Origin of the sequence: Novosphingobium sp. 63-713 (assembly GCF_001898925.1) — a bacterium.
Classification (GTDB): domain Bacteria; phylum Pseudomonadota; class Alphaproteobacteria; order Sphingomonadales; family Sphingomonadaceae; genus Novosphingobium.
The window spans coordinates 230,687-286,874 of the sequence record NZ_MKVS01000008.1 but is presented as its reverse complement, the minus strand read 5'-3'; the positions used below and the strand labels follow the sequence as shown (position 1 = coordinate 286,874).

Annotated in this window: 54 protein-coding genes and 1 riboswitch (2 of these 55 cut by a window edge); of the genes, 25 read left to right on the top strand and 29 right to left on the bottom strand. The window is 63.7% G+C overall.

Annotation, left to right across the window (positions count from 1 at the left end; genetic code table 11):
* Positions 1-323 carry the 3' end of an ATP-binding protein gene (locus BGP00_RS06480; protein WP_168604478.1) on the top strand. 1,192 nt of this gene lie to the left of the window's left edge, so only the last 323 of its 1,515 coding nucleotides appear in the window; the start codon falls outside the window, past its left edge; the stop codon is at positions 321-323.
* Positions 324-568: 245 nt separating this feature from the next.
* Here the strand turns inward: BGP00_RS06480 and BGP00_RS06475 are convergent, their stop codons facing one another.
* From BGP00_RS06475 to BGP00_RS06465, 3 genes are all read right to left on the bottom strand, one after another.
* On the bottom strand, positions 569-2,059 hold the full coding sequence (locus BGP00_RS06475; protein ID WP_292689940.1) for a DEAD/DEAH box helicase: 1,491 nt from the start codon (positions 2,057-2,059) through the stop codon (positions 569-571).
* 326 nt (positions 2,060-2,385) lie between these two features.
* Positions 2,386-2,733, bottom strand: a complete 348-nt coding sequence (locus BGP00_RS06470; RefSeq protein WP_168604480.1) for an energy transducer TonB — start codon at positions 2,731-2,733, stop codon at positions 2,386-2,388.
* Between the two features lie 125 nt (positions 2,734-2,858).
* On the bottom strand, positions 2,859-4,724 hold the full coding sequence (locus tag BGP00_RS06465) for a methyl-accepting chemotaxis protein (protein WP_292690212.1): 1,866 nt from the start codon (positions 4,722-4,724) through the stop codon (positions 2,859-2,861).
* A gap of 190 nt (positions 4,725-4,914) precedes the next feature.
* Between BGP00_RS06465 and BGP00_RS06460 the strand changes: the two genes are divergently transcribed.
* On the top strand, positions 4,915-5,448 hold the full coding sequence (locus BGP00_RS06460; protein ID WP_292689942.1) for a GNAT family N-acetyltransferase: 534 nt from the start codon (positions 4,915-4,917) through the stop codon (positions 5,446-5,448).
* Positions 5,449-5,482: 34 nt separating this feature from the next.
* Here BGP00_RS06460 and BGP00_RS06455 read toward each other — a convergent pair whose 3' ends face one another.
* Positions 5,483-7,228 (bottom strand): gamma-glutamyltransferase family protein, encoded by a 1,746-nt coding sequence (locus BGP00_RS06455; protein ID WP_292690214.1) that lies wholly within the window; start codon positions 7,226-7,228, stop codon positions 5,483-5,485.
* 215 nt (positions 7,229-7,443) lie between these two features.
* Here BGP00_RS06455 and BGP00_RS06450 point away from each other — a divergent pair, with 215 nt between their 5' ends.
* Positions 7,444-7,800: a PilZ domain-containing protein gene (locus BGP00_RS06450; RefSeq protein ID WP_216662347.1), complete on the top strand. Its 357-nt coding sequence runs from the start codon at positions 7,444-7,446 to the stop codon at positions 7,798-7,800.
* 3 nt (positions 7,801-7,803) lie between these two features.
* Here the strand turns inward: BGP00_RS06450 and BGP00_RS06445 are convergent, their stop codons facing one another.
* From BGP00_RS06445 to leuC, 7 genes are all read right to left on the bottom strand, one after another.
* Positions 7,804-8,592 carry an NUDIX domain-containing protein gene (locus BGP00_RS06445; RefSeq protein ID WP_292689946.1) on the bottom strand — a complete coding sequence of 263 codons (789 nt, stop codon included), beginning with the start codon at positions 8,590-8,592 and terminating at the stop codon, positions 7,804-7,806.
* A 303-nt stretch (positions 8,593-8,895) separates the two neighbouring features.
* A complete protein-coding gene (grxD, locus tag BGP00_RS06440) occupies positions 8,896-9,219 on the bottom strand; it encodes a Grx4 family monothiol glutaredoxin (protein WP_168604484.1) in 324 nt (107 codons plus the stop codon).
* A 71-nt stretch (positions 9,220-9,290) separates the two neighbouring features.
* Positions 9,291-9,524: a BolA/IbaG family iron-sulfur metabolism protein gene (locus BGP00_RS06435; RefSeq protein WP_168604485.1), complete on the bottom strand. Its 234-nt coding sequence runs from the start codon at positions 9,522-9,524 to the stop codon at positions 9,291-9,293.
* A gap of 61 nt (positions 9,525-9,585) precedes the next feature.
* Complete coding sequence (locus BGP00_RS06430; RefSeq protein WP_168604486.1) at positions 9,586-9,909, bottom strand: DUF1476 domain-containing protein; 324 nt, start codon at positions 9,907-9,909, stop codon at positions 9,586-9,588.
* Positions 9,910-10,170: 261 nt separating this feature from the next.
* Positions 10,171-10,767 (bottom strand): 3-isopropylmalate dehydratase small subunit, encoded by a 597-nt coding sequence (leuD, locus tag BGP00_RS06425; protein ID WP_168604487.1) that lies wholly within the window; start codon positions 10,765-10,767, stop codon positions 10,171-10,173.
* 18 nt (positions 10,768-10,785) lie between these two features.
* Positions 10,786-10,971 (bottom strand): hypothetical protein, encoded by a 186-nt coding sequence (locus BGP00_RS06420; protein ID WP_168604488.1) that lies wholly within the window; start codon positions 10,969-10,971, stop codon positions 10,786-10,788.
* 39 nt (positions 10,972-11,010) lie between these two features.
* On the bottom strand, positions 11,011-12,441 hold the full coding sequence (gene leuC / locus BGP00_RS06415; protein ID WP_292689948.1) for a 3-isopropylmalate dehydratase large subunit: 1,431 nt from the start codon (positions 12,439-12,441) through the stop codon (positions 11,011-11,013).
* Between the two features lie 121 nt (positions 12,442-12,562).
* Here leuC and BGP00_RS06410 point away from each other — a divergent pair, with 121 nt between their 5' ends.
* Both BGP00_RS06410 and BGP00_RS06405 read left to right on the top strand, forming a co-directional pair.
* Complete coding sequence (locus tag BGP00_RS06410; RefSeq protein WP_292689949.1) at positions 12,563-13,081, top strand: sterol desaturase family protein; 519 nt, start codon at positions 12,563-12,565, stop codon at positions 13,079-13,081.
* Between the two features lie 90 nt (positions 13,082-13,171).
* Positions 13,172-14,221 carry a LacI family DNA-binding transcriptional regulator gene (locus tag BGP00_RS06405; protein WP_292689951.1) on the top strand — a complete coding sequence of 350 codons (1,050 nt, stop codon included), beginning with the start codon at positions 13,172-13,174 and terminating at the stop codon, positions 14,219-14,221.
* 84 nt (positions 14,222-14,305) lie between these two features.
* On the opposite strand, the gene lpdA is transcribed toward BGP00_RS06405, so the two are convergent.
* The 9 genes from lpdA to BGP00_RS06360 all read right to left on the bottom strand — a co-directional run bounded on the left by lpdA (position 14,306) and on the right by BGP00_RS06360 (position 26,669).
* Complete coding sequence (gene lpdA, locus BGP00_RS06400) at positions 14,306-15,706, bottom strand: dihydrolipoyl dehydrogenase (protein ID WP_292689952.1); 1,401 nt, start codon at positions 15,704-15,706, stop codon at positions 14,306-14,308.
* A 29-nt stretch (positions 15,707-15,735) separates the two neighbouring features.
* Positions 15,736-16,230, bottom strand: a complete 495-nt coding sequence (locus tag BGP00_RS06395) for a YfbM family protein (RefSeq protein WP_168604493.1) — start codon at positions 16,228-16,230, stop codon at positions 15,736-15,738.
* 12 nt (positions 16,231-16,242) lie between these two features.
* Positions 16,243-17,466: a 2-oxoglutarate dehydrogenase complex dihydrolipoyllysine-residue succinyltransferase gene (gene odhB, locus BGP00_RS06390; RefSeq protein ID WP_292689955.1), complete on the bottom strand. Its 1,224-nt coding sequence runs from the start codon at positions 17,464-17,466 to the stop codon at positions 16,243-16,245.
* 40 nt (positions 17,467-17,506) lie between these two features.
* Positions 17,507-20,359, bottom strand: a complete 2,853-nt coding sequence (locus BGP00_RS06385) for a 2-oxoglutarate dehydrogenase E1 component (protein WP_168604495.1) — start codon at positions 20,357-20,359, stop codon at positions 17,507-17,509.
* A 172-nt stretch (positions 20,360-20,531) separates the two neighbouring features.
* Entirely contained in the window at positions 20,532-21,422 is an 891-nt protein-coding gene (gene sucD / locus BGP00_RS06380; protein ID WP_168604496.1) for a succinate--CoA ligase subunit alpha, read from the bottom strand.
* 75 nt (positions 21,423-21,497) lie between these two features.
* Positions 21,498-22,460 carry a malate dehydrogenase gene (gene mdh / locus BGP00_RS06375; RefSeq protein ID WP_168604497.1) on the bottom strand — a complete coding sequence of 321 codons (963 nt, stop codon included), beginning with the start codon at positions 22,458-22,460 and terminating at the stop codon, positions 21,498-21,500.
* Between the two features lie 304 nt (positions 22,461-22,764).
* The gene (locus BGP00_RS06370; RefSeq protein WP_292925726.1) at positions 22,765-24,717 is read right to left on the bottom strand and encodes an EAL domain-containing protein; all 1,953 of its coding nucleotides are present in this window, start codon (positions 24,715-24,717) and stop codon (positions 22,765-22,767) included.
* A gap of 155 nt (positions 24,718-24,872) precedes the next feature.
* The gene (locus BGP00_RS06365; RefSeq protein WP_168604499.1) at positions 24,873-25,208 is read right to left on the bottom strand and encodes a hypothetical protein; all 336 of its coding nucleotides are present in this window, start codon (positions 25,206-25,208) and stop codon (positions 24,873-24,875) included.
* Positions 25,209-25,412: 204 nt separating this feature from the next.
* Complete coding sequence (locus BGP00_RS06360) at positions 25,413-26,669, bottom strand: cell wall hydrolase (protein WP_292689963.1); 1,257 nt, start codon at positions 26,667-26,669, stop codon at positions 25,413-25,415.
* 211 nt (positions 26,670-26,880) lie between these two features.
* Positions 26,881-27,091: riboswitch (cobalamin riboswitch) on the top strand.
* 113 nt (positions 27,092-27,204) lie between these two features.
* Here BGP00_RS06360 and BGP00_RS06355 point away from each other — a divergent pair.
* The 8 genes from BGP00_RS06355 (at position 27,205) to BGP00_RS06320 (ending at position 37,077) form a co-directional block, all read left to right on the top strand.
* Positions 27,205-29,052: a TonB-dependent receptor gene (locus BGP00_RS06355; RefSeq protein WP_292689965.1), complete on the top strand. Its 1,848-nt coding sequence runs from the start codon at positions 27,205-27,207 to the stop codon at positions 29,050-29,052.
* Between the two features lie 3 nt (positions 29,053-29,055).
* Positions 29,056-29,892, top strand: a complete 837-nt coding sequence (locus BGP00_RS06350) for an ABC transporter substrate-binding protein (protein ID WP_292689967.1) — start codon at positions 29,056-29,058, stop codon at positions 29,890-29,892.
* The gene (locus BGP00_RS06345) at positions 29,892-30,869 is read left to right on the top strand and encodes an iron ABC transporter permease (protein WP_292689969.1); all 978 of its coding nucleotides are present in this window, start codon (positions 29,892-29,894) and stop codon (positions 30,867-30,869) included. Before BGP00_RS06350 ends, BGP00_RS06345 begins: the two co-directional genes overlap by 1 nt.
* Positions 30,866-31,621, top strand: coding sequence for an ABC transporter ATP-binding protein (locus tag BGP00_RS06340; RefSeq protein ID WP_292689970.1), 756 nt, complete (start codon positions 30,866-30,868; stop codon positions 31,619-31,621). The genes BGP00_RS06345 and BGP00_RS06340 overlap by 4 nt, the downstream gene beginning before the upstream one ends.
* Positions 31,622-31,700: 79 nt before the next feature.
* Entirely contained in the window at positions 31,701-32,996 is a 1,296-nt protein-coding gene (locus BGP00_RS06335; protein WP_292689972.1) for a DUF3857 domain-containing protein, read from the top strand.
* Between the two features lie 70 nt (positions 32,997-33,066).
* Positions 33,067-35,979, top strand: a complete 2,913-nt coding sequence (uvrA, locus tag BGP00_RS06330) for an excinuclease ABC subunit UvrA (RefSeq protein ID WP_292689973.1) — start codon at positions 33,067-33,069, stop codon at positions 35,977-35,979.
* Positions 35,976-36,251 carry a hypothetical protein gene (locus BGP00_RS06325; RefSeq protein ID WP_292689974.1) on the top strand — a complete coding sequence of 92 codons (276 nt, stop codon included), beginning with the start codon at positions 35,976-35,978 and terminating at the stop codon, positions 36,249-36,251. The genes uvrA and BGP00_RS06325 overlap by 4 nt, the downstream gene beginning before the upstream one ends.
* 118 nt (positions 36,252-36,369) lie before the next feature.
* Complete coding sequence (locus tag BGP00_RS06320; protein WP_292690216.1) at positions 36,370-37,077, top strand: phosphatase PAP2 family protein; 708 nt, start codon at positions 36,370-36,372, stop codon at positions 37,075-37,077.
* A 282-nt stretch (positions 37,078-37,359) separates the two neighbouring features.
* On the opposite strand, the gene BGP00_RS06315 is transcribed toward BGP00_RS06320, so the two are convergent.
* Both BGP00_RS06315 and BGP00_RS06310 read right to left on the bottom strand, forming a co-directional pair.
* Complete coding sequence (locus tag BGP00_RS06315) at positions 37,360-38,571, bottom strand: argininosuccinate synthase (protein ID WP_168604506.1); 1,212 nt, start codon at positions 38,569-38,571, stop codon at positions 37,360-37,362.
* A gap of 78 nt (positions 38,572-38,649) precedes the next feature.
* The gene (locus BGP00_RS06310) at positions 38,650-39,405 is read right to left on the bottom strand and encodes an SDR family oxidoreductase (protein WP_168604507.1); all 756 of its coding nucleotides are present in this window, start codon (positions 39,403-39,405) and stop codon (positions 38,650-38,652) included.
* An 84-nt stretch (positions 39,406-39,489) separates the two neighbouring features.
* Here BGP00_RS06310 and BGP00_RS06305 point away from each other — a divergent pair, with 84 nt between their 5' ends.
* From BGP00_RS06305 to BGP00_RS06295, 3 genes are all read left to right on the top strand, one after another.
* Positions 39,490-40,326 (top strand): PhzF family phenazine biosynthesis protein, encoded by an 837-nt coding sequence (locus BGP00_RS06305; RefSeq protein ID WP_366522354.1) that lies wholly within the window; start codon positions 39,490-39,492, stop codon positions 40,324-40,326.
* 83 nt (positions 40,327-40,409) lie between these two features.
* Positions 40,410-41,285 (top strand): hypothetical protein, encoded by an 876-nt coding sequence (locus BGP00_RS06300; RefSeq protein WP_292689978.1) that lies wholly within the window; start codon positions 40,410-40,412, stop codon positions 41,283-41,285.
* A gap of 12 nt (positions 41,286-41,297) precedes the next feature.
* Positions 41,298-41,474, top strand: coding sequence for a hypothetical protein (locus tag BGP00_RS06295; protein ID WP_292689980.1), 177 nt, complete (start codon positions 41,298-41,300; stop codon positions 41,472-41,474).
* A gap of 45 nt (positions 41,475-41,519) precedes the next feature.
* Here the strand turns inward: BGP00_RS06295 and BGP00_RS06290 are convergent, their stop codons facing one another.
* The 6 genes from BGP00_RS06290 to BGP00_RS06265 all read right to left on the bottom strand — a co-directional run bounded on the left by BGP00_RS06290 (position 41,520) and on the right by BGP00_RS06265 (position 46,441).
* A complete protein-coding gene (locus BGP00_RS06290; protein WP_292925725.1) occupies positions 41,520-42,113 on the bottom strand; it encodes a hypothetical protein in 594 nt (197 codons plus the stop codon).
* 10 nt (positions 42,114-42,123) lie between these two features.
* A complete protein-coding gene (gene rlmN, locus BGP00_RS06285) occupies positions 42,124-43,368 on the bottom strand; it encodes a 23S rRNA (adenine(2503)-C(2))-methyltransferase RlmN (RefSeq protein WP_292690218.1) in 1,245 nt (414 codons plus the stop codon).
* Positions 43,369-43,453: 85 nt separating this feature from the next.
* Positions 43,454-43,939: a hypothetical protein gene (locus BGP00_RS06280; protein ID WP_292689984.1), complete on the bottom strand. Its 486-nt coding sequence runs from the start codon at positions 43,937-43,939 to the stop codon at positions 43,454-43,456.
* A 49-nt stretch (positions 43,940-43,988) separates the two neighbouring features.
* On the bottom strand, positions 43,989-45,260 hold the full coding sequence (locus BGP00_RS06275; RefSeq protein WP_292690220.1) for an ammonium transporter: 1,272 nt from the start codon (positions 45,258-45,260) through the stop codon (positions 43,989-43,991).
* A 169-nt stretch (positions 45,261-45,429) separates the two neighbouring features.
* A complete protein-coding gene (locus BGP00_RS06270) occupies positions 45,430-45,951 on the bottom strand; it encodes a GreA/GreB family elongation factor (protein ID WP_168604706.1) in 522 nt (173 codons plus the stop codon).
* 49 nt (positions 45,952-46,000) lie between these two features.
* Positions 46,001-46,441 (bottom strand): hypothetical protein, encoded by a 441-nt coding sequence (locus tag BGP00_RS06265; protein ID WP_292689986.1) that lies wholly within the window; start codon positions 46,439-46,441, stop codon positions 46,001-46,003.
* A gap of 189 nt (positions 46,442-46,630) precedes the next feature.
* Between BGP00_RS06265 and BGP00_RS06260 the strand changes: the two genes are divergently transcribed.
* Together BGP00_RS06260 and BGP00_RS06255 are read left to right on the top strand one after the other, a co-directional pair.
* Positions 46,631-47,338, top strand: a complete 708-nt coding sequence (locus BGP00_RS06260) for a DUF2490 domain-containing protein (protein ID WP_292689988.1) — start codon at positions 46,631-46,633, stop codon at positions 47,336-47,338.
* A gap of 41 nt (positions 47,339-47,379) precedes the next feature.
* A complete protein-coding gene (locus BGP00_RS06255; protein ID WP_292689990.1) occupies positions 47,380-47,865 on the top strand; it encodes a DinB family protein in 486 nt (161 codons plus the stop codon).
* Here the strand turns inward: BGP00_RS06255 and BGP00_RS06250 are convergent.
* Entirely contained in the window at positions 47,849-50,137 is a 2,289-nt protein-coding gene (locus BGP00_RS06250; RefSeq protein WP_292689992.1) for a lytic transglycosylase domain-containing protein, read from the bottom strand. The two genes, BGP00_RS06255 and BGP00_RS06250, sit on opposite strands and share 17 nt — an antisense overlap.
* Before the next feature lie 110 nt (positions 50,138-50,247).
* On the opposite strand from BGP00_RS06250, the gene dapA reads away from it, so the two are divergent.
* The 7 genes from dapA to recN form a co-directional block, all read left to right on the top strand.
* Positions 50,248-51,132, top strand: coding sequence for a 4-hydroxy-tetrahydrodipicolinate synthase (gene dapA, locus BGP00_RS06245; RefSeq protein WP_292689993.1), 885 nt, complete (start codon positions 50,248-50,250; stop codon positions 51,130-51,132).
* A 262-nt stretch (positions 51,133-51,394) separates the two neighbouring features.
* A complete protein-coding gene (locus tag BGP00_RS06240; RefSeq protein WP_292689994.1) occupies positions 51,395-52,303 on the top strand; it encodes a CmcJ/NvfI family oxidoreductase in 909 nt (302 codons plus the stop codon).
* A 244-nt stretch (positions 52,304-52,547) separates the two neighbouring features.
* The gene (locus BGP00_RS06235; protein WP_168604516.1) at positions 52,548-53,171 is read left to right on the top strand and encodes a TetR/AcrR family transcriptional regulator; all 624 of its coding nucleotides are present in this window, start codon (positions 52,548-52,550) and stop codon (positions 53,169-53,171) included.
* An 82-nt stretch (positions 53,172-53,253) separates the two neighbouring features.
* The gene (locus BGP00_RS06230; protein WP_292689996.1) at positions 53,254-54,060 is read left to right on the top strand and encodes an outer membrane protein assembly factor BamD; all 807 of its coding nucleotides are present in this window, start codon (positions 53,254-53,256) and stop codon (positions 54,058-54,060) included.
* A gap of 157 nt (positions 54,061-54,217) precedes the next feature.
* On the top strand, positions 54,218-54,682 hold the full coding sequence (locus tag BGP00_RS06225; protein ID WP_168604518.1) for an Rrf2 family transcriptional regulator: 465 nt from the start codon (positions 54,218-54,220) through the stop codon (positions 54,680-54,682).
* Positions 54,683-54,758: 76 nt separating this feature from the next.
* Entirely contained in the window at positions 54,759-54,992 is a 234-nt protein-coding gene (locus BGP00_RS06220; protein WP_292689998.1) for a hypothetical protein, read from the top strand.
* A gap of 55 nt (positions 54,993-55,047) precedes the next feature.
* On the top strand, positions 55,048-56,188 hold the 5' portion of the coding sequence (gene recN, locus BGP00_RS06215) for a DNA repair protein RecN (protein ID WP_168604520.1). 524 nt of this gene lie beyond the right edge of the window; only the first 1,141 of its 1,665 coding nucleotides appear in the window; it begins with the start codon at positions 55,048-55,050; its stop codon lies beyond the right edge, outside the window.

The window sequence follows — 56,188 nt, the reverse complement described above, 5'->3', positions numbered from 1 at the left end:
AGTTCCGCCGCCGCTTTGCGCTGGCCGTGGCGGGCATTTACCGCCCGACGGATGAGGAATGGGCGCCGCTGCTGCAATTGTCGCGCAGCGTGCCCGATGACCTGCTGACGCCTTTCCTTGTCATCGCCCGCGCTGCGATGGACGAGGCGCCATGCCCCGACGATGAAGCGCTGGCCCGCGCCTATGGTACCAGTTCGCCCGGGCGCATTCGCCGCCTGCTCGAACATCTGGAGAAGTCGAACCTGATCGTGGTCAAGACCGATTACAGCGGGCGGCGCTCGATCGGCATCCCGGATCTGGGCGTTTCGACGGCGGCGGTTTAGAAGCCAGAAGGTATGCGAGGGACTCGTCCCTCGCGCTCCCATTACTGTCGGCGTTGCCTCATGGGTTCGACATTGAGTGTCGGACGCGGCGCTTAAAAATGAAAGCCTGCCGCGCCTATTACCAGCGCCGCAGACTTTCATTGTATGATCCACAAGCAAACCCTGTGAACCCAACCCCATTAACGGGATTGCAAAGGGGACCAAGTCCCTTTGCCCGCCGGAGGCATAAAGCCCCCGATCAACCCTCAGCGACGACGCGCCTTCACATCGACATTTTCCCGCAGCGGATCAAACTGCGAAGCACCGCCAGCAGCAGCAGGACGCGCGCGGCCATGCTGTTCGCGGCGTTCGGCGCGGGCGCGGTCGCCGTCGCGCTGGGTGCGCGAACGCTGGCCATCGCGGGGGGTGTCGCGGCCCGCGTTGGGGCGGCGGTCATTGTTGCGACGGCCTTCTTCGCGACGTCCGCCATCACGGCCGCCATCGCGGCGGCCTTCGCCCTGCGGACGCGAGGCCTTGATCGCGCCATTGTCGCCCGTGCCGCGCTTGGCGGGGGCAGGCAGGCGCGAGGCTTCCTTCTGGAATTCGGGCGGCAACGCCATAGGCGTCAGTTTCACGCCCGTCAGGCGCTCGATCCCGCGGATATAGGGGCGCTCGTCCTCGGCGATCAGGCTGATGGCGATGCCATCGGCCCCGGCGCGCGCGGTGCGGCCGATGCGGTGAACATATTGTTCGGCCACATTGGGGATTTCAAAGTTGAACACATGCGACACGCCCGAAACGTCGATCCCGCGCGCGGCAATGTCGGTGGCGACCAGCACCTTTACCGTGCCGTCGCGAAAACCCTTGAGGGCGGCGGTGCGCTGGGCCTGGCTCTTTTCACCATGGATGGCGGCGGCCGGGATGCCTGCGGGCGTCAGGAAGCGCACCACGCGATCCGCGCCATGCTTGGTGCGGGTAAACACGATCGTGCGGTCGATGCGGTCGGCATCGCCTTCTTCCTTGGCCAGACCATCGCGCAGCAGGATCGTCAGCAGCGCCTGCTTTTCGGCCTGATTGATGAAGATCGACTTCTGCTCGACGCGCTCGGCGGTGGTGGATTGCGGGGCAACCTCGACCTTGACCGGGTTCTGGATGAACTGCTTGCCCAGTTGCTCGATCGCCTGCGGCATGGTGGCGCTGAAGAACAGGCTCTGGCGCTGGGGCGGCAACAGGCGGGCAACGCGCTTCAGCGGCACGATAAAGCCCAGATCCATCATCTGGTCGGCTTCATCCAGCACGAAGATTTCGACGTCGCGCAGCGTCAGCGCGCGCTGGTCGATCAGGTCGAGCAGGCGGCCGGGCGTGGCCACCAGCACATCGCAGCCCGGCACTAGAGCGCGGGCCTGCTTGCCCGCAGGAATGCCACCGAACACGCATTGGATGTTCAGACTGACATATTTGGCATAGCCGCGCATGTTGTCGGCGATCTGGGCCGCCAGTTCGCGCGTCGGGCTGAGCACCAGCATACGGCACGAGGCGGGCTTGCGCGGCTTAGGATCGTTGATCAGGCGGTGGAGCGAGGGCAGCGCGAAGGCCGCCGTCTTGCCCGTGCCGGTCTGGGCCAGACCCAGCAGGTCGCGCCCTTCGATCAGCGCGGGGATCGCCTGACGCTGGATCGGCGTGGGATCGTTATAACCCTTGGCCTCCAGCGCGCGCAGCAGGGGTTCGGCAAGGCCAAGTTCGGAAAAATAAGACATGGGAAACTTTCAAACAGGCTTCACAGCGCACACCAGCGTAAGCGGCGCGGCAAGCAGGTGGCTCAAAAAGCGCGACCCTGCGTGAGGAGGAAGCGAAAAACGGACTGCAAATCCGTGAGATCCGGGGCGGGCGGCCATAAATGGCTGCCCTCACGCTGCCCGGTCCTGCGCGCTGCCTCATGCGGCGCGCCGACTTGCTTGGGACCGCCCATACAGCAACATGGCCATATTGCCAAGTTTTTTGCGCGTTGCAGCAAAAACGGGACTGTCTGACGCAAAAAGAGGCCGGTTTTGCGACCGGCCCCGTTTGCATCATGACTGGAATATCAGGTCAAGCGCCAGGTCATCGGCACCGTCAGCGTGGTGGGGCCTGCGGGCGGGGCAGGCACCTTGCCGACCTTGGCGGGCACAGACAGGGCTTCCTTGTCGAGGATTGCCGAGCCCGAACCGGCCACCAGTTCCGCCTTTTGCACCGCACCATCGGCGCCGATATAGACCTTGACCTTGGCGGTGCCTTCCTCGCCGCGCATCTGGGCGGTCGAAGGGTAGGTCTGTTTCGAGGCAAACATGTTGGTAACCGAACGGCTCCAGTCCGACGACTGCGCAAAAGCCGAAGTGCTGAGGAGAACAGCGCCGGTCATGGCGAACGAGATCTTGGCAATAGTCTTGATCATGGTCGGCTTTCTCTTTTCAAACTGTTATTTCGATAAACCACTATTGCCCAAAATTGGATAAGAACGGGCTGATGTTTATGCTTGTTCTGTTTCTGCCATGGTCTTAAGTGAATTTACCAAATCGCTCAGAATTCGGACCAGTCATCTTCGATCTTGAGCGCTGTGGCCCCCACCGACGGTGCGCGGCGGGCCGAGAAGGAAGGCAGCGCCACATCGTCCTGGGCAACGGGGGCGTTCACCCTGCTCTGCATGCGCGCGGGCGAGGCGCTGCCCGAGCGGCTCATTTCAAAGCGGCGCAACTGTTCGACCAACCGCTGCGTTTCGCCCGAAAGGCTGTGGGTGCTGGCGGTGCTCTGCTCGACCATCGAGGCGTTCTGCTGGGTGAACTGGTCCATCGAATTCATCATCGCCGAGATTTCCTCGACATTGGACGACTGCTTCTGCGCAGCCTCGGCGATCTGTTCGACCAGTTCGGAAATCTGCGAGACTTCGCCCACGATCTGGCGCAGCGCATCGCCGCTGGCGCTGGCCAGAGCCACGCCGGTGGAGACCTGATCGTTCGACGTGGTGATCAGCGCGCGGATGTCCTTGGCCGCATCGGCGCTGCGCTGGGCCAGAGCGCGAACTTCATTGGCCACCACGGCAAAGCCCTTGCCCGCATCGCCGGCGCGAGCGGCCTCGACCCCGGCGTTCAGGGCCAGCAGGTTGGTCTGGAACGCGATCCCGTCGATGACGCCAACGATCTCGGCCATTTCGCGGCTCGACGCCTCGATGGCCTGAAGCCCGTGGACCGCCTGTTCGGCCTGCTGGTCGGCGGCCTCGGCGGTGTGGCGCGCCACGGCAAGGCGGCTGCTGGTCTGGCGGGCATTGTCGGCGGTGACGCGCACGGTGCCGCTGAATTCGTTGAGCGTGCGGCTGGTTTCGGCAATCGAGCTGGCCTGATGCTCGGTGCGGCGGGCAAGGTCCCCGCTGGCTGCGGCGATTTCGTCAGTGCCGCGGCGGATGGCGTCGCAACCATCGACGATTTCGCGCATCACGCCGGCCAACTGGCTGACCGCCTCGTTGAAATTGACGTGGAGCTGGCCCAGCCCGCCCGCGCCGTTTTCCGGTACGCGATGGGTCAGATTGCCGCGCGCCAGTTCGGACAGGCCCGAGCCGATGGCGTCAATGGTGATCTGGGTTTCGCGGGCGCGTTCCAGTTCGGCCTGCGTGCGCTGCTGGTCGGCGGCGAAGAGGGCCTTGAAACTGTCGAGCGCGCGGGCAAGGCTGCCCACTTCGTCGTGACGGCCCATGGCGGGGATTTCGACATGCATGTCGCCATCGACCAATCGGCCCACGGCCTCGCTGATCCGCGCGACCGGGCGGGCTATCGTGACCATCATCAGCCCCATCAGGCCCAGCGCCACGGCCAGACCGGCCACCACTGCGCCGATAATGACCTTGCGGCCCTGATCATAAATCGCGGCCGAACGGCCCGAGGCGGCATTGGCCCCCTTGGTGTTCAGGTCGATCAGCGCCAGCAGATCATCCTCGACCGTGTAGAATGCGGTCAGGGAATCGCCGTCGAACATCGCCTTGGCCGCCGCCGCATCGGTGTTCGACAGGTTCAGCAATTGCTCGTTCTGGCCCAGATAGGTCTGCCAATCACCCTTCAGCTTGGCGAAGGCGGCCTTTTCTTCCGGGCCCTGGTTCAGTTTCGCGGCATCATTCATGCGGGTGGCGATGGCGGTCTGCGCGGCGCGCATCAGCTTGGCTTGGCGGGTCTTCATGCCTTCGGCGCTGGCGCCGACATGGACGCTCTGCTTGATGCGATATTGCGAGACGAAGGCGTGAACATCGCCCAGCGCCTGCGAACCGGGCAACCAGCGCTCGCGCAATTCGGTCGAGATCGCGTTGACCTCGCCCAGTTTGACCACTGCAAAAGATCCCATCGCGGCCATGACCGCCAGAAGGACTGCAAAAGCGGCCAGAAACTTGGCCGAAATACCCATACGCAACAAGGCTGATCTCCCCCGCGTCATTCATGAAGATGCGACGGAATGCTTTTCTCCCTATTTCGTCAGCATTTGGGGCTACAGGTTGATCCGAAAACTTACCTAAGGCGGCGGGATAAAGTGACGATTTCGATTTACGATAATGGGATGATTGCGGCGCCCAGCGCGCTGCTATAGGGCGGGGGGCATGACTGCCAGCATCACCATTCGTCCCGCCAGCACCGCCGACATTCCCGCGCTCGCCGCGCTCAAGCTGAATTGTTTCCGCGACACGTTCGGGCCAACCGGCTTTGCCATTCCCTATCCGCCCGCCGATCTGGCCGTGTTCGAGGCCGACTCCTATGGCGAGCCAACCGTGGCGCGCGAATTGGCCGATTCCACGCATCGCACATGGGTGGCGCAGGACGGGGATGGCGCGCTGGTCGCCTATGTCCATATCGGCCCCAGCAAATTGCCCCATCCCGAGCGCGAGGATGGCGATGGCGAACTTTATCAGCTTTATCTACGCCGCGAGGCCCAAGGCGCGGGGCTGGGCAAGCAATTGCTCGATCTGGCGCTGGCTGAGCTGGCCTCATGGGGCCGCCCTATCTGGATCGGCGTGTGGCAGGGCAATCTGAAGGCCCAGCATGTCTATGCCGGGCGCGGGTTCGAGATCGTGGGCGAGTATAAATTCGCCGTGGGCGATTGGCGCGACGAAGAATTCATCATGCGCCGGAAATAAGAAAAGGCGGGGTTTGCGGCCCCGCCTTTTCGTATCAGAACCCGCGGGCCACACCCTCGCGGCGCGGATCGGCCCCGCCTTCATAGCCCTTGGCGCGGCGCACGATCACATGCAGCCCCGAATTTTCCCCCCGCGCGGTCAACAGCGGCAGGCCCTTGGCCGCCAAAGCATCGGCCACCGGGGCAGGGAACGTATCGGCGCTGAACATATCGCCGCGCGCCACCAGATTGGGCAGGCTGATCGCATCCTGCGGCTTCATCCCCCAATCAAGCATGCCCACCAGCGCCTTGATATTATAGGCGATGATCGAGGTGCCGCCCGGCGAACCCACGGCCAGTTCGAAATTGCGCTTTGGCGTCAGTACGATGGCGGGCGCCATGCTGGAGCGCGGACGCTTGCCCGGCGCGACGGCATTGGCCGCAGGCGCGCCATCGGGATCGTTGGTGCTGAAGGAGAAATCGGTCAACTGGTTGTTGAGGAAGAACCCGTCCACCATCCGGCCCGAACCAAAGATGCTCTCCACGGTGGTGGTCATCGACACGACATTGCCCGCCGTGTCCACGATCACCATATGCGTCGTGCCGCCTGGCTCATGCGTGGCGTCCTTGCCCACCTTGGGCGCGTCCTTGGGCATGCCGAAGGTGACAGGCTGGATCGTCTCGCCGATCAGCTTGGCCCGCTCGGCAATGTAATCAGGCGCCAGCAACCCGGTGGGGAAGGGCACAAAGGCCGGATCGCCCTCATACCGGTCGCGGTCGGCATAGGCGAGGCGGCTTGCCTGCGCGATCTGCAGCCAGCCCTTGGGGTCCTGCGCATTGCGCGTGGCAATGTCGGTATGCGCCAGCAGGCCCATCGCCTCCTGCACTGCCACGCCGCCCGATGGCGCCTGCGGGGTGCAGATCAGATGGGTGCGATAGGGCATGCAAAGCCCCTCGGTCTTGCGCGGCTTATAGGCGGCCAGATCGGCCAGCGTCATCGTGCTGGGCAGCGTGCCGCTCGTCACCTTGGCGACGATCTTTTCGGCTACCGGGCCGGTAAGCAGCCCCTTGGAACCCTGCGCGGCAATGCGGTCCAGCGTGGCGGCATAGGCCTTGTTCACGATATGCTCGCCCGCCTGATAGGGCGTGCCGTCGGCCTTGTGGAAATAAGCCTGGGCATCGGCGCCCTTGGCCTGGGGAGCCTGGCTGACGATGGCGCGGGCCAGCTTGCCCGTGACCTCGAAACCATCGCTGGCCAGCTTGTGCGCCTCGCCAAACAACTGGTTCCATTTCAGGCGGCCATGCTCTTTCTGCGCCATTTCCAGCATGGCGATCGCGCCCGGCACGCCGGTGGCGATCCCGCCCACCACCGCCACGGGGAAGGGCAGCAGCTTGCCGTCGGGGCCGTAGAACTGGCGCGGGCTGGCCCCCTTGGGCGCCACTTCGCGCCCATCATAGGCCGTCACCTGCTTGGTCTTGGCATCGTAATAGAGCAGGAACGAACCGCCCCCCAGACCCGAACTTTCCGGCTCGACCAGACCCAGCACCGCCTGCACCGCGACCGCCGCGTCCACCGCGCTGCCGCCTTGCTGCAGGATGCGCAGGCCCGTCTGAACCGCCAGCGGGTTGGCCGCCGAAATCATGGCATGGGTGGCAAAACCGGCCTTGGCATCGCCCTTGGCCGGGGCAACGGTGATCAGGGGCCGGGCGGCCGGGGCGGTGCGGGCCTGCGCCGCGATGGGCAGCGCGCAAAGGGCAAGCGAGGCGGCGCCAATGCGGAACAGCGCGCGGCAGGAAAGCATTACAGACAAGATGATACTCCGGGATTGTAATCCATGGACTTGGCCATGGCCCCGGTGTTTGCGCTTTGGCGGGCAAAGTCAAAGGGGCTTTTTGCGGATGCTGATGAATTATCTTTCACGGTTGCAGACTTGACGGATGGCGATGGAGGAATTTTGCCCCATTCGCGCCAATGCGAACGAAGGGTTAACCAGACATACGCTAGACTACATAAGCCATGCGATCCCGCCAGACCACCCGAGAGGCCATCCGAAGGCCGCTGACCATGTCGGCCCGCTGTCGTCTGATGAGCGGGCTGCAGGACAGCGTGACGGTCAGCGATCTTTCCACCCACGGGTGCCGCATTACGACCCGAACGCTCTCGCTGGCGGTGGGGACGCGGGTCCTGTTGAAACTCGACGGGCTGGAAGCGATCAGTTGCACGGTGCGCTGGGTGGAGAGCGGCCAATGCGGATTGCAATTCGAACGGCCGATCTATGAACCCGTGGTCGAGCATCTGTGCCGCCTGCATGTCCAGATGAGCGGCGAGGTGCACGATTACCGCGCCCGCACGCGGGGCCTGTGCTCGGGCTGATTCCTAGCCGCGCCGCGCGGCGCTGAACGGAATGGCGGTGATCGGATAGCCCAGACCTTCGGGAATCGTCAGCCATTCCTCGCCATCGCGCATCATGCGGCGGGCCGAGATCGGGGCGATGGGATGGGCTTGGGCATCGGCGCGCGCCTGTGCGAAATCGGCAAATTGGGCAAGCCGCTCCAGATTGAGCAAGGTGGGCAGGATGATCTTGAGCGCGCCGCTGGCCGCGCCGTTCAGGCATTCACCGGCACTGGCCCAGAAAAGGCGGCTGTTTTCCGTGGCATCCACCGCCAGATCGACCGCACCGGTGCCGATGTTGGCCAGATAAAAGCGAGTGTCAAATCCTCCGACACTCTCGCGCCGCCAGCGGGCAAAGGGTGTCAGCGCCTCCAGATTCAGCGCCAGACCGATCCGGGAGAGGACATCGCCCATGGCTCCGCCCGATTGCAAAATCGCCCGCGCGGCGACCGCTTCGTCATAGTGCAGGTTGCGGGTGAAGCCCAGTCCAAGCCCGGTTTCCTCCAGCGTTTCCCGGATCGCCGCGATGCGGGCAGCGGTGTCGGTCGGGTCCTCATCCGTCAGGCTTTGCGCCAGTTCGACATCTTGCGGATCGACCTTGCCGCCGGGAAAAACCGTGGCCCCGGCCGCAAAACGCATCGCCTCGGAGCGTTCGACCATCAGCAATTCAGGAGGGTTTTGCACGCTGGTCTGGCGAAAGATGACCAATGTGGCCGCGGGGCGCAGGACGAGGGGCAGGCTGGAATCCATCTGCTTTTGATAGGGCGCGATCATGGCTTGGCAAGAGGTGTCGGAGAATTTGACAATTGGCGGATCGCGGCGGGAATGCACTCGATTGAAATCCGCTGAAATCCGCCATTCTTCAAAACTGGCACATCTCATGCTTAAATAACTGAACCAATGGCAGTCTCGAAAAGAGGCGGGCTGCTTCCCGGTCTCCGTGGTCCCGCCTCATTCCCGTCTCGAGCATAAAGGTGGGGTCGGTCTTCCCAGTCTCCCGACCCCACCATTTCCCAAACGAAAGGGCCGCCTCCCCACGGGGAAGCGGCCCTTTTTTCATCGGAAATGACGCCGTGCTTAGGCGACCAGACCGTTCTGCTGGAGCAATGCCTGAAGCTCGCCGGCCTCATACATTTCCATCATGATGTCGCTGCCGCCCAGAAATTCGCCCTTCACATAGAGCTGGGGGATCGTGGGCCAATCCGAATAGGCCTTGATGCCCTGACGGATCTCCATATCCTGAAGTACGTCGACCGTGTGATAGGTCGCGCCCAGATGCTCAAGGATCGCAATCGCGCGGCTGGAAAAACCGCATTGCGGGAAAAGCGCGGTGCCCTTCATGAACAACACGATGTCATTCGTGTTCACGATATCGGCAATGCGGGTCTGGACGTCGGACATGGCTTGAAACTTTCTGCAACCAATCGGGGGAACAGGTCCTTTTTGCGAAGGAAATCTGTTTCGTCAATCGCTCAGGTGGGGATGCCGGTGGTCAGTTGCAAGGCATGAAGTTCGCCCCCCATGCGATCGCCCAACGCGGCAAAGACGGCTTTGTGCTGTGCGATGCGCGGCTTTCCGGCGAAACTGGGCGAGGTGACATGGGCGGCATAATGGTCGCCATCGCCGGCAAGGTCGGTGATCGTCACCTCTGCATCGGGAATGGCGGCGCGAATCAGCGCCTCGATCTGGTCGGCGGGCATGGGCATCGGGGGTGTCCTGTCAAAAAGGGCGCGTGGGCCTTGAGGCCCAGCGCCCGGAAAATTAGGCTCAGACCTGACCGATCATCGCGCGGCGGGCTTCGGCTTCCTTGGCCTTAAGCGCGGTGCGCACTTCAGCCTCATCGGCATCGACGCCCGCGCTGATCAGATCGCCCAGCAGCTTGCGCACGACATCCTCATCGCCTGCTTCCTCGAAATCGGCCTGCACCACCGATTTGGCATAGGCTTCGGTCTCGGCCGAAGACAGGCCCATCCGTTCGGCCGCCCAGGTGCCGAGTAGACGGTTGCGGCGGGCGTGGATGCGAAACTCCAGCTCTTCGTCATGGGCAAACTTGGCTTCTTCGCCCCGCTCGCGATCTTGAAAGCTGGTCATGATGCGTCTCCCGCGTGAATTTGAGGTTTGTGGATTTTTGCAATGGTCGGCGTAATGTGGCGCTTTTTCAGCCTGCCGTCCATAACGCGATGAAAATCGCGCGCCAATGTATATGTGTCGCAGCGGCGGCGGTTCAATCCCCCGATTTGGCGCGACCTCCGCTGCGACAGGGCTTTTTCAGCATATCGGCAGCGGACGATCTTTGCGCTTGCTCAAAAACGGGGAACTTTTCCTTAAAAAAGCGAGAAAATCTTTCCCGCCTCAGGCCGCCGATGCTGTGGCCAGAAACGGCAGGTCTGCCGCAATCTTGGCTTCATGCTGCTTGATGGCCGCATCGCGCGACAGCGTCAGGCCCACTTCATCAAGACCGCCCAGCAGGCAATGCTTGCGGAACGGATCGATTTCGAAGGTGAAGCGGTCCTGGAACGGCGTGGTCACAGTCTGGCTTTCCAGATCGACATCAATCGGCTGGTCAACCGCCACGACGAGCAGGCGGTCGATGGCTTCCTGCGGCAACACCACCGTCAGGATACCGTTCTTGAACGCATTGCCCGAGAAAATGTCGGAAAAGCTGGGGGCGATGACGCAGGTGATGCCCATGTCGAGCAAGGCCCATGCGGCATGTTCGCGGCTGGACCCGCAACCGAAATTGTCGCCCGCGATCAGGATCGGCGCGCCTTTGTTGCGCTCCGTGTCGAAAATATTGCCTTCCTCGGCGCGGATCGCCTCAAACGCGCCCTTGCCAAGGCCCTCACGCGTGATCGTCTTGAGCCAATGGGCCGGGATGATAACGTCGGTATCGACATTCTTGGCGCCAAACGGGATCGCCGTACCCGCTACGTGGTTGATCGGTTTCATCAGGAAATATCTTTCGGATCAGTCGGTTTCGGGCGCATCTTCAGGATGGGCGGGAGCATCGGTCGGTTTGGGCTTGCGGCGGCTGCCAAAGATCAGCGCCGCCGTCAGCGCGGCCGAACCGATCGCCGCCGCGCCCGCGATGGTCGCCACCCCGGCCCAGCTCGAACGCTCGCCCAGAACCTTCTTTTCGCTCTCTTCGCTCATCCCTTCACCCTCCAAATTCAAGGCAAGTTTAGGCCAGGTTCAGGCCAGAAATTCACGCGCATCGGTCAATTTACCGGTGACGGCCGCCGCCGCCGCCATCGCGGGCGACACCAGATGCGTGCGTGCGCCCGGACCCTGACGACCCACGAAATTGCGGTTCGAGGTGCTGGCGCAGCGTTCGCCCGAGGGCACCTTGTCCGGGTTCATCGCCAGACAGGCCGAGCAGCCCGGCTCGCGCCATTCAAGGCCCGCCTCGATAAAGATCTTGTCCAGACCCTCGGCCTCAGCCTGTTCCTTGACCAGACCGGAGCCCGGCACGACAATCGCCCAGCGCACATTGTCGGCCTTGCGGCGACCCTTAACAACGGCGGCGGCGGCGCGCATGTCCTCAATGCGGCTGTTGGTGCAGCTGCCGATGAACACGTTCTGCACTTCGACATCGGTCATCTTCTGACCCGGCGTCAGGCCCATATAGGCCAGGCTCTTGCGCGCGGCTTCCTGCTTGCTGGGATCGGCAAAGCTTTCGGGCGCGGGCACAACGCCGCCGATCGCCACGGTATCCTCGGGGCTGGTGCCCCAGGTCACGGTGGGGGCGATCTCGGCGGCGTTGATCACCACGACCTTGTCATAGGTCGCGCCCGGATCGGTGGCCAGGCTCTTCCACCATGCCACGGCCTTGTCCCAATCGGCGCCCTTGGGCGCATAGGGGCGGCCCTGCACATAAGCGAAGGTCTTTTCATCGGGCGCGATCAGACCGGCGCGCGCGCCATGCTCGATCGCCATGTTCGAGACAGTCAGGCGGCCCTCGATCGACAGGCCGCGAATAGCCGAGCCGGTATATTCAATCACATAGCCCGTGCCGCCGCTGGCGCCCAGTGTGCCGCAGATATGCAGCACCAGATCCTTGGCCGTCACGCCCGCGCCCAGCTCACCCTCAACGCGCACTTCCATCGTCTTGGAACGCTTGAGTTGCAGGGTCTGCGTGGCCAGCACATGTTCGACCTCGGACGTGCCGATGCCAAAGGCCAGCGCGCCCAGACCGCCGTGGCAGGCGGTGTGCGAGTCGCCGCAGACAATCGTTGCGCCGGGCAGCGAGAAACCCTGTTCCGGGCCGACGACATGGACAATACCCTGTTCACGATCCGCATCGCCAATCAGGCGGATGCCGAATTCGGGCGCGTTGATTTCCAGCGCGGCCAATTGCTGCGCGCTCTGGGGGTCCTTGATGGCAATACGATGGCCTGCGCTGTCGCGGCGCGCGGTGGTGGGCAGATTGTGATCGGGCACCGCCAGCGTAAGATCCGGGCGGCGCACCTTGCGCCCCGCGGCGCGCAGCGCCTCAAAGGCCTGCGGACTGGTCACCTCGTGCACAAGGTGTCGGTCAATCCAGATCAGGCTTGTGCCATCCTCGCGGGATTCCACAGTGTGGGCATCCCAGATCTTTTCGTAGAGCGTCTTGGGTCCGGTCATAGTGAAACCGACCTAGGCATGGGGGGCGGCAAAAACAAGAGGCGAATGGTCGCACCATGGACATTCACATGGACATTCGGGCCGGTGGCGAAATCATGCATTGCGCATTATAGGGGACTTTATGAGTCCTTTTGCCGCCATCGCCATCGTCATCATCAGCTTTTTCGCCATGGAGGGTGTCGCGTGGAGCGCGCATAAATATATCATGCATGGCTGGGGCTGGGGCTGGCACCGCGACCATCATGAACGCCATGACCGGATGTTCGAAAAGAACGACCTTTACGCCCTGTTCGGCGCGGGGATGAGCATCTCGGCCTTCGCCATCGGCAGCCCGCTGATCATGGGCGCCCATGCCTGGGAGCCGGGGACGTGGATCGGGCTTGGCATCCTGTGCTATGGCATCGTCTATTCGCTGATCCATGACGGGCTCGTCCATCAGCGTTATTTTCATTACGTCCCGCGCGGCGGCTATGCCAAACGGCTGGTTCAGGCGCACCGGTTGCATCACGCCACGGTGGGCAAGGAGGGCGGCGTGTCCTTCGGCTTTGTCATCGCGCGCGATCCGGCGGCTTTGAAAAAAGAGCTGGCCGAGCAGCGCAAGGCGGGAATTGCCGTGCTGCGCGAGGCCGAAGAGGTCTGAAACCGTATTTAATGCCCATGCCATTTGCGCTTTGGGCTCAGCTTTGCAAAAGAGGCCCAGATTTGCGAAGCGGTCGTTAAGGGAGGGACCATGGTGAAACAGCGCTTTCGCGCCACGTCCTACGACGTTGCAGAAGCAGCAGGCGTCAGCCAGTCCACCGTCTCGCGCGCATTGAGCGGCGACCCGATTGTCGCAGCAGCCACGCGCGAGCGGATTGTCGAGGCGGCGCGGCGGCTCAACTATCACATCGATTCCTCCGCCTCGCGGATGCGCAGCGGGCGATTGAACACGATTGCCGTGGTGGTGATCTGTCCCGAGGATGAGGATGTGCGGGCCTTCAACCCGTTCCATTATGCGCTGCTGGGCGGGATCTGCGCGGCGGCCTCGGCGCGGGGCATGGAAACCATCGTTTCGTTTCAGGGCGCGCCCGATCGCCTGGACGATCATTTCGAACGCAGCCGCCGCGCCATCGGCATGATCGTGTTCGGCACCAGCGAGAACCGCGCCGCGTGGGACTATTTTCAGGCCTCGGCTGATGATGGATGCCATGTCGTATGCTGGGGGGCGCCTGCGCCTGCGCATGAATTGCCATGGGTGCGCGCCGACAATCACGGCGGGGCGCGTGCGGCGGTCAACCATCTGCTCGACCATGGCTATCGCCGCATCGTCTATGTGGGCGAGGCCGATTGTCCGCAGCGGCAATTTGCCGAACGCTATGACGCCTATGCCGAAACATTGCAGGCCGCCGGGCTGGCCCCGCGCATCATGACGCTGGAGCCGGGCCATTCGCGCCATGAACAGGGGCGGCGGGCGGCCGCTGCGCTGATCGACGCGGGCGAGCCTTTCGACGGGCTGTTCACCGCCTGCGATGATATTGCGCTGGGCGCAATGGCCTTGCTCGAGGAGCGCGGGCTCAATGTGCCGGGCGATGTCGGCGTAGTGGGCTTTGACGGCGTGAAGGCGGGGCAATTCAGCGTGCCGCCGCTCACCACCATCGAACCGGACTTTGCGGTTGCGGGCCAGAGGCTGGTCGATCGCCTGCAGGCTCTGGTCGATGGCGAGGAGGGGCCGCAAGACCGCGTGCCGGTCCGCCTCGTCGTGCGGGGCAGCGCTTTGGGGCGGGTCGCCACGCCTGCCTGAAGTCGCATTGGCCTGAAGCTACATAAGAAAAGGGGCGGGAAAGCGTGATGCCTTCCCGCCCCTTTTTTGCCTCAGGCAGGCCGATCACATATGGATCGGCTTGCCCAGCACAGCCATCGCGGCTTCCTTGATCGCTTCCGAATGAGTCGGGTGAGCGTGGCAGGTATAAGCGATGTCTTCGCTCTTGGCGCCAAATTCCATGGCCTGCGCCGCCTGCGCGATCATGGTGCCCGCAACAGAGGCAATGCACCACACGCCCAGGACGCGGTCGGTTTCGGCGTCGGCAATGACCTTGACGAAACCATCGGGCTCGCGGTTGGTCTTGGCGCGGCTGTTGGCCAGCATCGGGAACTTGCCGACCTTGATGGGGCCGCGTTCCTTGGCGGCTTCCTCGGTCAGGCCCACGCCCGCGAATTCCGGCATCGTGTAAACCACGCCCGGGATCACGTCATGGTTCACAATGCCGGTCAGACCGGCAATGTTTTCCGCCACCGCAATACCTTCGTCCTCGGCTTTGTGCGCCAGCATCGGGCCAGGGATTACGTCGCCGACCGCCCACACGCCATCAACGGCGGTGCGGAAATCGTGGTCGGTCTCGATCTGGCCACGCGCGTTGAGCGCCAGACCGATGTTTTCCAGACCCAGACCGTCGACATTGGGACGGCGACCGATGGCCACCAGCACGCAGTCGGCTTCCAGCATCGAGGCTTCGCCGCCCGCAGCAGGCTCGAGGGTGAGGGTGGCCTTGCCGCCTTCCACGACAGCGCCCGTGACCTTCGTCGAAAGCTTGAGCTCCATGCCCTGCTTCTTGAAGATCTTGGCCGCTTCCTTGCGCACTTCGCCGTCCATGCCGGGCAGCAACTGGTCAAGGAATTCGACCACGGTGACCTTGGCGCCCAGACGGCGCCACACCGAGCCAAGCTCCAGACCGATCACGCCGCCGCCGATGACGACGAGGTGGTTCGGTACGCGGTCGAGCGCGAGAGCGCCGGTCGAGTCCACGATGATGCCCGCGTCATTGTCCACCGGCACGGTGGGCAGCGGCGTCACCGACGAACCGGTGGCGATCACGATATGCTTGGCCGTCACGGTTTCGCCCGCGACTTCCACCGTGTGGGCGTCCTTGAACTTGGCGTAGCCCTTCTTCCAGTCGACCTTGTTCTTCTTGAAGAGGAACTCGATGCCGCCGGTCAATTCCTTGACGGCGGTCGACTTTTCGCCCTGCAGCACGGGCAGGTCCAGCTCGACCGGACCGGTCTTGACGCCAAACTTGGCCAGCGTGCCATGGGCCGCTTCCTCGAACAGCTCGGAGCCATGCAGCAGGGCCTTGGAGGGAATGCAGCCCACGTTGAGGCAGGTGCCGCCCAGCGTGGCGCGACCCTCGGCGCAGGCGGTCTTGAGACCAAGCTGCGCCGCGCGGATTGCCGCAACATAACCACCGGGACCAGCGCCGATGACGAGGACGTCGTAATTGTATTCAGCCATTTGTTCCGCCTATCTTACTGCTGAACTGGTCAGGTGATGATACCAATGATACATGACCCGCTGTTCGCGCAGCGGTTGAGCAGCGCCCGCAATGCGGGAACGCCCTGCATGATATACTCGATTGCTTCCTCGCCTTCGTCTGCAAATGTATCAGCAAGATAGACGTCGGCAGCAACCATTGCCGCTGGATCATAGCGCTCGATGATCTGTTCGTCGGAAAGCTTTTCCAGTTCCGCATGGAACTTTGCCGTCCGCTCGGGAGACAGGATCCAAGGCCCGCCATATCCATTATCGGTGCCCAGTCTTTCGGGATCTTTCAGCAGGAAGCTCAGCGGGTGATCGGTTTCCTCGACCTGTCCGGTCAGCATGAAATGCAGCGCATGCCATGCCTTGTCAAAATCGATCACATCACCCGCTTCGTAAGCATCCTGGCTGAACAAATAGCCGTCCGCCGCATCGGGATCCGACCGTAAAACGGCCAGATCCTCAGTGCTTGCACCCCGCAGGCAGACGACCATTCCCATATGTTCTACCCCTTACAGGTCGATCAGCAGACGCGTGGGATCCTCGATCGCTTCCTTGATGGTCTTGAGCGCCGTCACGGCTTCGCGGCCATCGATGATGCGGTGATCATAGGACAGGGCGATATACATCATCGGGCGGATCACGATCTGACCGCCCCGAACCACCGGGCGGTCCTCGATACGGTGCAGGCCGAGCACGGCCGACTGGGGCGGGTTGATGATCGGGGTCGACATCAGACCGCCGAACACGCCGCCATTCGAGATGGTGAACGTACCGCCCGTCATGTCGGCCATGGTCAGCGAACCTTCCTTGGCCTTTTTGCCATAGTCGGCAATCGCCTTTTCGATGCCCGCGAAGGACATCTTGTCGACATCGCGCACCACCGGCACGACCAGACCATTCGGGGCCGAAACGGCGACCGAAATATCGACATAGTCGTGATAGACGATTTCATCGCCCTGGATCTGGGCGTTGACGGCCGGGATGTCCTTCAGAGCCAGCACCGAAGCCTTGGCGAAGAAGGACATGAAGCCCAGCTTCACGCCATGCTTCTTTTCAAACGAGTCCTTGAAGCGGTTGCGCGCTTCCATCACCGCCGACATGTCAACGTCGTTGAAGGTGGTGAGCAGAGCGGCATTTTCCTGCGCGCTCTTCAGACGCTTGGCGATCGTCTGACGCAGGCGGGTCATCTTGACGCGCTCTTCGCGGCGCTCGTTGGCAGGCGCAGCAACAGCGGCCGGAACCGTCGGCGCGCCGCTGGCGGCCTTGGTCTGGGCGGCAGCCACCACGTCTTCCTTGGTGATGCGGCCGTCCTTGCCGGTGCCCTTGATGGTGGCCGGGTCGATGCCATATTCAAGCACCGCGCGGCGCACGGCGGGGCTCAGCACCGCAGGATCGGTGCTCTCACCAGCCGCCGGAGCAGCCGTAACCGGGGCCGCCACCGGGGCGGGAGCCGCGGCCGCCGGAGCCGCCGCCTTGGGAGCAGCAGCGCCCGCTGCGCCTTCTTCGATCACCGCGATGATCGCGCTGACGGTCACCGTGTCGCCGACAGCGGCGAGCTGCTGGCTGAGCACGCCCGCGACCGGCGCGTTGACTTCGATCGCAACCTTGTCGGTTTCGAGGCTGGCAATGGGTTCGTCCAGAGCGACCGTTTCGCCCGGCTGCTTGAGCCACTGGCCGATCGTGGCCTCGCTCACCGATTCACCCAGAGTGGGGACTTTGACTTCCGTGGACATGACTTGCTTATCCTAGAGAAATTGGGAGGAGAGCGAGGGCTCAGCCCTTCTTCTTGCGGCGGATTTCGCTGCGGGCCGAAAGACCCAGCGCGTCGGCCACCAGGGCGTTCTGTTCGAGCGTGTGGCGCTTGGCGCTGCCCGTGGCAGGCGAGGCCGAAGCGTGACGACCCGCATAGCGAGCGCGCGAAACCTTGGCCTTGGCATTGGCCAGCGTTTCCTCGATCAGCGGTTCGACGAAGAACCAGGAACCGTTGTTCTTGGGCTCTTCCTGACACCAGATGACCTCTTCCAGATTGGGCATCTTGGCCAGACGCGCCGCAAGCGGTTCGCCCGGGAAGGGGTAGATCTGTTCGATACGGATGATCTGCGTATCGGTCATTTCGGCCGCATCGCGCGCCTCGAACAGGTCATAGGCAACCTTGCCCGAGCACAGGACCACGCGGCGCGTATCCTTGTCGGCGGCGCCGTTGATGTCCGAGAGAATGCGCATGAAGTGGCCTTCGCCCACGAATTCCTCGGCGCTCGATTTCGCCAGAGGATGACGCAGCAGGCTCTTCGGGCTCATGATGATGAGCGGCTTGCGGAAGCTGCGGTGCATCTGGCGACGCAGAACGTGGAAGTAGTTGGCCGGGCTGGTGATGTTGCACACCTGCATGTTATCTTCGGCGCAAAGCTGGAGATAACGTTCCAGACGGGCCGACGAGTGCTCCGGACCCTGACCTTCATAGCCGTGGGGCAGCAGCAGCACGAGGCCGTTGGCGCGGAGCCACTTCGATTCCGAAGAAGCGATGTACTGGTCGATCACGATCTGGGCGCCATTGGCGAAGTCGCCGAACTGACCTTCCCACAGGACAAGCGTCTTGGGGTCGGCGCTGGCATAGCCATATTCATAGCCCAGCACGCCATATTCCGAGAGCGGGCTGTCATAGACTTCGAAGAAGCCATGCGGCACCGTGGTCAACGGAACATATTTCTTTTCGGTGGCCTGATCGACCCAGACGGCGTGACGCTGGCTGAACGTGCCGCGACCGCAATCCTGACCCGACAGGCGGACCGAATAGCCTTCCGAAAGCAGCGAGCCAAAGGCGAGCGCTTCGGCCGTGGCCCAGTCAAAGCCCTGACCGCTGTTGAACATCTCGCGCTTGGCGTCCAGCACACGGCCCAGCGTCTTGTGGATCGTCAGATCGCCCGGAACCGAGGTCAGCGTGCGGCCAAGACTGTCGAACAGCTTCTGCTCGATGCCGGTCGGCACGTTGCGGCGGGCGCTTTCGGGGTCCATCGGCTGGTTGAAACCGCTCCAGCGACCACCGAACCAGTCGGCCTGATTGGCCTTGTAGGTCTTGGCGGCATCGAAGTGCTCTTCCAGATGGGCGTTGAAGGCGGCAACCTGTTCCCCAAGGAAACCGGCTGGGATCACGCCTTCACGCTGCAGACGCTCGGCATAGAGTTCCGACACAGGCTTATGCGCGCGGATCTTCTGATACATCAGCGGCTGGGTGAAACCGGGCTCATCGCCTTCATTGTGGCCGAAGCGGCGATAGCACCACATGTCGATCACGATGTCGCGGCCGAAGGTCTGGCGATAGTCGATCGCCAGCTTGCACGCGAAGGTCACCGCTTCCGGATCATCGCCATTGACGTGCAGCACCGGGCACTGAATGCCCTTGGCAACGTCGGAAGGATACGGCGAGCCGCGCGAGAACTGCGGGCTGGTGGTGAAGCCGATCTGGTTGTTGATGATGAAGTGGATGCAACCGCCGGTGTTGTAACCCTTCACGCCCGACAGGCCGAAGCATTCCCACACGATGCCCTGACCGGCAAACGCCGCGTCACCATGGATCAGAACCGGCAGCACCTGCTTGTGCTTGGCGCCCGGCCCGATGTCGGTGCCGATGTCGTCGCGGATCTGCTGATAGGCGCGAACCTTGCCCAGAACGATGGGATCCACCGTTTCAAGGTGCGAAGGGTTCGGCATCAGGCTCATGTGAACCTTGATCCCGTCGAAATCGCGGTCGGTGCTGGTGCCAAGGTGATACTTGACGTCGCCCGAGCCGCCCACGTCCTCGGGATTGGCGGTGCCGCCCGAAAATTCGTGGAAGATCACCTTGTAGGGCTTGGCCATCACGTTGGCCAACACGTTCAGGCGGCCGCGGTGGGCCATGCCATAAACGATTTCCTTCACACCCAGCTGACCGCCATACTTGATGACGGCTTCGAGGGCAGGGATCATCGACTCGCCGCCATCAAGGCCGAAGCGCTTGGTGCCGACATACTTCTTGCCGCAGAACTTTTCCCACTGCTCGCCGCGAACCACGGCGCCCAGAATGGCCTTCTTGCCCTCGGCGGAAAATTCGATGTGCTTGTCGGCGCCTTCCATGCGGTCCTGCAGGAAGCGGCGTTCTTCCACATCGGTGATGTGCATGTATTCCAGGCCCACCTTGCCGCAATAGTTTGCGCGCAGGATGGCGACCAGTTCGCGGATCGTGGCCCATTGCAGGCCCATCGTACCGCCCAGATAGATCTTGCGATCCAGCGCGGCGCCGGTGAAACCGTAATATTCCGGCGTCATATCGGCGGGCAGATCGGAATGGTGCAGGCCCAGCGGATCGAGATCCGCCGCCAGATGGCCGCGCACGCGATAGGTGCGGATCAGCATGATCGCGCGCAGCGTGTCATTGGCCGCTTCTTCGACCGAAGCGTCGCTGACGGGCGTGCCCGCCTTTTTCGCCGCCGCCTTGATCCCTTCCCTCAGCGTGGTGGGGTCGAGCGCGCGGGTCAGCTCGTCCTCCGCTGCGCCGCCTACTTGCGGCCAGTTGCGTCGCTGCCAGCTCGGTCCGGGCTGCGGCCCGTCCTGTGCTGGGTCGGAAAGAAAATCTTGGCTTTCGCTACCCATGGCTTCACCTATTTTCGCACCGGCGCATTTTGCGCGCTGGTGGGGGTTTATTGTGGCGGCTGGTTCCGAAAGAGCCTCTGGCCCCGGGGAGGAATGGCCGGCACATGGCATTCTTCTAACACCGGGCGTGCTGAACCACAGATGGCCATCACGCCCGGTATTGAACTTAAATTCAGCCCTTAAGCACTTCGGCGAGGGTTTCGCCGAGCAGGCTGGGGCTGGCCGAGACCTTGATGCCGGCCTCTTCCATCGCCGCGATCTTGTCTTCGGCGCCGCCCTGGCCGCCCGAGACGATCGCACCGGCGTGGCCCATGCGGCGGCCCGGAGGAGCCGTGCGGCCCGCGATGAAGCCGGCCATCGGCTTCTTGCGCCCGCGCTTGGCTTCGTCCTTGAGGAACTGGGCCGCTTCTTCCTCGGCGCTGCCGCCGATTTCGCCGATCATGATGATCGACTTGGTGGCTTCGTCGGCCAGGAAGAGTTCGAGCACGTCGATGAAGTTGGTGCCGTTGACCGGGTCGCCGCCGATGCCGACAGCGGTGGTCTGACCCAGGCCGATGTTGGTGGTCTGGAACACCGCTTCATAGGTCAGCGTGCCCGAGCGCGAGACCACGCCGACCGAGCCTTCCTTGAAGATCGAACCGGGCATGATGCCGATCTTGCACTGGTTCGGCGTCAGCACGCCGGGGCAGTTCGGACCGATCAGGCGCGACTTCGAACCCGAAAGGGCGCGCTTCACGCGGACCATGTCGGCCACGGGGATACCTTCGGTGATCGCAACGATCAGCTCGATTTCAGCGTCGATCGCTTCGAGGATCGAGTCAGCGGCGAATGGCGGCGGAACGTAGATGACCGAGGCGGTCGCGCCCGAAACAGCCTTGGCTTCGGCAACCGTGTCCCAGATGGGCAGGTTGGTGTCGGCATGGATCGTGCCGCCCTTGCCGGGGGTGACGCCGCCAACCATCTGCGTGCCGTAGGCCAGCGCCTGCTGCGTGTGGAAAGTGCCGGTCTTGCCGGTCATCCCCTGGGTGATGACCTTGGTATTCTTGTCAATCAGGATCGACATTGGATTCTCCGAGATGGGGAGGAGGTCGTCTTATTATTTTGGCCCCGGCTTATCACCGGGGCCATATTTTTTCGATCAGGCCAGCGAGGGGTCGATGCCCTTGCACGCCACCAGCAGTTCCTTCACCGCCTCGACCGAGACGTTCAGGTTGGCCTGGGCTTCTTCGTCCAGCTCGATCTCGATGACCTTTTCCACGCCGCCGGCGCCGATCATGACCGGAACGCCCACATACAGGTCGTTCACGCCATATTCGCCGTTCACATAGGCGGCCGAAGGCAGGATGCGCTTCTGGTCGTTGAGGTAGGCTTCAGCCATGGCGATCGCCGAGGCGGCCGGAGCGTAGAAAGCCGAACCGGTCTTGAGCAGGCCGACGATCTCGCCGCCGCCCGAGCGGGTGCGGGCCACGATGGCGTCGATCTTTTCCTGAGTCGACAGGCCCATCTTGATGAGGTCGGGAACGGGGATGCCGTTGACGGTCGAATACTGAACCACCGGCACCATCGTGTCGCCATGGCCGCCCAGAACGAAGGTGTTCACGTCGCGGATCGACACGCCGAATTCCCAGGCCAGGAACGTGGTGAAGCGGGCCGAGTCGAGCACGCCGGCCATGCCGACGACCTTGTTCGCGGGGAGCCCCGAGAATTCGCGCAGAGCCCAGACCATCGCGTCGAGCGGGTTGGTGATGCAGATCACGAAAGCGTCGGGGCAGTTGTTCTTGATGCCTTCGCCGACAGCCTTCATCACCTTGAGGTTGATGCCGAGCAGGTCGTCGCGGCTCATGCCGGGCTTGCGCGGAACGCCGGCGGTGACGATCACCACATCGGCGCCGGCCAGATCGGCATAATCATTCGTACCAGTGATCTTGGCGTCAAAGCCTTCGACCGGGCCGCACTGCGACAGGTCAAGAGCCTTGCCCTGAGGAACGCCCTCGACAACGTCGAACAGGACGATGTCGCCCAGTTCCTTTTGCGCTGCCAGATGAGCGAGCGTGCCGCCGATGTTGCCGGCGCCGATCAGGGCAATCTTCTTGCGAGCCATGAACCAATCCTTCCCTACTTGCGGGGCTTCCCCTTGGCCGGAAGTGGCCGCAGGATAGCGGGTGTTTCACTGACCATCATACGCAGTCCCGCAAGCGCGCAGGTGGCCCTTAACCGAATTGGGGGTGGCCCTATTCCTGTCTTTGCTGCTTTGCAAGGCGGGAAAAGCATATAAGACGAAAGAGTTTGCGCGACTAATTCGCAATAGCGGAAAGCCTTGCCTCGATAACCGATATGGCAATTAAATTGGCGCGGCCAGGCCATATCCGGTTTGGCATACGTAACCATACCGGATGAACAGGCGTTCAGGCGTGCTTGCGAGCGGGCGCCGAGTCTTGATGGGGAGTCGCGGGCGCGGCATCGGCCCCGATCCGGCGGCGCTCCTGCGCCAGCAGCATCGCGGCCAGATAGTCCGGCACGGCCCGGCTGAAATACCAGCCCTGACCCAGCGTGCATCCGGTGTCGCGCACCGCCTGCACCTGTTCCAGCGTTTCCAGACCTTCGGCCACGATCTCCATCCCCAGCGTCTTGCCCATGGCCGCCACCGCGCAGATGATCGCATGGCTGGTCGTCCCGGCGCTGAGCCCAGAGATGAAGCTACGGTCGATCTTGATCTTCTTGAAGGGATAGCGGTCCAGATAACCGAGGGACGAATAGCCGGTGCCGAAATCGTCCAGCGCAAAACGCACGCCGGCCCCGGCCAGCTCGTTGATGAAGGCCGAGGTGTTGGGGCTGTGATCCAGCAATGTAGTTTCGGTAATTTCCAGCTCAAGGCGACTGGGGGGCAGTTTCGCCTCACGCAGCGCGTTGAGGATGCCCAGCGCGGCGCCGGGCGCGCGGATCTGGAGCGGGGAGAGGTTGACCGCCAGGGTCACATCGTCCGGCCACTCGGCAGCGACGCGGGCGGCCTTGGCGGTGATCCAGTTGTCCAGCGTGATGATCGCCCCGCTTTCCTCGGCCACGGGGATGAATTCATCGGGCCGCAATTCGCCCTTTTCCGGATGGAACCAGCGCACCAGCGCCTCGAACGCCCGGATCCGCCCGGTTTCCAGATCGACCAGCGGCTGGAAATGGACGGAAAGCTCATCTCGCTGCAGGGCAAGGCGCAGTTCGGCCTCGATCTCCTTGCGGCGGATCAGGTCACGCGTCATCGCGGGGTTGAAACTGACGATCTGTTTGCGACCATTCAGCTTGGCATGGTTAAGCGCCAGATCGGCCCCCTGCAGCACGGCCTCCAGATCGGTGCCATGTTCGGGCAGGATCGCGATGCCGATCGAGCAGCCGATCTCAAGCCGGTCATCGTCAATGCGCAGCGGGCGCAGGATGTCGTTCAGGATCGTATCGGCCACGCCCTTGATGACGGCGTCGGAGGCGGCCTCAAACGCGATGATGAATTCATCGCCGCCAAACCGCCCGATGCCCGCCCCCACCGGCGCGCTGCGGCGCAGGCGCGCGGCCACCTCGACCAGACAGCGGTCGCCCACCTGATGGCCCAGCGTGTCGTTGATTTCCTTGAAGCGGTCGAGATCCAGCCACAGGATCGCCAGCTTGTTGCCCTCCGGGATCGCTACAAGGCGTTCGACCAGATGATGGTTAAGCCCCGCTCGATTGAGCAGGCCGGTGACAATGTCGGTGCGCGCCAGATGCTGCATCTTTTCGGCAAGGCGCTGGCTGGTTTCGGCGCTGGCAATCGAATCGCGCAGCGTGCGGAACACATTGAGCGTGATCGACATCATCGCGGGCAGCACGAGAAACAGCGTGAAGGCCAGCAACTGGCTGGCCAGATCGGTCTGCATCCCGGCCGCCACGATCACCGGCAGCAGCGCCAGCGCCAATTGCCCGATGGCGATTGCGGGGCGCCCGGCGTTGCGCGCGGCAATCCCCACCGAATAGGCAATCGCATTGCCCACCATCAGCGTGCGCACCGGCCCCGGCACTGGATGGAAAAACGTCAGTGCCGCGATCATTCCGGCCATGATCGAATAGGAAAACGCGCCCAATTCATAAATGATTTCAAGCGCGCGTGCCTTATGCGCCATCCATCGCGGCAGGATGGTCGCGCTGGCCACGCGCATCAGCGCGATGGCCGACATGACCCAGGCGGCAAGGGTGATGGAGCGGTTGCCCGATTCAATGGCGGCGGTTGCGCTGGTTAAAATCCCGCACAGCGCGCCGATCGCCAGCGACGACGGTTGCGTATAGAGCGTGGTGACCAGAATGGCTCTTGCCCGGTCATCAGCAGCATGGGTTTTGAACAAAACCCGCAACGTGTCGAATAAAGGACGGATCGGACAACTCCCGCTGGACAAGGACAACCTAGGGGAGAACTCGTCACAGATTGGTTAACGACATTGTCAAACGTTCAAAGTCTGTCGCATTTATACAAAAAATTGCGATGCCGCCAACCGCCCCCTCACTCGGGGGAAACCAGCGGCTCAAACTCCTCCACCGAGCGATGCGCCGTGGCCAGACGGTTGGCCATCTGCCGGTCCAGCTTGCGGCAAATGCCCAGCCAGTGGCGGTATTGATCGCGGTTGCCTTCGAAAAAGGCGCGCAGGGCGATGTTGCGCGCGCGTTCTGCGGCGCCAAGGCCATGGCGGGCGAAATGTTGCAGGGCGCTGTAGAGCATCACATCGGTTTCGACCTGATTGTCATGGTCATTGGCCGGTGCGCGCAGCCGGGGGCGGCGCAACACGCGCGCCACAGCGCCGCATTCACCCGCACCTGCCGCTGCAAATCGGATCGACATGCCTGAAAATTCCTCAATCTCGATTGATAATCGGCTTCTGTCTATCACATGGGGGCTAAGTCTTCGTGTTTTGCCTTGGTTATCATATCCCTGTCGCGGGTTAACCGAGTTTGCACCCATCTTGGATCTACCGAGTGTTAAAATGCCCCGGTGCACCGCGACAAAAACGGCGTTCCGGGGCGGGTTTAACGGGCAAAACAGGGTTTATTCGGGATCGCTGAGCCAGCGTCCGCTGTTCTGATATTCGGGGCGAACATTATCGCTGCCGGGCAAATTCGCCGCCCGATAGGCATTATCTCCGCCATGGCGCAACGCTTCGGCGGTATATTGCGGCGCGGCGGCGGCGGGCGTGGCGGATGCCCCGCTACCATGGGTTGCAGCGCCAAGGGTCTGACCCATTTTGGCGGCATAAGCGCGTTCGATGGCGATCGGGTCGTCCACCAGTTCGCGATTTGCAAAGGCCACCCGCTGATGCGGGACGGGCAGCGGCTCGCTGATGGCGTGAACAAAGCGGAATGCGCCGGAATCGCCCGCCGGTCCATGCATGCGGTAAAAGCGATGCGCGCCGATCTGGCCGATGAAATTCAGGCTGTCGGCCCAATAGGGATGGACGGCAAACGTATGATAATGCGTGGCAAGGCCGACCGGCGCATAGACATAGCCAGCCAGTGCGGCGCGGGCCACGGCCTCGGCGCGGCTCCAGAAATAGCGGCTGGGCTTGCGCATCAGCGCGCCGTCGCAGGTAAAGGTGAACTGGCACCCGGTGGCGCGTTCCGAACCCTGAAACACCACGCCGCACACGCTTTTGGGATAGGCGGGATGGGCCATGCGGTTGAGCACGACCTGCGCCACGGCGCGCTGGCCATCGTCGGGCTCGCTGGCGGCCTCGTAATAGACCGCAGCGGTCAGGCAGGAGAGCGCGCGTTCGCGGTCCACCGCATTGGCCAGGCCCGAAAGCGCGCGCGCCGCCGGACCTGATCCGGGCAGGGGCGTTTCATCATCGCCCTGCGCCGCCGCACCGCCATCCCAATGCAGCCCCGGCGCCATCGCGGCCAGCGCCCCGCGCCAGCCGGTCGCGGGGGCGGGCGCTTCGGCCTCGCGGCTGACGTAATAGTAGGCCGCGCCCGGCCAACTGTCGCCCGGTTGTTCAAAGGGCATGGGGGCGGTGCTGCTCTGGCCATCGACGGGATCGGCCTCGTCATGGGCGGTTGTGGCGGCCAGCGCCATTGCGCCGGTGCCTTGCCCGCGCCATGCCTGCACGGCCAAAATCGCCAGCAGGGCGCAGGCCACAGCCAACAGGCGCTGCATCGTCGCGCGGCGCAGTTCGGCATTGCGCAGGGCGTTGATTCTCATGCCGTCGCCCCGGCGCAAGCGTGCCGCATGGTCCGTCCGCCCATCGTCGCGCGCGGGCGGGGCGGATCGCAGGGCATCAAACGCAAGGGAGGCACGCGGGCTGTTCATCCTGACTTCTCGGCCTTTGGCAAATCGGGCGATCATGGCAAAACACACAATCGCCGGGGCTGCACCTGCCGAATTGGGGCCGTCTCATTGCGGCACGGAAGGGGCGGATAATCCTTAATGCCTTAATTTGGCGCCCTCCGATCAGGGTTAAAAAAGCCTTGCCCGCGCCTTTACGGCTGTGCCCCTTGCACCTTTGGGCATGTGGGGCTAGGGCGGCGGCCACGCCAACGGTGCCCCTCGCAGGGGGGCTGAAAAGGGAATTTGCCCGCTCTTGCTCCGGCAAGGGGGATGCAAAGCTGCCCCCGCAACTGTTTCCGGGCGAGCGTACCGTCATATGCCACTGGGCCGATCGGTCTGGGAAGGCGGCGGATGCGCGATGACCCCGGATAGCCAGGAGACCTGCCGGTGGTTGTCGTTCAGCGCCGGGCGGGGAAGACCGGATGCAGCGCGATGCCGTCTGTTTCCATGCGCAAGGGGCGCGTGGGGCGGCCTCTCCCGCCACGAACGGCAAATAGCCTTCGTGAGGGAAAGAGCTATGAAAATCCGTTATTTCGCCGCCGCTTCGTCGCTGATCGCGCTGGCCCTGTCCGCGCCCGTCATGGCCGCCGAAGATGCTGGGGCCATCACCGTACTGGCCACCGGCAACAGCCAGCCGGTCGATGAGACCGGCCAGTCGATCAGCGTGGTCGATCTGGCCGAGATCCAGTCGATCCAGGGGCCGGACCTGACCCGCGTGCTGACCCGCCTGCCGGGCGTGTCCTTTGCCCGCGCGGGCGGCCTTGGCGCCACCACCAGCTTTTTCGTGCGCGGCGCCAATTCCGAACAGACCCTTGTGATGATCGACGGGGTGAAGGTCGAGGACACGGCGGCCCCTTCGGGCGGCTATGATTTTGCCAATCTGGTCAGCGGCGGCGTCGGTCGCATCGAACTGCTGCGCGGATCGAACAGCGTGGTGTGGGGCAGCAATGCCATCGGCGGCGTCATCGCCATCACCAGCCGCGAACTGAACGGCGCGGAGCTGAATTTCGAGGGCGGCAGCAACAGCACCTTTGATGCGGGAGCCACGCTGGGCCTGTCGAAGGACGCCTATGCGATCACGCTCAACGGCGGCTACATCAGCACCGACGGCATCCCCACCCGCACCACCGACACGCGCGCCAACGGTTTCCACCAGACCCGCCTGTCCACCCGCGCTCGCCTGCGTCTGGCGCAGGGGCTCAACCTTGTGGCCACGGCGCGCTATGCCGATGGTCAGGTGGGCGTCGATTCCTATGACTGGGTGCTGGGCTATGTGAACCGGGGCGAGGTGCAGTCGAGCGAGCAGGTTTCGGGCCGTGTGGGTCTGGAATATGCGGCCGAGAAATATTCGGCGCGTCTGGGCATCAGCCAGTCCTCGCTGCGTCGGGGCTATATTGATCCCACGGTGCAGAACACCGAATACAGCTCCTACCTTGGCCGCAGCACGCGCATTGACGGCGCGGCCCATGTCGATCTGCCCTATTTCTTCTCCGCCGATGTGGGCGGCGAGGCGATGTGGAACCATGCGCGCTCGTATTATTTCACGCCCGGCGCGGTGAATGATGCGAATATCGCCAGCGGCTATGGCCTGCTGGGCTGGAGGGCGTTTGGGCTGAGCCTGTCGGGCGGCCTGCGCGTGGACAGCCATTCCACCTTTGGCACCCACACAACCTTTGGCGCGAACGGCACGTACAGCCTGATCGACGATGTCCGCCTGCGCGCTTCCTATGGCGAGGGTTTCCGCGCCCCCTCGCTCTATCAGCTTTTCGATCCCTATTCGGGCAACAAGGGGCTCAAGGCGGAAACCAGCAAGTCCTATGACGTCGGCCTTGAAAAGGGCGACCGCAATGGCAAGCTGTACGGCGCCGTCACATGGTTCCACCGCGATATCAACAACCAGATCGACTATGACCTGTCCACCTCGACCTATGCCAATCTGGGCCGTACGCGGGCCGAGGGTCTGGAATTCGAAACCGGCCTGCGCCCGGTCGATGCGCTGCAATTGCGTGCGCTCTACACTTTCGTGAAGAGCACCAACCAGACCGCCGGCAGCAGCGCGCTGGGCAAGGATCTGGCGCGTCGTCCGCGTCATATGGTCACCTGGTCGGCCGACTGGAAAACGCCGCTGGCGGGCCTTGCCATCGGCGGCGACATTCGCGTCGTCTCGTCCAGCTTTGACAATGCGGCCAATAGCAACCGTCTGGCGGGCTATGCGCTGGTGGGCCTGCGCGCCAGCATTCCGGTGGGCGATCATGCGGAAATCTTTGGCCGCATCGAAAACCTGACGAATGAGCGTTATGCGGTGGTCAAGGATTACAATTCCTATGGCCGCACCGCATCGCTGGGCCTGCGGGCAAAGCTGTAATTGATGCGCGGGGGGCTGGCCCTGCTTGGAGCCTTGATGGTGGGGGCCTGCGCTCCCGCTGCGCCTCGGGTTCAGCCCTCCCGTATCATCAGCCTTAATCCTTGCACCGATGCGCTGCTGGTCGAACTGGCCGACCGCGATCAGATCGGGGCGCTGTCCTCCTATAGCCGCGATCCGGCGCAAAGCTCGATGGATGTGGCGCAGGCGCGCCGCTTTCCCTTCACTCGCGGCACGATGGAGGAGGTGATCTCCGCCCAGCCGTCGCTGGTGGTTTCGGGCAGTTTTACGCCAGCCGCGACACGCGCCGCCTATGCGCGCATGGGCCTGCGGCTGGAGGAATTTTCCATGGCCGCCACGGTGGAGGAGAGCGAGGGTCAGATCCGCCGCATGGCCGCCCTGCTGGGCCACCCCGACCGGGGCGAGGCGATGATTGCGCGGATTGATCGGGCCATGCGCGATGCCGCGCCGCCTTTGGGGGCGAAACCTTTGCCCGCGCTGATCTGGCATGGCGGCGGGCTGGTCGTGGGGGGCGAGACTTTGGTGTCCGACCTGCTGCGTCGTACCGGTTTCACGCCCTTTGCCGCGATCCGGGGCATGGGCCAGTCACAATTCCTGCCCCTTGAACGCATGGTGGTCGATCCGCCGCGCGTGTTGCTGGTGATAGGTCATGGTGATGCCGATGGCGGGCGCGAGGGGCGGCGGGTGCTGGGTCATCCGGTGCTGGCGCAATTGCGCGCGATGCAGCGTTTCGATTTCGACGCAGGGCTGGAATATTGCGGCGGCCCCACCATCATTCGCGCCGCGCAAAGACTGGCGCAAATCCGCCGGGAGGCTCATTGATGACGCGGTTGAACCTCCGTCTTGTCGGTGCGCTGGCGCTGGCTTTTGTCGCTTCCTTGCTGGCGGGGCGGGTGTGGGTCGATCCATTCCATCCCGATGTGCCGGGCGCGGGCCTGATCCTGATGCAATTGCGCCTGCCGCGCAGCGTGCTGGCGGTGCTGGTGGGCGGCGGGCTGGGCGCGGCGGGCGCGGCGATGCAGGCCTATTTGCGCAATCCTCTGGCCGATCCGGGCCTGTTCGGCATAGCGCCCAGCGCGGCGCTCGGCGCGGTGCTCAGCATCTGGCTGGGCTCTTATGGCGTTGCGCTGGGGCCATGGGCGCTGCCGGTTTTTGCGCTGGTGGGCGCTGGCGGGGCGATGGCGCTGCTGGGGCTGATCGCGGGGCGTTCGGCCGGGGGCGTGGCGCTGTTCACGCTGGCGGGCATGATGATCGCTAGCCTTTCGGGCGCCTTGATGAGCCTTGCCATCAGCCTTTCGCCTTCGCCCTTTGCGCTTTCGGAAATCGTGACATGGCTGATGGGGGCGCTGGCCGACCGCTCGTGGCATGAGGTGTGGATGGCCGCACCGCTGATGCTGGTCGGGCTGGGGGCGTTCGTTGTGGCGGGCCGCTCGCTTGATGCGCTCACGCTGGGCGAGGCGGCGGCGCGCTCGCTGGGCGTCGATCCGCGCCGGTTGCAGGCTTTGCTGATCCTTGGCGTGGGATGCACGGTGGGGGGCAGCGTGGCGGTGGCCGGGATCATCGGTTTTGTCGGGCTTGTCGTGCCGCATCTGCTGCGGCCCTTTACGGATCGGCGGCCTTCTTCGCTGATCGTGCCCTCGGCGCTGGGCGGGGCCTTGCTGCTGGTGGTGGGGGACAGCGTGTGCCGTATCCTGCCGCTGGCGGGGGGCGAATTGCGGCTGGGGATCGCGCTGTCCTTGCTGGGGGCGCCTTTCTTTCTGGCGCTGCTCTGGCGGATGCGGGACGGGGTTTGGCGATGATGCTTTGCGCGCGTAATCTGACGCTGGCCGGGCGGCTGAGCGATGTGTCCCTCGACCTTTCGCCGGGGCAGGTGACGGCGATTTGCGGCCCCAATGGCGCGGGCAAATCCAGCCTTATCTCCGCCATGGCGGGGGTCTTGCCGGTGCCGGGGGCTTTGACGCTGGACGGGCATGACCTGCCCGCGATGCCACCGCGCGAAAGGGCGCGCCTGCTCGGGTACTTGCCGCAGGGGGGCGAGGCGGCGTGGGATGTGTGCGTTCGCACGCTGGTCGAACTGGGCCGTTTGCCGTGGCAGGCCGCGCCGCTCCACCGCGCCCATGCCGATGGCGCACAGGACCGCGAGGCCGTGGCGCAGGCGATGACCGCGATGGATCTTGAGCATCTGGCGGACCGCCCGCTCTCGCGCCTGTCGGGCGGAGAGCGGGCGCGGGCCTTGCTGGCGCGGGCGCTGGCCGGGTGTCCGCGCTGGGTGCTGGCTGATGAACCCTTGGCGAGCCTCGATCTTGGCCATGGGCTGCGCCTGCTGAAGGCTCTGCGCGATCAGGCGGCGCAGGGTGTGGGCGTGTGCCTTGTGCTGCATGATCTGGCCATGGCGATGAACCATGCGGATCGCGTGGTGGTGATGGACCGGGGCCGGGTGGTGGCCGATGGCGCGCCGGGTGAGGCGTTAAGCGAGGATGTTATCGCGCGCGTCTGGGGCGTAAACGGGCGCTGGCTTGGGCCGGAGGGCGCGCAGGCGCTTAGTCTTTGATGTGCCAAATGGGAACGGCCGGGCAAATTGCGGGTTAACCGAATGGACATGGCGCGCGGTTTGCGGTTGTCTTGGCGCTATGAACAAGGGACTGCCTTTCCTCGCCTTGATGGCCGTGCTGGCCGGGCCGCTGCGCGCCGACGAATTGCCGCGCGCCGATGTTGCGCCCGCGTGGGTGGTGCCGGTGGCCATGCCCGCCACGGTGCAGCCTGCGGGCGAAGCGCCGCTGCATATGGTGATGCAGGATCAGCAGGTGTGGTTTCATGGGGGCACGACCAGCTTCTATCAGCGTCGCATTCTGCGCATCGACCAGCCCGAGGGCATTCAGGGCATGGCCCGGCTGTCAGTGCAATGGCGGCCCGAAACGGACCGGCTGACCATTCACGCCTTTCGCCTGACGCGGGGCAATCGCAGCAACGACCTGTTGCCCGCCGTGCAGGAGGTGCTGGCGCATAAAGGCAGCAATCTTGGCGGTTTGCGGGTGGATGGGCAGCGTTCGCTGGGGCTGCCGATTGCGGGCATGGCGGTGGGCGATGTGATCGAGATCGCCTGGACCATCGACCGCACCGAGCCTTTGCTGGGCGGGCATCACGAGGTGTCGCTCGATGCGGGCAGCCATGGGGTAATCGACCGGCTTGCGCTGGCGGCGCGATGGGATGGTGCGCGGCCGATGGGGGTGGCGGCCGAGAACCTGCCCGCCGCGCTGGAGCGAGGGCCGGGGCGGGTGGCGATGGTCACCGATGCGCTGGCCGAGAGCAAGGCGGCGCGGGTGCTGGAACTGTCGGATTTTGCGCAATGGGCCGATGTGGCGGGGGTGTTTGCGCCTTTGTTTGATGCGGCGCGGCGGGTGGGGCCAGATTCGCCCCTGCGCGGGCAAATTGCCGATATTCGCGCGGCCACCAGCGATCCTCTGGCGCAGGCCGGGATGGCGCTGACCATTGCGCGGCGCGATGTGCGCTACCTTTATGTCGGGCTGGGGCAGGGCAATCTGAAGCCGATGCCCGCCGATCAGGTGTGGCTGCGCGGTTTTGCCGATTGCAAGGGCAAGACAGCGCTGTTGCTGGGCTTGCTGGATGGATTAGGCATAAAGGCCGAGGCCGCGCTGGTGGCGACGCAGGGAGGCGAGGGGATCGACCGCCGCCTGCCCAGCGTGACCGGGTTTGACCATGTGATCGTGCGGGCACAGATCGCCGGGCAGGTCTATTGGCTGGACCCCACCGCCGAGATGGGGGCCAAGGAGGGGGCGCTCGATCTGGCCGCGATGCCGGTGCCGCGTTATGGCTGGGCCTTGCCGCTGCGGATGGGCGCGGGGCTGGAGGCGGTGGCAGGAATGCGCAGTGCCAGAGGCAAGACACGCGCCCCCAGGGGAACTTGATCGACGGGCAGGGTTTGTCTAGCGGGGATTGAGGCTTGCATCCCGCGAACAAATCTGGAACACCGCCACCATGAGTCTGACCCACATCACTGTGCGCGGCGCGCGCGAGCATAATCTCAAAGGCATCGACATCTCTCTGCCGAGGGACAGTCTGATCGTCATCACCGGCCTGTCGGGTTCGGGGAAATCCAGCCTGGCGTTCGATACGATCTATGCCGAAGGGCAGCGGCGCTATGTCGAAAGCCTGTCGGCCTATGCGCGCCAGTTTCTTGAAATGATGCAAAAGCCCGATGTCGAGCATATTGACGGGCTTAGCCCCGCGATCTCCATCGAGCAGAAGACCACCAGCCGCAACCCGCGTTCGACCGTGGCCACGGTGACCGAGATTTATGACTACATGCGCCTGCTCTGGGCGCGGGTGGGCATTCCCTATTCGCCCGCGACCGGATTGCCGATTGCGGCGCAGACCGTGTCGCAGATGGTGGACCGGGTGATGGCGCTGCCCGAAGGGACGCGGGCCTATTTGCTGGCGCCGGCGGTGCGCGGGCGCAAGGGCGAATATCGCAAGGAAATCGCCGAGTGGCAGAAGGCAGGCTATACGCGCCTGCGCGTCGATGGCGAGTTGATGGCGATCGAGGATGTGCCTGCGCTCGACAAGAAGTTGAAGCATGACATCGAGGTGGTGGTCGACCGTATCGCGGTGAAGCCGGGCATCGAATCGCGTCTGGCGGATTCGTTTGAACAGGCATTGAAGCTGGCCGAGGGGTTGGCTTTTGTCGATCTGGCCGAGGGCGTGGTGCCGGGGCGCGAGGGCGAGGTTGCGACGGGTTCGAAGAAGAAGGGCGCGCAGTTGAAGGGGGCCGGGGTTCCGACCAACCGCATCGTGTTTTCCGAAAAATTCGCCTGTCCGGTGTCGGGTTTCACGCTGGAGGCGGTCGAGCCGCGCCTGTTTTCGTTCAACGCGCCGCAGGGGGCCTGTCCGGCCTGCGACGGTTTGGGCGAGAAATTGCTGTTTGATCCTCAGCTTGTGGTGCCCAACGAGGCACTGAGCATCAAGGAAGGGGCGGTGGTGCCATGGGCCAAATCGAACCCGCCTTCGCCCTATTACATGCAGGTGCTGGCCTCGCTGGGCGGGCATTATGGGTTCAGCCTGGAAACGCCCTGGGCCGATCTGCCGACCGAGGTGAAGATTGTCGTGCTCTATGGCACGGGTAAGACGCCGGTGCCGCTGACCTTTATCGATGGCAAGAAGGCCTATACTGTCACCAAGCCGTTTGAGGGCGTGATCGGCAATCTCAATCGCCGGATGCTGCAGACCGAAAGCGCGTGGATGAAGGAGGAACTGGGCAAGTTTCAGACCTCGCAGCCTTGCGAAGTGTGCGAGGGCAAGCGTTTGAAGCCCGAGGCGCTGTGCGTCAAAGTGGCCGACAGCGATATTTCCAGCCGGACGCGGTTGAGCGTGTCGGATGCGCTGGAGTGGTTTTCGACGCTGGATGAAAAGCTGACGGATCAGCAGCGCCAGATTGCCAAGGCGATCCTGAAGGAAATCAACGAAAGGCTTGGTTTCCTGAACAATGTGGGTCTGGATTATTTGAATTTGGATCGGACGAGCGGCACTTTGTCAGGCGGGGAAAGCCAGCGGATCAGGCTGGCTTCGCAGATCGGGTCGGGCCTGTCGGGCGTGCTTTATGTGCTCGACGAACCCTCTATTGGTCTGCATCAGCGCGACAATGACCGCTTGCTGGAAACGCTCAAGCGCCTGCGCGATCTGGGCAATACGGTGATCGTGGTCGAGCATGACGAGGATGCGATCCGGACCGCCGATTATATCGTCGATCTGGGGCCGGGCGCGGGCGTTCATGGCGGCAGTATCGTGGCCGAGGGCACGCTCGAGGATATTCTGGCCAATCCCGACAGCATCACCGGCCAATATCTGACCGGTGAGCGGCGTATCGAGGTGCCGAGCGAGCGCAGAACCGGCAATGGCAAGGCGATTGTGGTCGAAAATGCGCGGGCGAATAACCTGAAGGGCGTGACGGCGCGGTTTCCCTTGGGGACGTTTTGCTGCGTAACGGGCGTGTCGGGATCGGGCAAATCGACGTTGACGCTTGATACGTTGCAGGCCGGGGCCAGCCGCGTGTTGAACGGGGCGCGGGTGATTGCCGGGGCGCATGACAAGATCGTTGGTCTTGAGCATTGCGACAAGGTGATTGAGATTGATCAGTCGCCCATCGGCCGCACGCCGCGATCCAATCCGGCCACCTATACCGGCGCCTTTGGCCAGATCCGTGATTGGTTTGCAGGCCTGCCCGAGGCGCAGGCCCGCGGGTATAAGGCGGGGCGGTTCAGCTTCAACGTCAAGGGCGGGCGGTGCGAGGCGTGTCAGGGCGATGGCCTCATCAAGATCGAGATGCATTTCCTGCCCGACGTTTATGTGACTTGCGAGGAATGCGGCGGAAAGCGTTATAATCGCGAGACTTTGGAGGTAAAATTCAAGGGCCATTCCATCGCCGACGTGCTGGATATGACCATTGAGGATGCCGAGAGTTTCTTTGCCAATGTGCCGCCGATCCGCGACCGGATGCATATGTTGAACGAGGTCGGCCTTGGCTATGTCAAGGTGGGGCAGCAGGCCACGACCCTGTCGGGCGGCGAGGCGCAGCGGGTGAAACTGGCCAAGGAACTGGCGCGGCGCTCGACCGGCAAGACGCTTTATGTGCTGGATGAACCGACCACGGGCCTGCATTTCGAGGACGTGCGCAAGCTGCTCGAAGTGCTGCACCGGCTGGTGGATCAGGGCAATTCGGTGGTGGTGATCGAGCATAATCTCGATGTCATCAAGACCGCCGACTGGATCATCGACATGGGGCCCGAGGGCGGCGTGCGGGGCGGCATGGTCGTGGCCGAGGGAACGCCCGAGCAGGTGGCCGCCAATCCGGCCAGCTTTACGGGGGGGTATCTGAAGCCGTTGCTGGCGCGGTGATCTGGGCGGTTCTGATATTGCCGCTGATTGTTGTGGTCGACTGGGCATGCTGGTCAAAGATCGATGGCATGTTGTCTTTTCCTTCGGCCCGGTGGCGCTGGCGTCGTCGGCGGTTGATGCCATGGGCGGCGATGTGGGTCTGGGTTGTGGTTGCAACCAAGTTTTTGGCGCCGGCGTCTGAGGCTGATTGGCAACAGGCGGTGGTCGTGGTTGCGGGTGTGGCTGTTCTGGTCTGGTGGATGGCGGCGATCTATCGCGATCTGACGGACTAGCGTCGGGGCGAACATGGCATTTGCGCCATGTTGGCCCGTAACCGCCCCTCTGTCCCGGTTTTGTCCCAAGGTTGTCATTGTCGTGAGATAGCAGGGCGCCATTCGTGGAGAGGTGGCTATGCGTTTGACGGCATTGGGGCTGATGGCTTTGGGATTGTGCGGCATCGCCCATGCCGGGGTGCCTTTGCGCGAAATGTCCGATCCGCCCCAGATCCATTACCTCAATCCCGCCGAAGTTGCGCCGCGCTTGATTTTCGCCCCTCCGCCGGGCGAAGCGATGACGCGGCAGGAACTGGATTTCCTCCATCGCCTGATCGCGGTGACGCCCGCAGACCGGATTGCGCGTGCCCGTGCTGATGGCGAGGATGAGACGCCCGCAATCTACAGCGTCGCGCTGGGTCGCGATTTGCGCCGGATGCCCGCCACATGGAACCTGCTGGTGGCCATAGAAGAAGAGGCCAATGCGGTGATCGGCGCGGGCAAGGATGAATTTGCGCGGCCTCGGCCCTATCAGGCCGATCCTACGATGCCGACCTGCAAGGCGGTGAAGCCTGGGAAGAGCCAGCGCTCCTATCCCAGCGGCCATGCCAGCGTGGGCTATTCCATGGGCTGGGCGCTGGCGCGTCTGGCGCCGCAGCGGGCCGAGGCGGTGCTGACGCGGGCGGATGATTATGCGCTGGGGCGCTGGCTGTGCGGCGTGCATTATCCGAGCGACACTTCAGCCAGCCGGGGCGCGGCAATGGTGGTGGCCGAGCGTTTGTTGGCCGATCCGCGTTTGGCGGTTCAGGTTGCGGCGGCGCGGACGGAGTTGGCGGGGTTGCGTTAGAGGGGGGTGCCTCCGGCGGGCAAAGGGACTTAGTCCCTTTGCAATCCCGATACTGTCTTTGTCGCGCCCTGAGGCATTGTCGCGTGACGTTGATGCGCCGCAGGCTTTATAAACCGCTTCGCGGAATGGCGCTTCCCGGCAAACTTCGCGCCATCCCATAACGGGATTGCAAAGGGCCCCGGCCCTTTGCCCGCCGGAGGCACACTTTTTCCAAGCCCCAAAAACAAAAATGCCGGAGACCTCGCGGCCCCCGGCATCCTTAATTCGGCTAACCTGCAAACCTTACTTCTGGTTCGCCAGCAGCTTCAGACGCAGCGCGTTCAGCTTGATGAAGCCGGCGGCGTCCTTCTGGTCATAGGCGCCCGCGTCATCTTCGAAGGTCACGTGGCGTTCGCTGTAGAGCGAATAGGGCGACTTGCGGCCCACAACATAGGCGCCGCCCTTATAGAGCTTCAGGCGGACGGTGCCCGAAACCTTGGCCTGCGAATGGTCGATGGCGGCCTGCAGCATTTCGCGCTCGGGGCTGAACCAGAAGCCGTTGTAGATCAGTTCGGCATACTTGGGCATGATCTCATCCTTGAGATGAGCCGCGCCGCGATCCAGCGTGATCGATTCAATGCCGCGATGCGCGCGGGCATAGATTTCGCCGCCCGGCGTTTCATACATGCCGCGCGACTTCATGCCGACGAAACGGTTTTCGACCAGATCGAGGCGACCGATGCCATGCTTGCGACCCAGTTCGTTCAGGGCAGCCAGCAGCGTGGCAGGCGACATCGCTTCGCCGTTCAGGGCAACACCATCGCCCTTTTCGAACTCGATCTCGATATATTCCGGGGCGTCGGGCGCATCCTCGGGGTTAACCGTGCGGCTGTACACATAATCCGGGGTTTCCTGCCACGGATCTTCCAGAACCTTGCCTTCCGAGCTAGTGTGCAGCAGGTTGGCGTCGGTCGAGAAGGGGCTTTCGCCGCGCTTGTCCTTGGGTACGGGGATCTGGTGTTCTTCTGCCCATTTGATCAACGCGGTGCGGCTGGTCAGGTCCCATTCGCGCCAGGGGGCGATAACCTTGATGCCCGGCTCCAGCGCATAGGCCGACAGTTCGAAGCGAACTTGATCGTTGCCCTTGCCGGTGGCGCCATGCGAAACGGCATCGGCGCCGGTTTCGCGCGCGATTTCAATCAGGCGCTTGGAGATCAGCGGGCGCGCGATCGAGGTCCCCAGCAGATAGTCGCCTTCATAGCGGGCATTGGCGCGCATCATCGGGAAGACGAAATCGCGCACGAATTCCTCGCGCAGATCGTCGATATAGATATGCTCGGGCTTCACGCCCATCAGCTCGGCCTTGGCGCGGGCCGGGGCCAGTTCTTCGCCCTGACCCAGATCGGCGGTGAAGGTCACCACTTCGCAATTATAGGTGACTTGCAGCCACTTGAGGATGACCGAGGTGTCAAGCCCGCCCGAATAGGCGAGAACGACGCGCTTGATGTCTGACATGGGGCGCTCCGCATAGGAAGAAAGAGATTGGCGCCGCGCCTAGCAGGGCATGCGCCAAGGGGCAAGCGTTTGGGCCCCCTATCCGCCCCGCGCCAGATAGAGGACATCGCGCGGCTGTGACAGCAGATGCTGGCCGGAATCGACAAACAGGGTTTCGCCGCTGGCCAGCCAGCCATCGGCAAGGAACAGCGCCGCATCGGCAATCTCGGCCGGATCGGTCAACCGGCCCAGCAGGTTCATCCGGCCCGAGGTCTCATGCTCATGCGGTTGCTGGTCGAAACTGGGCAGCATGGCGCCCGGCGCGATGGCGTAGATCCGGTCCTGCGCCCCCGCCGCGCCCATCGCCAGCATCCGCACCGTGGCGGAAAGGGCGTGCTTGGCCATCGTATAGCTGAAGAAATCGGGGTTGGGATTGGCCAGCTTCATGTCGGTGATGGCGATCACGCGGCGGCCCGCCCGCGCCCGCGCATGGGCCAGAAATGCCTGCGCCATGCGGGTGGGGGTTTGCGCATTGACCGTCATCGCCTCGGCAAAGACATCGGCGTCCATCGCGCGGGCATCGTCATAGCGGAACACGGCGGCCGAATTGACCAAAATGCGCCAGTCGCCCAACCGCTGCGCCAGATCCTTCACCATGGCAACGCCCGCATCGGGATCGGCCAGATCGCAGCCCACGCATTCGGCGCTGGGCAATTGCGCGGCCAAGGCCTCGGCATCCTTGCGGCTTTGGCCATAGTGGATCACGACATGCCATCCCGCCGCGCCAAAACGATGAGCAATGCGCGCGCCAATACGTTTGGCGCCGCCGGTGATAAGCAGGGCAGGACGGTTCATGCCCCCATCAAGCATAAAGCGCGCGGCGAGGGAAGGCGGCTTGAGGGGAAGCGATTTGCCGCTATGCTATGTTTCTGAAAGGAAATGGCGATGCGGTTGGATCTGGTCGACGTCTTTGTGAATGGCGCGCTTTCGGGCAATCCTCTGGCGGTGGTGCATGGGGCCGACGGAATGTCGGACGCGGCGATGCAGTCGCTGGCGCGCTGGATCGGCTTTTCGGAAACCACTTTTCTGTTGCGCCCGACGGATCCCGAGGCCGATTACCGCGTCCGCATTTTTACGCCCACGCTGGAATTGCCTTTCGCGGGCCATCCCACGCTGGGCAGCGCCTATGCATGGCGTGCGGCGGGGGGCGTGGCCAAGGGCGAGCGGATCATGCAGGAATGCGGGGTCGGGCTGGTGCCGGTGCGTGTGACGGAGGCTGGGCTGGCCTTCCGCGCCCCGCCGCTGCGGCGCAGCGGGCCTTTGTCGGATACCGAAAAGGCGGCAGCGCTGGCCCAATTGCGCCTGTCGCCCGAGGATGTGATCGAGGCGGTGCATGTCGATAATGGCCCGCCCTGGCAATTGCTCCGCCTGGCCAGTGCGCAGGCTGTTCTGGCGGTTTCACCGGTGGTCACGGCACAGGGCGTGGTTGATCTGGGCCTGATCGGGCCATCGGACGAACCGGGCGTCGATTGGGAAATTCGCGGATTTTTCACCGGGCCCGGCGGCATCTTGGTCGAAGATCCGGTGACCGGCAGCCTGAATGCGGGGGCCGCGCTCTATCTGTATGAAAGCGGGCTGGCCACGGGCGATTATGTGGCGGCGCAGGGGCGCAGGATCGGCGCCGATGGCCGCGTCCATGTTTCGCGCGATGAGGAAGGCGTGTGGATTGCGGGGCAGGTTCGCGCGGTTGGAGCGGGGGCGGATTTGGCCATGTGAGCTTTTTTGGATGCAAGGCTTTCCTACTTTAACCCATTTGGATAATCCATCGCTCGGCTAATCGCTGAGAGATGGAGTCCGACATGCCCAATCCCAAAATTGTCTATCCGGCCACCTATACCCCGGCCAATGCCGTTGCCTTTGCCAATACCGATAATTCGGCCGCCACGGTTTCGGCCAGCACGCCCCTGCCTGTGGCGCTGGGCGATGGGGCGCTGGCGGCCATGGGGTCCACCACCGATACGGCGGCAGCATCGGATTCGGCCACCGCCAGCCTGATCGCCTTGTTCAAGCGCCTGCTGGGCAAATTTCCCGCCGGCCTTGGCCAGAAGACCGCTGCCGCCAGCCTGCCGGTCGTGCTGGCCAGCGATCAGGGCGCGATCACCACGGCGGGTGTTTACAACACCGCCCAGCCCACGCTGACTGGCGGGCAGGTCGGATCACTTCAGCTTGACAGTTCAGGAGCGCTGGCGGTCCGCCTGCAATGGAGCGGGGGCTATATCGCGGGCGTGTCGGGCAATATCACCGATAGCGCGACCAACAGCGTGAACACGATCATGACGCTGACGCGCGGTTTCCTGTTCAATGGCAGCACGTGGGATCGGCAGAAAAAGCCCGTCGCCGTCAGCCGTATCGCCTCAAGCGCGGCGAGCACCAATGCCACTGTGGCCAAGGGCGGCGCAGGCGACCTTTTTGCCATTCAGGCCTATAATACAACCGCCTCTGTCATCTACCTCAAGCTCTATAACAAGGCGGCCGCCCCCACCGTCGGCACCGATACGCCGATCAAAACCATCGCCATTGCGCCCAGCGCCAGCCTCGCGGCCAGCGCGACCTGGGCCAACGGCCTCTATTTCTCGACCGGCATCGCCTATGCGCTGACCGCCGCAGCCGCAGACAGCGATACGACTGCGATCGCCGCAGGCGCGATTGTCGGCCTCAACCTCGATTATCAGTAAGGAGCGCGTATCATGGCAATCTGGCAAAATGACGCGAATGGCGAACGTTTCGATGATGGCGCGGCGCTGCTGCCCGGCGAGGAAGGCTTCAGCCGGGCCGGGGCGGAGGCGCATTTCGGGGCGGATGTCGATTTCAGCTATGTCGGCACGCCCAATTGGGCGCCTGCGGCCCCGGAGGATGACGACTGAGCTTCCGGATTTGTCCGCCTCGGTTCGATGGGCCGGGGCGGTTTTTCAGGCGACCCGGCCAATCGGGCCAGATACCGCGAAAAAGCGGCGATGGTGGAACACCCATACCTCGTCGAAATGGTTGGCGGCCTGCGCGCAGGCCTCCCGCCACCAGGCAAGTGGCGGATCGGAGAGCCCCTCGATCCATGTCGTGTTCGACCGGATCAGCAAGCCATCGCAGCGCTCATACCGTTTCGCGCATTTCTTGGCGATCAGCCGCGCGATTTCGGCGGCATAGGCGTCGGGCGCAATCATCACCGGCGTGGGCGAGACATAGGGCGCCCCCAGTTCAAACTGCCGACATGTCGTTTCATAGGCGGTGTTGCGGTGGACCAGTGGATTGTCCGCCTCGGTATTTTCAAAAACCAGGTCGACACCATGCAGCCGGATTTCGAAGTCGGGCGTGGGCTTGCCGGTTTCGGGCAATAGCCGCACCGCCTCTGCATGGCGATGCTGGGCAAAACTGGCCGCCATGAAGGCCTCGCGGAAGGTCTTGCCGCGCTGGCTGCGGATCTCGCACTCGCTGGCCAGCTGATGCCCCACCCGACTGGCCAGAGCCAGCATATCGGGCGGGGTCATCCATCCACCAACCGGGATCACGCTGATGGCCTTATCCCAGAGCAGCCTGCTTTTCCTCAGCCAGACGATCCAGTTCGGCGCGCGACATTTTCTGCGCCGAGGTCTTCAATTGTCCGCAGGCCGCATCAATATCGCGCCCGCGCGGGGTGCGCACGGGGGCCGAAATGCCCGCCTCGAAAATGATGTTTGAAAACTGGCGGATACGCTCGGGCGTGCTGCATTCGTAAATCGCGCCGGGCCAGGGGTTGAACGGGATCAGGTTCACCTTGGCGGGCAGATTGTACTGGCGCAGCAGGCGCACCAGTTCATGCGCATGCTCGTCGGTGTCGTTCTTGTCCTTGAGCATCACATATTCAAACGTGATGCGGCGCGAATTGGACGCGCCGGGATAATCCGCACAGGCCTGAAGCAGCTCTTCAATGCCATATTTGCGGTTGATCGGCACGATCTCGTCGCGCACCTCCTTGGTCACGGCGTGGAGCGAAACGGCCAGATTGACGCCGATTTCCTCGCCGCACTTTTCCATCATCGGCACGACGCCGCTGGTCGAGAGCGTGATGCGGCGCTTGGACAAAGCCAGCCCATCGCCATCCATCACCAGCTTGAGCGCGCCCTTCACATTGTCGAAATTATACAGCGGCTCGCCCATGCCCATCATCACGATGTTGGTCAGCAGGCGGCCGTCAGGCGAGTAGCCGCCCTCATCATCGACCAGTTCATCGGTCAGCGCGGCCAGATCGGCCTGACCCGCCTTGGGCCATTCGCCCAGAGCATCGCGCGCCAGCATGACCTGTCCCACGATCTCGCCCGGCGTCAGATTGCGGACCAGACGCATCGTGCCGGTGTGGCAGAAGCGGCAATTGAGTGTGCAGCCGACCTGCGAAGAAACACAAAGCGTGCCGCGATCGGCATCGGGGATGAATACCATTTCGAACTCATGCCCGTCATCGGTGCGCAGCAGCCATTTGCGCGTGCCGTCTTCGCTGTGCTGCGAAACGACGATTTCAGGGCGACCGATGACAAAACGTTCGGCCAGCCAGGGGCGCATGGTTTTGGCAATATCGGTCATTGCCTCAAAATCGGTGACGCCGCGATGATAGATCCAGTGATAGACCTGCTTGGCGCGCAGCTTGGCCTGCTTGGGCTCAAGCCCCGCCTCCGCAAAGATTTCGGCGATGCGCGGGCGCGGCAGGCCCAGCAGATCGACGCGGCCATCGGCGCGCGCGGTAATGTCGCGCGCGGTGACGACGGGGTCGATATGGCCCGCAATCGTCATCGACGTGGGCAGAGGAGAAGTGGGAAGGGGGGTGTCCATAGTCGGGCCCATAGCGGCGAATCCGGCAAAATGCTACCCTGACGCCTTATCGCCCCGCACAACCCAGCGCGGCGGCATCAATCGCCGTGGCCGCGCCGGGCAGCGTATATTGGTCGCTGAACAATCGCCCCGCGCCGTCGCGCGATGAAACGGTCATGATCTCGCCCGAGCGCATCGCCGCCACGATGGCGGCCTCCATCCGCGCATCGGCGGCCCATGCGTCGATCCCGCCGCCGATCAGCCGGTAACGCTGTCCCGCCAGCGTCAATTGCACCGCTGCGCCCGGCTGTATCCGGCGCGAGAGGCGGAAATGGACCTGTCCGCGCACGCCTTTTTTCGGCCACAGGCCAACATCGGCATAGGGATCGACCTCGCGCCGCGCGCCCGCTTCGGGCATGGCAATGGCGTAGCAGCGCGGAATGCCCGCATCGCGAAACGCGCCCCATGCGCCGAACATGCCCAGCGCATCGCGGGCATCGGCGGGCGCCGCGCCCAAGGCGAAAAGGCAAAGAAAAAAGACCGGGCGTTTCATCACCCGGCCTCCTTTAATCATGCGGCGATACCGGATCAATCCAGTTACGTCAGTCCAGTTCCCAGGCTCTTTCACCATGCGAGGTAATGTCGAGGCCCTCGCGCTCGTCATCCTCGGTGGCGCGCATCGGCATGATCTTGCCCAGGCCCACGGCCAGAACATAGGACATCACCGCCGACCATGCCGCCGTCACGCCCACGCCCACGGCCTGCGCGATGAATTGATGGCCCATGCTTCCGCCTGCGGCATATCCCGTGCCGCCCAGCGCCGGGCTCATCGCCACCGCAAGGCCGAGCGAGCCGATCATCCCGCCCACGCCATGCACCGCGAACACGTCGAGCGAATCGTCGATCTTCCAGCGCTGCTTGACCAGTTGGATCATCGCATAGCACACGCAGGCGCCCGCAAGGCCAAACACCGCCGCCGCGCCGGGCGCGATCATGCCCGCCGCAGGCGTCACCGTGGCCAGACCCGCCACCGCGCCGGTGGCAAAGCCCACGCTGGTCGGCTTGCCCACATGGGCCGCTTCGAAGACGATCCACATCAGCGCCGCCGCGCAGGCCGCCGTATGGGTGTTCAAAATCGCGCTGGCCGCCGCCGCGCTGCCCGTTAGCGCGCTGCCGCCGTTAAAGCCGAACCAGCCGACCCAGAGCAGACCCGCGCCCAACATCGTCAAGGCAGGCGAATGCGGCAGCATCAACGTCTTGGGAAAACCCGTCCGCGCGCCCAGCACCCATGCCGCCACCAGCGCCGAAACGCCCGCCGTGGTATGGACGACAATGCCGCCCGCAAAATCGAGCGTGCCATAGCCGGTGCTCATCCAGCCGCCGCCCCAGATCCAGTGCGCCACCGGGGCATAGACCAGCAGACCCCAAAGCCCGCAAAACGCCACCACCCAGCCAAAGCGCGCCCGGTCCACCCAGGCGCCCGCCATCAGCGCGGGCGTGATTGCGGCAAAGCAGAGCTGGAACAGCGCAAAGGTGTTTTCGGGCAGCGTCGTGCCCGACCGCACCGGGGCCAGATGCGCCAGACCAAGGCCCGAGAGGCCCCCGATCCAGCCATTGCTCACCGGCCCAAACGCCAGCGCATAGCCCACCAGCACCCAGACCAGCGAGGCCACCGCCGTGATCACGCCCACCTGGACCATCACCGACAGGAAATTCTTGGCCCGCACCAGACCGCCATAGAACAGCGACAGGCCCGGCAGGCACATCAACAGCACCAGCGCGCTGGAGATCAGGATCCATACCGTATCGGCGGCGTTCGCGCCGGTTGCGGTCTGGGCCAAAGCAGGTGTGGGGCACAGCAAGGCAGCCGCCATAAGGCTGCGACGGTGCTTTGCCCAAAGGCCGGTTGGCCGATGGCGCATGGTATGTCTCCTAAGCCAGCGCCATCCGATCCCGGCGCTTTCCTCCGCGAAGCGCCTTAGATGCGAAAGTTTCCTGCGCGCAAGAGCGAAAATGGAGAGTATTTATTACCTGCCGGGCGTTTCAGGGGGCAGGGGGATAGGTTATCATCATCACTTCCCACTCTTTTTCCCCGCCCGGCAGGGCCACACGGCGCAAATCGCCCAATGCGGCCCCGCGCAATGCCCGCGCAATCGGCGCTGACCATCCGATCAGGCCCTTGCTGGCATCCTGTTCGTCATCGCCCACAAAGGTCAGATGCTTGCGATTGTCATCCTCATCGGCAATTTCCACGGTGGCGCCGAACCAGACGCGGCCCCGGTCCTCCTGCCGCGCAGGGTCGACCACGCGGCACGCCTTCATGCGCCGCGCCAGATGGGCCAGTTCGCGGTCGATCTCGCGCATTCGCTTGCGGCCATAGAGATAGTCGCCATTTTCGCTGCGGTCGCCATTGCCTGCGGCCCAACTGACGATCTCGACGATCGCGGGGCGTTCTGTGCCCAGCAGATGATCGTAACGCGCACGCAGCGCCGCCATGCCCGCAGGCGTGATCGGCGGGCCTTCGCCGGGGGCTTTCGGGGCGGCAGGTTTCGGGGCGGGGCGCATGTTTCTCATGGCGCGGGCATAGGGTCAGGCCCGCGCCCAAGGCAAGGGTTCAGAACGGCAATTCCCCCAGATCGGGCGCCACCCATCCGCGCCGCGCGGCCACGCTGAACAGCGTCTCGCGTCGCCAATAGGCCATCGGCCAATCGCTCTTGCCCAGATCGCCCGCCAGCAGGGCGGCGAGGATTTGTGACAAGGCTGTGTCACTTCCATGACGTGCCAACTCAGCCCGCGCGGCGCGCAGCGAGGCGATGGTGATCGTTTCATGATAGCCCGAGGTGTCATCATTCACCCCGCCCACCGATTCATTATAGGCGCGGATCGCCGCCCCCATCGCCTGCGGTTCAGCAATTTCAGGACGATAGCGCAACAGCCAGAGCGCGGCGGCCCAATGCGCGCCGTGGGTCCAGCGTTCCTTGGGCAGGCGGCATTCGACCATGCCCAGCGCAATGGCTTCGATGGTTTCGTCGGAGAAGGCGCTCGATTCGTTCATGACAAAGGCATGGCATCGCGCAGCGCCGAGGTCAAAAAGCGAAGATTGTGACAGGGATTTTGTCATATTTCTTCCGATGCTTGGCTGTCCCTACGTTCGCATACGGGTTTTTGTGACAATCGACTGACATAAAAATGTCATCATAACGTCATAGTTGACGCCGAATTGTCACATACGGGGATCGCAAGAGTGCAGCGCAACACATTTCATGCCATGGCCGTGGGGGCGGCCAAGGCGTTTTTGGCCATGGCGTCCATCACGCCTGTCGCCGCCATGGCCAGCGATGCCCAGCATTGGGAAATCGCCACGGCGACTGCCAATCTGGGCGATGGCTGGCGCGCCTCGGCGGAAAACATCACCCGCTTCAGCCAGACGCGCGGCTTTTACGAGCTGGAACAGAACCTGATGCTGGGCCACGAGATCGGCGACAAGGGCGGACCGCTCGGGATGGTGTTCTATCTGGGCTATACCCATGACCCGCAATATGCCCATGGCAATTTCACCATCATGGAGCATCGCTTTCGCCAGCAATTGAGCTTTGACCGTCTGCTGACGCTGGGTCCGGTGCGGATTTCGGGCCGTATGCGGGTGGAACAGCGCTGGCGCGAGGGGATCACCGGCACGGCATGGCGTCTGCGCCCCTTTATCAAGGCCACGATGCCGGTGGTGGGCAAGGTCATGCTGGTGGCCGCGCATGAGAGCTTTATCGATGCCAATCGCAACGGTTTCCAGCGTCTGGGCGGCGAGGAACGGATGCGCAATTCGCTGGGCTTCAACATGCCGCTCAATCGGCGGGTGAACCTTGAGTTGGGCTATCTGAACCAGCACGGCTTTGTGCCGGGCGGCAAGGATACCAATGACAATGCCGCGACGCTGGAGATCAAGGCCAGTTTTTGACGTACTTGCCGATGGTGTCCGGGGCGGGCAAACCGGGTGCCATGCTGCAAACCTATCTTGCCTATGGCCAATGGGCCAACCGGATTGTCATTGATCGCCTGACCGACCTGCCGGACGCGGTGCTGGATGCGCCGCAACCGGTGGTGTTCGGTTCGATCCGGCGGACCTATCACCATATGCTGGTGATCGCTCAGGTCTGGCAGGCGCATCTGCTGGGCCGCGCGCATGGCCATACCAGCCGCGACCCCGGCCATCCGCCGCCGATGGCGCAGATCGGCGCGGCGCTGGCCTCTCTGGACGCATGGTTCCTGGATTATGGCGCAGGGCTGGATGCCGGGGCGCGGGGGCAGGTGGTGCCTTTCACCTTCATCGGCGGCGGGGATGGCGCGATGACGCGCGAGGCCATCCTGATGCATGTGGTCAACCATGCCACCTATCACCGGGGCCATATCGTCGCCATGCTGAACGGGGCAGGGATCAGCATGGCAAACAGCGATATGCCTGTGTTCCTTACTGCCCCGGCCTGACCGGCTGGATCACCGGCGAAGAGGTGAAGGTCGGCTGCGGCCCATAGCTGGGCGCGGGCGTACGCACCGGCATCCCGGAAGGCGCAGGCATCCCCGAAGGTGCCGGCATGACCGCAGGCGGCGGCGGGGCGGGGCGCGGGTCCTTCAGATAATGGCTGAGCGGATTGGCCCCCTTGTAGGCCGCATGGTCGGGATACATCGCCTCATAGGTGACGGCGTTTTCCAGCACATGGGCGACATAGGAGCGGGTTTCGCTGAAAGGGATCTTCTCGATCCATTCGACCCATTCCGGCCCGCCCGGCATACGCGGATCCCCGCGTGATGCTATCCATTTGTTCACATTGCCCGGCCCCGCATTATAAGCCGCCACCGCCAGCGGATAGGACCCGCGATAGGAGGTCACCAACCGCTGGAAATAGGCATTGCCCAGCGTGGTGTTATACAGCGGATCGTCGATCAGCGCCTGTGTTGACGAGGGCAGGCCTAGGCGGCGCGCCTGCTCCGCCGCTGTTCCCGGCATCAACTGCATCAGGCCGCGCGCGCCGGTGCGCGACATGGCGTTCTGGCTGAACTGGCTTTCCTGGCGCGAAATGGCGTGGATCCATGTCCAGTCGCTGCCCGGAGGGGTTGGCGTGATGGGGAAGGCGGAATCGCGGAAATTGTTGAAGCCCGCATTCTCCGCCGCCTGCCCCACGATCACCGCCAGATCGCGGCGGCCCAAGGCGCGGGCCAGATCGGCCACCAGCGTGAAATCGGCCTCGACCTTGGCCTGATTGGCGATTTCGCGGAAGAAACGGATCGTGGTCTGCCATTCGGCATCGCGGGCCACTTCGCGCACGGCCTGGGTGATCGGCCGGGCGGCAAAGTCGCGGGCCTGCGCATGGGTGGGTGTGGCGCGGCGTCCGTCGTGCAGCGGCGGGATCGGCTGGCCCAGACGCTCCAGCGCCAAAAGCCCGTGGAACTGATCGGGGAATTGCGCGGCCCAGCGGTAATACTCAGACGCGCCATTGCTTTGCCCCACGCTGTCCAGCGCGCGGCCCGCCCAGTAATAACCCTTGGCCCGCGTCATCGGGGTGCGCGCGGCATGGGCGTAATTATAGAACAATTTGGCGGCCGAAGTCGGATCGCGCAATTGCCAGAGCGCCGTGGTCCCGCCCAGCCACATCAGCGAGGTGTAATCATCGCGCACGCCAAAGGCCATCTGCGCGATCTCGCTGCCCTCGGGAAAGCCTTCGGTGGCGCCTTGCGCGATGCGCAGCGAATCGGACGGCCCGCCCGCCCGTGCCGCAGCCAGCAGCACTCCCGTCCAGCGCCGGGGATCGAGTGCCGGGCGTGCCAGCGGCGGACGGGTGGCCAGCAGGCTGGCCGCCTCGGTCCCGCGCCCGCGCCGGATCAGATAGCGCGCCCGGTCCACCAGATAGCCCGGATCGGACAGCATTTCAGGCGTGGCCGCCATCAGCGCCGGAGCGGGGGCCGGAGTCGGGGCCGAGGGGGCGACAAGGCCCGGATTGGCCTCGGCGGTGATGCGGGCCATTTCGGCCTGCTCATCGGCGGTGCGCGCAGTTGCGGCAACCTGTTCGATCGCATCGGGGCCGACCATCGGGGTTTCCACCCCCGCGCCCTGCTGAATGGCCAGACGCGCCTGCGCCACGGCCCAGCGGGTCTGCGAGGCGCGGGTGAGGGCGCGGGCGGCCTGGGCGGTCGAACCGTCCCAGAGCAGCGCCTCAAGACGCGAATCATGATCGGTCTGGGCGAATCTGTCGCCCCAGCGAGAGAGAATCGCCGCCTCGGCCGCATCGCTCATCGCCCCGCCGCGCCATGCGGCGCGGGCCATATCGGCCGCATCGCGCGCCCGTCCCTCGGCCGCCAGCGCCAGCGCATATTGCGCGCGCGCCGGATTGGTCAGCGGGGGAAAGCGATCAAACAGCGCGACAATCCGCGCCGAAGGCACATTCTGGATCGCCAGCGATTTCTCCGCCGCGCGGCGCATGCTCTCCTCCAAAGGAAAGCCCGGCCAGGCCAGAACAAAGCCCGCATAGGCATCAAATCCCTGATTTTCCGTGCCCACCAGCTGTTTCCAGCGGGCGATGGCCGGGGCCACGGCGCCGGGCGCGCTCGCCTTCAATTCGGCGCGGGCGCGGTCCCATTCGGCCCCCTCCTGACATTGCGCGGGCGCGGAGAGGACCACCGTCGCCAGCAGCGCCAGCGAGGCGATTCGGCGCCGACGGTGCCGGGAAGTGGATTTCGAACGGGGCATCATGGTGCTGGACACGATGGCCTATGGCTCCTTATCAGGCGTTGCGATAGTAGGCGCCGGCCCATGGCGCGGCTGGCAGATTTGCCATGCCGCCTATAGGTGGGCGATGAAAGAGGATAAAGTCGATGTTTTCCGGTTCCATACCCGCTCTGGTGACACCTTTTCGCGATGGAGCGTTTGACGAGCCGACTTTCCGCCGTTTGGTGGACTGGCAGATCGAGAACGGTTCGAGCGCTTTGGTGCCTTGCGGGACGACGGGGGAAAATTCCACCCTGTCGAATGCCGAACACCACCGCGTGATCGAGGTCTGCATCGAGCAGGCCGCAGGGCGCGTGCCGGTGATCGCCGGTTGCGGCAGCAATGATACCCAGAACGCCTTGTTGCACATGACTTTTTCCAAGAAATGCGGGGCCGCGGCCGCGCTGCTCGTCGCGCCCTATTACAATCGTCCGTCGCAGGAAGGGTTGCTTGCCCATTTCTCCTATCTGGCCGAACATATCGACCTGCCGATCGTGCTGTACAATGTGCCGGCGCGCACCGTCACCGATATCAAGCCGGAGACGGTGATCGAACTGGCGCGTCGATTCCCACAGCGGATCATCGGCATCAAGGACGCCAGCGGCGACCTGTCGCGCGTGACCGATCACCGCATGGGCATCAGCAAGGACTTCTGCCAGCTTTCGGGCGACGATGAACTGGCGCTGCCCTTCAGCGCGGCGGGCGGGGTCGGCTGCATCTCGGTGACGGCCAATGTCGCGCCGCGCCTGTGCGCCGATTTCCAGGCGGCCTGCGCGGCGGGCAATCTGGCCGAGGCGCGCCGGTTGAACGATCTGCTCTATCCGCTGCACTATGCCATGTTCGAGGATGCCTCGCCGGGGCCGGTTAAGTATGCCCTGTCCAAGGTGTTCGAAGGCTTTGGCGCGGATCTGCGCCTGCCGCTGGTGCCCTGCAATGAGGGCGCGCGCAAAGCGGTGGATGCGGCTTTGGTGCATGCCGGGTTGGTGAAGTAATTTAAGGAGGTTTTGCCTCCGGCGGGCAAAGGGTCTCGACCCTTTGCAATCCCTATAATTGGGTTTGGGCGGCTCCGTTGCGTTTGCGGCGGGGCCGTCTTTTTTATGGCCTGCGGCGCGGGGAGGGCGAGCTTGTTGGGGCGGCGGGCGGGTCTGTGTCCTCGCATCAAGCCCTTCTTACACACTTGTGTAATTCACTAACATCCGTTACCTTCTCTCCGACATCGCCCTAGAGCGCGAATCCGAGAGAGAGGAGCAGATAATGGCCACCATCACCCATGATGCCGTAGAGGACCGGCAGCGGCAGGCTCCGGCCCTGATACGCTATCTGGCGCCGGGAGATTTCGTCACGCGCCGCTATGTTCGCGCCGGGGCCGAGATCAACACCGGCGAATATCGCGATTACGAGGCGGTGGTGCGCGACGGCATGCCGATCCGCGATCACTTCGCCTTTGACACCCATGGTTTCATGATCGGCAAGGGGCCGAGCGCGATCGAGGATTTCTGGAACCGGGAAGAGGTGGACGAGAAATATCACGCCGAGGCCGCCCGGATCATCCGCAACCTGACCGGGGCCGACCGGGTGGCCACGCAGGGCTGGATGATCCGCACCAGCGCCGATCTTTCGACCCGCGCCCAGGAAAAGACGGAAAACTATCAGCACGCAGGCGGCATTCAGCCGCCCGCCGGTGAGGCCCATGTCGATTACAACACGCTGACCGGGCAAAAGGCCGCCGCGCGGATGCATGAGCAGCATTTCGGTTCGCGCGACGGCTATCGCCGCTTCTGCTGTGTTTCGCTGTGGCGCACCTTCTCGCCCGGGCCGCAGGACTGGCCGCTGGCGGTGTGTGATGGTCGCTCTGTGGCCGATGGCGAGGGCGTTTCGAACACTTTGTTCGTGGTCGATCAATTCCCGGTGGGTGAGGCTTTGACCGCGCCGGTCGAGGGCGAGGATCAGATGATCGCCGCCACTATTTTCCGTCACAATCCGGCGCATCGCTGGTGGTATTTTTCGAACATGGAGCGCGATGATGTGCTGTTGTTCAAATTCCACGACAGCGATCATGCGCGCACATGGCGTTGCCCGCACACGGCCTTTCACGACACCAGTCTGGCCCATGCCCAAATTCGCGCCAGCATCGAATTGCGCGCGGTGGCCTATTGGAATTGAGGACGGTTGGCGCCCCCGGCAAAAGGGGGTGTTTCCGATTAACCCATCGCTAACCATTGGCGAATCTTGATTCACCATCCGGGCGCGGTCGGCGTGATGGTAGCGATGGGGTAAAAATGGTTTTACGACGAAACGCTAACGATTGTTCAAAGTTGGCGAACGGTTCCTGAATAAATTACCCCTTATAGAGGGAAAACAGGTTAAACAGCTTGATTTCCCAACAAATGTGGAATTGCCAAGGGGCATGTCGGAAACGCGCCAGACTTTAGAACAGCGTCGCAATCGCAATTATGAGGAAACACACCGCCAACTGGTTGAGCGGGCGGTGGGGCTGATAGGGCGTGACGGTGTTGATTCCTTGACGGTGGCCTCGCTTGCCCGCGATGCCCGGATGAACCGCTCGACCGTCTATTATCATTTTGACAGCCGCGAGGCCCTGCTGTCGGCCGCCAAGGCGTGGTTCGGGGCCCGACTGGGCGAGATGATGGTGGCGCCCGGCGATTCGCAGGTATGGCTGGAAAAGGCGGTGCAGTTCTCGCTGCTCAATCCCGAACTGATGCATGAATGGGTGATGGATCTGGTCAACCATCCGCCGATCCATAACAATTTTCCGCGCTGGGACGAACTGGTCGAACTGGCCTCGCGATCGCCCCAGGTGACGCGCCACGAGGATGGCAAGGGCGGCCCCACGGTCAGCGGCGCCCATGATGCCGAGGTCTGGGCCACGGTGCTGCTGGCCAGTGTGGTGATGGCGCCGCGCTTGTTCCGCGTGGCGGTCCGCCCCGATCAGGAGATCGAGCTGGTTTCGCGCCATTATGCGCAATTGCTGCGCCGGATGTTGCAGTCGACCCAGCGGACCGCAAGATAAGGGACGGGTACCCCATGAATTGCGACAGGCAACCATGCGCTTTCACTTGGCGTTCAGCCAGACGCTGGCTATAGGCCAAACCATGTCTAAGCCTAGCATCAGCCTGTCGCCGCGTGTTGTCCTCCTTGCCTGTGCCGTTGGCGCGATGGCGATCACCGGCGGTTGCGCCGGGCGGGGCAAGAAGCCCAAGGATACCGCCTATGTCGCGCGCGACGTCGATTCGCTCTATCTGGAGGCGAAGAAGCGTCTGGATGCGGGCGAGGACAAGACGGCCGCCGCGCTGTTTGACGAGGTGGAGCGTCAGCACCCCTACAGCCCCTGGGCCCGCCGCGCACAGTTGATGAGCGCGTTTTCCTATTATTCGGCGCGCGATTACGCCAAGTCGGTGCAGTCGGCGCAGCGCTTCCTCTCGATCCATCCGGGCAACAAGGATGCGCCTTACGCCTATTACCTGATCGCGATGAGCTATTACGAGCAGATCAGCGATGTCAGCCGCGATCAGAAGATCACGCTTCAAGCGCTTTCGGCGCTCAATGACGTGGTGCGCCGCTATCCCGACACGCGCTATGCCACCGATGCCCGCCTCAAGATCGATCTGGTGAACGATCATCTGGCCGGCAAGGAAATGGACATCGGCCGCTTTTACGAGCGTTCGGGCCGCTGGCTGGCCGCTGATATCCGTTTCCGCAATGTGATCGACAAGTATCAGACGACCAGCCACACCGCCGAGGCGCTGTTCCGTCTGGTGGAAACCAATCTGGCGCTGGGCATTCCCGTCGAGGCGCAGAAATACGCCGCTGTGCTGGGCGCCAATTATCCGGGCAGCGAGTGGTATGAAAAAGCCTATGCCATGATGGGCAAATATGCCCCCGGCACCAAGGTCAGCTGATCCCTCGGATCGGCCGTTTTGCAAGGGCCCGCGCCAGGGATGGCGTGGGCCTTTTGCGTTGGGCGGCGGGTGGCGGGGCATATCTTTGCATGACACCGTGGAATGTCTAACCCGGTGATTGACATTTTCTTCGGATGGGCGCTGTTATGCCGCCGCCATGCTATCGCAGAAAACCCGCTACACGATCCGCGCGCTTCAGCACCTTGCTGACCTGTGGCAGCAGGGTCCGATTCGGCTCGACGCGATTGCCGAGGCGCAGAATATCCCACGCAAGTTCCTCACCGTCATCCTGTCGGAAATGGTGCGCGAAGGGCTGGTGATCAGCCATCGTGGCCGCGAAGGCGGCTATGAACTGGCGCTGGCGCCTTGCGACATCCGCTATGGCGACATCATCCGTCTGACGCGGGGCAGTCTGGCGCTCGTCCCCTGTGCGAGCCGGTTTGCCCACGAACATTGCGCCAATTGCCTGCCCGAGGCAGATTGCCGGTTGCGCGGGCTGATGCTAGCCGTGCGCGACGAAATGGCCGCCATGCTCGACCGGCTGACTCTGGCCGACCCGATCATGGTCGAGCCGCCCTTTGCCGATCCGCCCGAGGAATCACCGGCCGAAGCGGCGGAGTAAGATATTGTCCTTATCGGGATAATACCGGGGCTTAAGCCACCATCGCCCAGATTACCGCCGAAGGGCAGGGTCGAGTATGAGCGAATGGCGCAGAATTTCCGGGCAGGATCAGGGCGAATGGCTCGATGATGCCGCCGCCGCAGAGCTTGTGCGCGAGATGCTGCAAAACCCGCCGCCCATGCTGCATCCCGATGGGCCGGAATTGCTGAACCCCAACCGGGGGCAGCCCGCGTTTCATATCGAACATGGATTGATTCTGGGCGTCTGGCTGATTTCGGTGGCCGCTGCGGTGTGGCGCTGGATGTTTTGAAGGCGCTTGAGGGCATAGACGCGGGCCCGCGCTTCGGCTAGAACGATGCGCGAACATGCTTAGCCATCTTTCCATTCGCAACATCGTGTTGATCGAGGCGCTCGATCTCGCTTTCGCGCCGGGCCTTGGCGTGCTTACGGGCGAGACGGGGGCGGGCAAGTCGATCCTGCTCGATGCCCTGGGCCTGATTCTGGGGATGAGGGCCGACAGCGGTCTGGTCCGCGCAGGCGCCGAACTGGGCAGCGTGACCGCCTCGTTCGAACCGGGCGCGCTGCATGGCGCGGTGGCGCAGACGCTGGCCGATGCGGGCGTCGAGGTGGAGCCGGGCGAGCCCATCCTGATTCGGCGTCAGATCAAGGCGGACGGCGGGTCCAAGGCCTTCATCAACGATCAGCCCGCCAGTGTTGCCCTGCTGCGCGAAGTGGCGCCCTATCTGGTTGAAATCCATGGGCAGCATGATGATCGCGGGCTGGTCAATCCGCGTGGTCATCGTGCCTTGCTTGATCGCTATGCGCGGGTCGATACCGCCGCGATGGAGACCGCGTGGAAGGCCTGGGGGCAGGCCGAGGCCAAGCTGGCCAAGACGCGCGCGGGCATTGCCAAGGCGGCCGAAGATCGCGAACTCTATCAGGCGCATGTGGCTGAACTCGAAGCTCTTTCGCCTCAGGCAGGCGAGGAGGAGGAACTGGCCGGCGAGCGTGCGACCATGCAGAAGGGCGAGCGGTTGGCGGGCGATCTGGCTGCTGTGCAGCAGGTGTTTGCCGGATCGCATTCGCCGCTGGCCGAATTGCGCGTGGCGGCGCGGCGGCTGGACCGGATCGCGGGCGAACATGCCCTGCTCGAAGAAGTGCTGGCGGCGCTCGACCGGGCGATGATCGAGGCCGACGATGCCGAGGACAAGCTGAACCGGGCGCTCGATGCGCTGGCGTTTGATCCGCTGGCGCTCGACCGGGTGGAAACGCGCCTGTTCGATCTGCGCGCGGCAGGGCGTAAGCACGGCTGCGCGGTTGAGGAATTGCCCGCCAAGCTGGAGGAAATGCGCAGCGCCCTGAGCGCCATCGAGGGCGGGGAGGCCGAGGTGGCGGCGCTGGAACAGGCGGCGGCCAAGGCGCGCGTGGCATGGCTGAAACTGGCCGAGGCGGCGAGCAGCGCGCGGGCCGAGGCGGCCTTGCGGCTGGACGCGGCGGTCAAGGCCG

Bases quoted from the DNA above. Each gene is read 5' to 3' on its own strand.
- BGP00_RS06475 (WP_292689940.1), bottom strand. From the start codon at position 2,059: ATGTCTTATTTTTCCGAACTTGGCCTTGCCGAACCCCTGCTGCGCGCG.
- BGP00_RS06470 (WP_168604480.1), bottom strand. From the start codon at position 2,733: ATGATCAAGACTATTGCCAAGATCTCGTTCGCCATGACCGGCGCTGTT.
- BGP00_RS06465 (WP_292690212.1), bottom strand. From the start codon at position 4,724: ATGGGTATTTCGGCCAAGTTTCTGGCCGCTTTTGCAGTCCTTCTGGCG.
- BGP00_RS06460 (WP_292689942.1), top strand. From the start codon at position 4,915: ATGACTGCCAGCATCACCATTCGTCCCGCCAGCACCGCCGACATTCCC.
- BGP00_RS06455 (WP_292690214.1), bottom strand. From the start codon at position 7,228: ATGCTTTCCTGCCGCGCGCTGTTCCGCATTGGCGCCGCCTCGCTTGCC.
- BGP00_RS06450 (WP_216662347.1), top strand. From the start codon at position 7,444: ATGCGATCCCGCCAGACCACCCGAGAGGCCATCCGAAGGCCGCTGACC.
- BGP00_RS06445 (WP_292689946.1), bottom strand. From the start codon at position 8,592: ATGATCGCGCCCTATCAAAAGCAGATGGATTCCAGCCTGCCCCTCGTC.
- grxD (WP_168604484.1), bottom strand. From the start codon at position 9,219: ATGTCCGACGTCCAGACCCGCATTGCCGATATCGTGAACACGAATGAC.
- BGP00_RS06435 (WP_168604485.1), bottom strand. From the start codon at position 9,524: ATGCCCATGCCCGCCGACCAGATCGAGGCGCTGATTCGCGCCGCCATT.
- BGP00_RS06430 (WP_168604486.1), bottom strand. From the start codon at position 9,909: ATGACCAGCTTTCAAGATCGCGAGCGGGGCGAAGAAGCCAAGTTTGCC.
- leuD (WP_168604487.1), bottom strand. From the start codon at position 10,767: ATGAAACCGATCAACCACGTAGCGGGTACGGCGATCCCGTTTGGCGCC.
- BGP00_RS06420 (WP_168604488.1), bottom strand. From the start codon at position 10,971: ATGAGCGAAGAGAGCGAAAAGAAGGTTCTGGGCGAGCGTTCGAGCTGG.
- leuC (WP_292689948.1), bottom strand. From the start codon at position 12,441: ATGACCGGACCCAAGACGCTCTACGAAAAGATCTGGGATGCCCACACT.
- BGP00_RS06410 (WP_292689949.1), top strand. From the start codon at position 12,563: ATGAGTCCTTTTGCCGCCATCGCCATCGTCATCATCAGCTTTTTCGCC.
- BGP00_RS06405 (WP_292689951.1), top strand. From the start codon at position 13,172: ATGGTGAAACAGCGCTTTCGCGCCACGTCCTACGACGTTGCAGAAGCA.
- lpdA (WP_292689952.1), bottom strand. From the start codon at position 15,706: ATGGCTGAATACAATTACGACGTCCTCGTCATCGGCGCTGGTCCCGGT.
- BGP00_RS06395 (WP_168604493.1), bottom strand. From the start codon at position 16,230: ATGGGAATGGTCGTCTGCCTGCGGGGTGCAAGCACTGAGGATCTGGCC.
- odhB (WP_292689955.1), bottom strand. From the start codon at position 17,466: ATGTCCACGGAAGTCAAAGTCCCCACTCTGGGTGAATCGGTGAGCGAG.
- BGP00_RS06385 (WP_168604495.1), bottom strand. From the start codon at position 20,359: ATGGGTAGCGAAAGCCAAGATTTTCTTTCCGACCCAGCACAGGACGGG.
- sucD (WP_168604496.1), bottom strand. From the start codon at position 21,422: ATGTCGATCCTGATTGACAAGAATACCAAGGTCATCACCCAGGGGATG.
- mdh (WP_168604497.1), bottom strand. From the start codon at position 22,460: ATGGCTCGCAAGAAGATTGCCCTGATCGGCGCCGGCAACATCGGCGGC.
- BGP00_RS06365 (WP_168604499.1), bottom strand. From the start codon at position 25,208: ATGTCGATCCGATTTGCAGCGGCAGGTGCGGGTGAATGCGGCGCTGTG.
- BGP00_RS06360 (WP_292689963.1), bottom strand. From the start codon at position 26,669: ATGAACAGCCCGCGTGCCTCCCTTGCGTTTGATGCCCTGCGATCCGCC.
- BGP00_RS06355 (WP_292689965.1), top strand. From the start codon at position 27,205: ATGAAAATCCGTTATTTCGCCGCCGCTTCGTCGCTGATCGCGCTGGCC.
- BGP00_RS06350 (WP_292689967.1), top strand. From the start codon at position 29,056: ATGCGCGGGGGGCTGGCCCTGCTTGGAGCCTTGATGGTGGGGGCCTGC.
- BGP00_RS06345 (WP_292689969.1), top strand. From the start codon at position 29,892: ATGACGCGGTTGAACCTCCGTCTTGTCGGTGCGCTGGCGCTGGCTTTT.
- BGP00_RS06340 (WP_292689970.1), top strand. From the start codon at position 30,866: ATGATGCTTTGCGCGCGTAATCTGACGCTGGCCGGGCGGCTGAGCGAT.
- BGP00_RS06335 (WP_292689972.1), top strand. From the start codon at position 31,701: ATGAACAAGGGACTGCCTTTCCTCGCCTTGATGGCCGTGCTGGCCGGG.
- uvrA (WP_292689973.1), top strand. From the start codon at position 33,067: ATGAGTCTGACCCACATCACTGTGCGCGGCGCGCGCGAGCATAATCTC.
- BGP00_RS06320 (WP_292690216.1), top strand. From the start codon at position 36,370: ATGCGTTTGACGGCATTGGGGCTGATGGCTTTGGGATTGTGCGGCATC.
- BGP00_RS06315 (WP_168604506.1), bottom strand. From the start codon at position 38,571: ATGTCAGACATCAAGCGCGTCGTTCTCGCCTATTCGGGCGGGCTTGAC.
- BGP00_RS06310 (WP_168604507.1), bottom strand. From the start codon at position 39,405: ATGAACCGTCCTGCCCTGCTTATCACCGGCGGCGCCAAACGTATTGGC.
- BGP00_RS06305 (WP_366522354.1), top strand. From the start codon at position 39,490: ATGGCGATGCGGTTGGATCTGGTCGACGTCTTTGTGAATGGCGCGCTT.
- BGP00_RS06300 (WP_292689978.1), top strand. From the start codon at position 40,410: ATGCCCAATCCCAAAATTGTCTATCCGGCCACCTATACCCCGGCCAAT.
- BGP00_RS06295 (WP_292689980.1), top strand. From the start codon at position 41,298: ATGGCAATCTGGCAAAATGACGCGAATGGCGAACGTTTCGATGATGGC.
- rlmN (WP_292690218.1), bottom strand. From the start codon at position 43,368: ATGACGATTGCGGGCCATATCGACCCCGTCGTCACCGCGCGCGACATT.
- BGP00_RS06280 (WP_292689984.1), bottom strand. From the start codon at position 43,939: ATGAAACGCCCGGTCTTTTTTCTTTGCCTTTTCGCCTTGGGCGCGGCG.
- BGP00_RS06275 (WP_292690220.1), bottom strand. From the start codon at position 45,260: ATGGCGGCTGCCTTGCTGTGCCCCACACCTGCTTTGGCCCAGACCGCA.
- BGP00_RS06270 (WP_168604706.1), bottom strand. From the start codon at position 45,951: ATGCGCCCCGCCCCGAAACCTGCCGCCCCGAAAGCCCCCGGCGAAGGC.
- BGP00_RS06265 (WP_292689986.1), bottom strand. From the start codon at position 46,441: ATGAACGAATCGAGCGCCTTCTCCGACGAAACCATCGAAGCCATTGCG.
- BGP00_RS06255 (WP_292689990.1), top strand. From the start codon at position 47,380: ATGCTGCAAACCTATCTTGCCTATGGCCAATGGGCCAACCGGATTGTC.
- dapA (WP_292689993.1), top strand. From the start codon at position 50,248: ATGTTTTCCGGTTCCATACCCGCTCTGGTGACACCTTTTCGCGATGGA.
- BGP00_RS06240 (WP_292689994.1), top strand. From the start codon at position 51,395: ATGGCCACCATCACCCATGATGCCGTAGAGGACCGGCAGCGGCAGGCT.
- BGP00_RS06235 (WP_168604516.1), top strand. From the start codon at position 52,548: ATGTCGGAAACGCGCCAGACTTTAGAACAGCGTCGCAATCGCAATTAT.
- BGP00_RS06230 (WP_292689996.1), top strand. From the start codon at position 53,254: ATGTCTAAGCCTAGCATCAGCCTGTCGCCGCGTGTTGTCCTCCTTGCC.
- BGP00_RS06225 (WP_168604518.1), top strand. From the start codon at position 54,218: ATGCTATCGCAGAAAACCCGCTACACGATCCGCGCGCTTCAGCACCTT.
- BGP00_RS06220 (WP_292689998.1), top strand. From the start codon at position 54,759: ATGAGCGAATGGCGCAGAATTTCCGGGCAGGATCAGGGCGAATGGCTC.